This is a genomic window from Novosphingobium hassiacum (assembly GCF_014196055.1).
GTDB classification, from domain to species: Bacteria; Pseudomonadota; Alphaproteobacteria; order Sphingomonadales; family Sphingomonadaceae; genus Novosphingobium; species Novosphingobium hassiacum.
Genome location: NZ_JACICY010000007.1, coordinates 170,646 through 227,620, shown reverse-complemented (window position 1 = coordinate 227,620; position 56,975 = coordinate 170,646). Strand labels below are relative to the sequence as shown.

Below are 56,975 nucleotides of genomic sequence, written 5' to 3'. Positions count from 1 at the left end.
CAAGGTCGATGGGTCAATGGTCCCCCGGCTCAGTCGCTCGCAAGGGCGGCGAAACAGGCTCAACAGCGCGAAAGGAGGTGATCCGATGTCTCATGGTTCAGCACAGAGGTCGGTACAGTCCCGCGCGAGGCATTATCGCTGAGTTTCGATTAAGCGATAGAGGCTTCGTGGGCGGCACTTCCGGCCGCTGACCATGCGAAGGGCCGCCCCGGACTGACCGGTGCGGCCCTTCACATTTATTACATAACACTTGCCTTCTGCGCAACAATAGTACACGGCGCGCTATCCGCCGACTCCAGCGCAAGGACGCATTCCATGGCGACTACCGCCGAAACCAGCCTTTCCTTCACCCGCCACCCGCATCCGGCGCCTGTCGCCGCCGATGTGCGCAATGCGGTACTGGCTGATCCCGGTTTTGGCCGCGCGTTCACCGATCATATGGTGGAGATCGACTACACCGAGGGAACCGGCTGGCATGACGCGCGCGTCATCCCTTATGGCCCGATCCCGCTCGATCCCGCTGCTGCCGTTCTCCACTATGCGCAGGAAATCTTCGAGGGACTGAAAGCCTACCGCCTCGCCGATGGCGGCATCGCGCTGTTTCGGCCCGAAGCCAACGCCGCGCGCTTCAACGCCTCGGCCCGTCGCCTCGCCATGCCCGAGCTGCCCGAAGACCTGTTCGTCGAAGCGGTGCGCCAGCAGGTCCTCGCTGACAAGGACTGGTTCCCCAGCATTGAGGGCGGGTCGATGTACCTGCGCCCGTTCATGTTCGCGACCGAAGCGTTCCTCGGCGTGCGCCCGGCCAAGGAATACAAGTTCCTCGTCATCGCCAGCCCCGCTGGCAATTACTTCAAGTCGGGCGCGCCTGCGGTTTCGATCTGGGTCAGTGACTACACCCGCGCGGCCCCCGGCGGCACCGGCGCTGCCAAGTGCGGCGGCAACTACGCCGCCAGCCTGGTTCCCACCGCCGAAGCCTTTGCGCGCGGGCACGACCAGGTGTTGTTCCTCGATGCCGCCGAACACAAGTGGGTCGAGGAACTGGGCGGGATGAACCTGTTCTTCGTGTTCGACGATGGCTCGATCCTGACGCCCGAACTGACTGGCACGATCCTGCCCGGCATCACCCGGTCGAGCCTGCTGACGCTGGCCGCCGAAGAAGGCCTGACCGTGCGCGAGGGCCGCTACAGTCTGGATCAGTGGAAGGCCGATGCCGCATCGGGCAAGCTGATCGAAACTTTCGCCTGCGGCACGGCAGCGGTCGTGACGCCGGTCGGCAAGGTCGCGGGACAAGCGGGCGAATTCACGATCGGTTCGGGCGGCCCCGGCCAGTTGACGCAAAGCTTGCGTCGCAAGCTGGTCGGCATCCAACGCGGAGAGATCGCCGATACGCACGGCTGGGTTAAGCGGATCGCCTGATGCACTACAATTAGGCTTGCTCCCCCGCGAAGGCGGGGGAGCGGCAGATTTGAACGCGCCTCAGAAATCGAACTGCGCGCGCATCCCGACAACGTCGGCGTTGTAGGACCGGTCCGTCCCCGCCAGCACCGCAGCGTCGTTCACCCACAGGTGCCCATAGTCCAGCAGGAAGCGCACGTAGTCCGTCGGCACCCATAGCAACGACGCGCCCACCAGTTGCTGACGTCCGCCGACGACGCCGGCATCGTTGAGATCGAGCCAGTCGTAGCGCAGGTTCGCCTGCACTGCGCCGAGGCCGCCCTTTTCCACCGGGTTCTTCGGCTTGATCCGCCCCGGCGCGCCTTCGTTCATGCGATAGGGCAGCGTATCGCCCTTGGTCAGGAACAGGCCCGCCTCGGCATAACCGCCATTGAATGTCGGATCAGCGATGCCACCGGGCCGATTGACCTCCATCCACTGCGATTCCGCCGTGAAATGGAGCGGGCCACCGGTCCATGCCAGTTCCAGCCCGTAGTTCGTTTCTGAAAGCGCGCTGATCGCCTTGGTATCGACGAAGCGCACGTCGGTGGTGTGGGTGAACGGCCGCGCGCGGTAGCGCACGGTGGCATAACCCTCGTTGAGATCGTGGTAATGTGCCGAACCGCCGATGTGCATCTGCCCACCCAGCAGCCTGGGCTGCAGCGCAAAGCGTCCATCGATCGAATAGCTGTTATCGCTGTCGGTATTGAGGTCGGTGACGTTGTCGGTGAACACCCCGACTTGTGCGAGGATCATGCCCTTCTGATATTGCGCAGACAGGCCCAACCTCCGTTCAAATCCGAACGCAGTGTTGAACGATCCGCGCTCCATGAAGCTGGTGAACAGATCAGACTCAGTGTCCTCCATCGATTCGAACGGCTTGTGCTGGCCCAGCGTAATCACGACGTTCTTGATGCCGGTGTAATTCATGTAGACGTCGGTGGGATCGATCGTGCTGTTGGCAATATCGGCCTCGATGCGATAGCCGAAATTGCCCGGGATCGTCCCTTCGACGCCCAGATAGGCTCGGCGGAATTCCGACGCGAGTCCCAGGCTCTTGCTGCCGATCGACGAAGGCGCGGAAACCGAGGCCGTATCGATTTGCAGACGCCCGCGCGGCTTGAAGCTCCACTTGCCAGCCTTGGGATTTTTCGGATCGACCGGAGCTTCGATGCGCGGTCCGCCGTCCCAGGCAATGCTGACAGGCGGCTTGCCCGTGACCGATGGCGGCGGCAGCGCGGCAACCGCCGTGGCAGTGGCATCGGTCTTGGCCCGCGCTTCGGACAACTGGCCCTGAAGCGTGGCGATCTGGGCCTGCATCGCCTGCATCGCATCCATCTGGCTCTGCATCTGCGCCTGCATCTGCTGAAGCTGCGTCTGCAGCGCGGCAAGATCCGGGCTAGCGGTTGCAGCCTGCGCCGGGATTGCCCAGCCAGCCGCACAGGCAAGCGCAGTGATGGAGGCGCGCGTCGCGAACTTCATGATGATTCCTCGGTCATGCCCTCGCGGGCTCTGGCGGTTCTGCGTTCAATTATGTCCGTTGTGTTACATTTTGTTGACGGTGGTCTTGCTGAATTGTCGCCAATGCCTGCAAATCCGGGTGAGGTTGCCTTACCCGACACCACGTGGCATCGCTTTGCACCAGTTAACCGCGCAGTTACGCGGACAGAGGAGACCCGTTGCGATGACCATTTCCTTCGAAGGCCGCGTGGCGATCGTAACCGGTGCCGGTGGCGGGCTTGGCCGCGCTTATGCGTTGGAATTGGCCAAGCGCGGGGCCAAGGTCGTGGTCAACGATCTGGGCGGCGCGCGCGATGGCAGCGGCCATTCTGACGCCGCGCTCAAGGTGGTCGAGGAAATCGAGGCCATGGGCGGCGAGGCGATGTCGAATGGCGGCTCGGTCAGCGAATACGAACAGATGGTCGAGATGGTCGCCCGCGCCAAGGAGCGCTGGGGCGGCGTGCACGTGCTGATCAACAACGCGGGCATCCTGCGCGACAAGAGCTTCACCAAGATGGAGCCCGCCGATTTCGAGATGGTCGTACGCGTCCACCTGATCGGCTCGGCCTTCGCCACCAAGGCATGCTGGGACCTGATGCGCGAGCAGAACTACGGCCGCATCCTGATGACTGCGTCGTCTACCGGCCTGTTCGGCAACTTCGGCCAGGCCAACTACGGCGCGGCCAAGCTTGGTTTGGCTGGCCTCACCAAGACGCTCTACCTCGAAGGCGCCAAGAACAACATCAAGGTCAACACGCTGGCCCCCGTCGCCGCCACGCGCATGACCGAGGACATCTTCCCCGAAGAAGCCTTCAAGCTGTTCGGCCCGGAAAACGTAGTGCCAGCCGCGCTCTATCTGGTGTCCGAGGACAGCCCCACCAACGCCATCGTCGGCGCAGGCGCGGGCGGCTACCACTCGGCATGGGTGACGATGAACAAGGGCGTGCTGCTGCCGCCCGCGGAACGCACGGTCGAAGGATTTGCCGCGAACTGGGACAAGATATCGGACCGTGCGGGGGATTTCGTGCCGCAATCAGGCGCGGAGCAGAGCGCGGTAATCATCGCTCAGTTGCAAGCAGCGATGAAAGGGTAAGCGCCCCAGCCGAATTAGGCCAAGTGCAGCACCACTACGATCCCGCTCGTGGGCACATGCGATCCCAACAGCATACGCAGCGCATCGGCCCGCGCACGCGCCAGTATCTCTGGCGCAACGCCCGTGTCGTGAACAACAACATCCGCCTGCCCGAGCAACCGCGCGGCGCGGAGCGTGAGGTCCTCTGGATCATTTGAAGTCAGAACGATCTCAAACCGCCCAGACTGACCCTCCGCGCCTGACGCCAGCCAGTCGCGGACCTTCGCCTCGCTCCCGGCGCGGAACAGGTCGAGTTCTCCGCCTTCGTCCAGCGCGGCATCCAGCGCGCGCCTTCGATCCGCCACTGACGCCCACCGGGCGCGCATCCCATCGCGCGCATCTTCCAACGCACGCGCCAATGCGCCCAGTCTCTGCGGCAACATCCGTTCCAAGCGCAGCCGCAGGATCTTGGCGAGACCCGCCGACGCCCCGCCCGTTCCAACCGCGATCAGCACCGGGTCGCGATCCAAAATAGAAGGCGTCGTGAAATCACACAGTTCGGGCCGGTCGACGACGTTGACCAGCAGCCCGGCGCAGCGCAGGCGGATCGCGTCGCCCTCGGCCATCGCCGGATTTTCGTGCGCGATGAAGGCCAGGCGCGCGCCGCTGTCGATCCCCTCGGCGATGTCGCGGACGATCACCCCGCCTGCACGTTCGATCAGGCGCTGTTTGGCGTCTGCCGCGTCCCCCTCGCCCAGCAGGATTACCGGCTGGCCCGCGATGCGGTGGAAGAGGGGGAGCGACTTCATGGCTTAGTTGAGGAAGTCCGCGACGCGTTCCGCCGCGAGAATGGTGGCCGGGTCGATGCGGTCCGCAACCACAGCCCACTTGTCGCCATCGACCATCACTTCGGGCACCAGGGGCCGCGAGTTGTAAGTGTTGGCCATCGTAGCGCCATAAGCCCCGGCGGTGCGGAAAACCGCGAGATCGCCGCGTCCGACCTTGTCGATGGTGCGCGCCATCGCGAAAGTGTCCGAGCTTTCGCAAATCGGGCCGACAATGTTCGCGGTGAAGGTCTCGCCGTTGGGCTGAACTGCTGCGAAATCATGCCAGGCATCGTAGAGCGCCGGTCGCGCCAGATCGTTCATCGCGGCATCGACCACGACCCATGGATTGCTCGCGCCTTCCTTGACCCGGATGACCTCGGTCACCAGCACGCCGGTGTTTCCGGTGATCACGCGACCCGGCTCGAACATCAGCGTCACGCCCCAGTTGCCGGTGACGCGCGCGACCATCGCGGCATATTCCTCGGGCTGCGGGAAGACTTCGCCCGCCTTGTAGGGCACGCCGATCCCGCCGCCCAAGTCCATGTGCGTGACGGTGTGGCCCGCCGCGCGGATCTGCTCCATAAGCCCGCCAACCTTCGTGAAGGCGGCTTCGAGCGGGTCGAGCGATGACAACTGACTGCCGATGTGCAGCGTGAGGCCCCGCATATCCAGCCCCGGCGTCCCCGACAGCCGCGCGTAGATCGCTGCTGCCCGGTCGAACGGGACGCCGAACTTGTTCTCCGCCTTGCCCGTCGAAATCTTGCCATGCGTTCCGGCATCGACATCGGGGTTCACCCGCAAGGCGGCAGAGGCGACGTTGCCCATCGATGCGGCGATCTCGGCGAGTTCCAGCCCTTCTTCCTCGCTCTCGAGGTTGAACTGGCCAATCCCGGCCTCGATCCCCCGGCGCATTTCAGCCGCGGTCTTGCCCACGCCTGAAAACACGATGCCATCGGGCACCATGCCTGCAGCCAGCGCGCGCTCCATCTCTCCGCCCGAAACAACGTCAGCGCCATAGCCTTCCGCCGCCAGCACCTTGAGCACGGACAGGTTGGGGTTCGACTTGACTGCGAACGCGATCTTCGCATTGCGCAAGATGCCCAGCGCATCGCGGAACACACGCGCGTGGCGCGTCAGCGTTGCGCGCGAATAGACATAGACGGGCGTGCCCACTTCAGCCGCAATCGCTGGCAAGGGCACGTCTTCGGCATGCAGCACGCCGTTGTTCAGTTCAAAATGATCCATCGGAAAATCTCAGTTTTCGGGAGGCAGGTCGAAGGGATCGTCTTCGCGATCCTGCGAGCGGCGACGCGGCTCGACATTGCGCGCAGGGGCAGCCTGCGCGGGCGGTTTAAGCAGGTCGTCCGAGTTCGGCTGGACTTCGCGGCCATAGGGGATCGGCGGCGTGCGCTGATCGGGCGCAAGCTTGAGTGGGGCACGGTTACCGCAGCCTGCAAGCGCAAGCGCGGCAAGGCCCGTCAGCAGAAGTGTGCGCAATACGCTCAAGCCTTGTCCTCCAGCCCCAGCGCTACACGCGCTTCGGCAACGCGCTTGCTTACCTCGTTCGGCGCGGTTCCGCCATGGCTGGCGCGCGAGGCGACGCTCGCGTCGACCGAGAGCGCAGCATAGACGCGGTCATCGATCCGCGCGTCGATCGCCTTGAGATCATCAAGCGGCAGCTGGTCGAGCGCGATACCGCGCGATTCGGCAAGCTTTACAGCCGAACCGGTGATGTGGTGCGCCTCACGGAACGGGATGTCGGCCTGCCGCACCAGCCAGTCGGCAAGGTCGGTGGCGGTAGCGTATCCCAGTTCCGCCGCGCTGCGCATCCGTTCGGTGCGGAACGTGGCCTCGGCGACCATCCCGGTCATCGCCGCGATCGACAGCGCGAGCAGCGATGCCGCCTCGAACACCGGTGGCTTGTCGTCCTGCATATCCTTCGAATAAGCGAGCGGCAGGCCCTTCATCGTGATCATCAGCGCGGTCAGGCACCCGACGATCCGGCCCGAATGCCCGCGCACCAGTTCGGCAGCATCGGGGTTCTTCTTCTGCGGCATGATCGAGCTGCCGGTCGAAAGGCTATCGGGCAGCGTGACGAAGCCGAACGGCTGGCTCGCCCAGATGATGAACTCCTCGGCCAGCCGCGACAGGTGCAGCGAGCATTGCGCGGCGGCCATCAGGTAATCCAGCGCGAAATCGCGGTCTGACACCGAGTCGAGGCTGTTGTCGGTCGGGCCATCGAAGCCAAGCGCCTCGGCCGTGCGAAAGCGGTCGATAGGAAAGCCGGTCCCGGCCAGCGCCGCTGCGCCCAAGGGGCTGCGGTTCATGCGGACGCGCGCGTCGGCAAAGCGCGAACGGTCACGCCCGGCCATTTCGTAATAGGCCATCAAGTGATGACCCAGCGTCACCGGCTGCGCGGTCTGCAGGTGGGTGAACCCGGGCATGATCGAGGCGGCGTGTTCGCCCGCTCGTGTGACGAGCGCGACCTGCAACTGCTTGAGCCCCAATTCGGCCTGATCCATCGCATCGCGCACCCACAGGCGGAAGTCGGTTGCAACCTGATCGTTGCGGCTGCGTGCGGTGTGCAGGCGTCCTGCCACCGGGCCGATCAGTTCGGCCAAGCGGCTCTCGGTGGTCATGTGGATGTCTTCGAGGTCCCAGTTTTCGGGGACTCCGCTGGCTTCGTATTCGGCGGCCACGGCATCGAGACCGCCTGCGATCAGGCCTGCATCCTCCACAGTGACGATGCCCTGTGCGGCGAGCATGTCCACATGGGCCTTTGACGCGGCGATGTCTTGCCGCCACAGCGCCTTGTCGAAGGGAATCGAGGCGTTAATCTCGCGCATGATGGCCGAAGGGCCGCCTGCGAAACGTCCTCCCCACATCTGGTTGGAGCCTGAATTGCCGCTCATCTCGTTCCGTTCGCCCCGATTGCTGCTGCTCGCGGCAGCGCTTGCCGCTGCGGGGTGCGATAGGCAAGCCGCTTCCGACGCGCAACCGCAGACGTCGGCGACTGCGGCGGAAACTGCGGCAAAGGGCGAATTCAACGGGACGCTCGATATTGCAAACCGTGGAACGGGAATGCCGGACTTCACGGTGACGGATCCTTCGGGAAAGTCGCTGAAGCTGCGTGATCTCAAGGGCACGCCGGTCTTGGTGAACCTGTGGGCGACATGGTGCGGGCCGTGCGTGCTGGAAATGCCGATGCTCGACAAGCTGGCTGCGGACAACGCTGGTAAGCTGCGCGTGCTGACCGTGTCGCAGGACATGGCCGGGAACGACAAGGTGGCGCAGTTCTTTGCCGAGAAGAAATTCGCCAAGCTCGAACCCTGGCTCGACCCCGACAACAACCTGGGCTTCCATTACCAGACTGGCCTTCTGCCAACGACCGTGCTTTACGATGCGCAAGGCAAGGAAGTTTGGCGCATGATCGGCGCGCACGACTGGTCGGGACCGCGCACGACGGCGATGCTGGCGGAGACTTTGGGGAAGTAGAGGAAGAACCCGACCCAAAGCACATACCTATCCAGATTGACAAACCCCGCCGCCTCTTTAGAGGGGCCAGCGGGCCACGCGGTCCCAACGCCGCGCGTGCTCTCTGCAAGGAGAGACTACATGACTGTTGGTTACCCGGCACGCAAACCTGCGCGCCCCTTCTTCTCGTCCGGACCCTGCGCCAAGCCGCCGGGTTACTCCCCCGAAAAACTCGCCACCGAATCGCTGGGCCGGTCACACCGCGCCAAGATCGGCAAGACGCGTCTGCAGTACAGCATCGACCTGATGCGCGAAGTGCTGCAGCTGCCCGATACGCACCGTATCGGCATCGTGCCCGGATCGGATACCGGCGCTTTCGAAATGGCGATGTGGACGATGCTGGGCGCCCGCCCCGTCACCACGCTCGCATGGGAATCGTTCGGTGAAGGCTGGGTGACCGACGCTGCCAAGCAGTTGAAGATCGAGCCCACGATCCTGCGCGCCGATTACGGCCAGATCCCCGACCTTTCTGCAATCGACTGGTCGAACGACGTGTTGTTCACCTGGAACGGCACCACCTCGGGCGTCCGCGTGCCGAACGCCGATTTCATCCCGGCCGACCGCCAAGGCCTGTCCTTCGCAGACGCCACCTCGGCGGTGTTCGCCTATGACATCGACTGGTCGAAGATCGACGTCGCCACGTTCTCGTGGCAGAAAGTCCTCGGCGGCGAAGGCGGCCACGGCGTGCTGATCCTCGGCCCCCGCGCGGTCGAACGGCTTGAGAGCTACACGCCTGCCTGGCCGCTCCCCAAGGTGTTCCGCCTCGTGTCCAAGGGCAAGCTGGCCGAAGGCGTGTTCAAGGGCGAGACGATCAATACCCCGTCGATGCTGGCAGTCGAAGACGCGATCTTCGCGCTCGAATGGGCCAAGGGTCTGGGCGGTCTCGAAGGGCTGAAGGCACGCAGCGACGCGAATGCCGCCGCGCTCGACAAGATCGTCGAGGAACGTTCGTGGCTCTCGCACTTGTGCGCCGATCCGGCAGCGCGGTCCAAGACCTCGGTCTGCCTCTCGGTCGAAGGCGCGGATGCAGACTTCATCAAGAAGTTCGCTGCCCTGCTCGAAAAGGCTGACGCCGCCTATGACATCGCCGGATACCGCGATGCCCCGGCAGGCCTGCGCATCTGGTGCGGCGCGACCGTCAACGCCGAGGACATCGCTGACCTCGGCCCGTGGCTCGACTGGGCCTACGAGTCGGTGAAAGCCGAGCTGGCTGCGGCTTAAACGTTAAGCCCTCTCTCCTTCAGGGGAGAGGGTTGGGAGAGGGGACTTCCCCTTACTCCCCTAACTTTTCAACCATTTCAGGGCCGGGTAGCGGCATTCCCCCTCTCCCCGGCCCTCTCCCCTGAAGGGGAGAGGGAGACATTTATGACCAAGCCCAAAGTTCTCATCTCCGACAAGATGGACCCCAATGCCGCCCGCATCTTCACCCAAATGGGCTGCGACGTTGACGTGATTACCGGTGAAACACCCGAACAGCTGATCGCCCGCATCGGTGAATATGATGGCCTCGCCATCCGTTCGTCCACCAAGGTGACCAAGGAAATCCTTGCCGCTGCCACCAACCTCAAGGTCATCGGCCGCGCCGGGATTGGCGTCGATAACGTCGATATCCCGGCAGCCTCGGCGCAGGGCGTGGTCGTGATGAACACCCCGTTCGGCAATTCGATCACCACTGCCGAACACGCCATCGCACTGATCTTCGCGCTCGCCCGCCAGATCCCCGAAGCCAACGCGCAGACCCAGGCTGGCACCTGGCCGAAGAACGGCTTCATGGGCGTTGAAGTCACCGGCAAGACACTGGGCCTGATCGGCGCGGGCAACATCGGCTCGATCGTCGCCAGCCGCGCGCTCGGCCTGCGGATGAAGGTCGTCGCGTTCGATCCGTTCCTGACGCCTGAGCGCGCCATCGAAATGGGCGTCGAAAAGGCCGATCTCGATACGCTGCTGGCAAAGGCCGACTTCATCACGCTGCACACGCCGCTGACCGACCAGACGCGCAACATCCTCAGCCGCGAAAACCTTGCCAAGACCAAGAAGGGCGTGCGCATCGTCAACTGCGCGCGTGGCGGTCTGATCGATGAAGCCGCGCTGAAGGATGCACTCGATTCGGGTCAGGTCGCGGGCGCCGCGCTCGACGTGTTCGAGGTCGAGCCTGCCAAGGCCAGCCCGCTGTTCGGCACGCCCAACTTCATCTGCACCCCGCATCTGGGCGCCAGCACCAACGAAGCGCAGGTCAACGTCGCGCTGCAGGTGGCCGAACAGATGGCCGATTTCCTCGTGACCGGCGGCGTCACCAACGCGCTCAACATGCCTTCGCTCTCTGCCGAGGAAGCGCCCAAGCTCAAGCCCTACATGGCACTGGCCGAAAGCCTCGGTTCGCTGGTGGGCCAATTGGCGCATGACAACCTGACCAAGATCTCGATCGAGGTCGAAGGTGCTGCTGCACAGCTCAACCAGAAGCCGATCACCGCAGCGGTTCTGGCTGGCCTGATGAAGCAGTATTCGCAGACGGTGAACATGGTCAACGCGCCGTTCCTGGCCAAGGAGCGCGGGCTGGATGTGCGCGAAGTGCGCCATGATCGCGAGGGCGTGTATCATACGCTGGTGCGCGTCACGGTCAGCACGGCGCAGGGCGATCGCTCGGTAGCAGGCACGCTGTTCGGCAATGGCCAGCCGCGTCTGGTCGAGATCTTCGGCATCGGCATCGAGGCTGATCTCGACGGCGACATGCTCTACATCGTCAACTCCGACGCGCCGGGCTTCATCGGTTCGATCGGCACATTGCTGGGTCAGGCCGGGATCAACATCGGCACCTTCCACCTCGGCCGCCGCGATGCCGGTGGCGAAGCCGTGCTGCTGCTCTCGGTCGACAGCCCGGTCAGTGCCGACGTGCTGAAGAAGGCCTGCGAATTGCCGGGCGTCCGCGTGGTCAAGGCGCTGAAGTTCGGCTGAGTTTGCTAGGTCAGAAGCCCACCCCCAACCCCTCCCGCTTGCGGGAGGGGGACAAGGAAGGGCCGCACTTCTTCTCCCCTCCCGCCTGCGGGAGGGGTCGGGGGTGGGCATCCGCCCTCTCGACCAAACACAACCCACCCGCATCGACACACCGCAAACTTCCCGCTAAGCGCCCCGCCATGAGCGACGCCAATTCCGATCTGCTGCCCGAGGGCCTCGAAGACCGCCTGCCGCGCGATGCGGCCACGGCAACGCGCGTGATGCGCGCGATCCAGACCGCGATGCACGGCCACGGCTATGACCGGGTCATGCCACCCTCGATCGAATTCGAACGCAGCCTTGCCTCGCGCATGGCGGGCATCCAGAGCCGCCGCATGTTCCGCTTCGTCGATCCGCTGTCCTTGCGGATGATGGCGCTGCGCAGCGACTACACCCCACAGATCGGCCGTATCGCCGAAACCCGCCTCGCCGAAGCGCCGCGCCCGTTGCGCCTGTGCTATGCAGGCCAAGTCGTCACGATCAAGCCAGATGGCCTGAACCCCGCGCGCGAAAAGCTGCAGTGCGGTGCCGAACTCATCGGCGCGGATAATGTCGCCGCCGCTGCCGAGATCGTCGCCATCGCCATCGAGGCGCTGCAGGCCGCAGGCGCAAGCGGCGTCAGTGTCGATTTCACCCTGCCCGACCTGGTCGATACGTTGGCCGAAAAAGCCCTGCCGCTGGAGCCGTCGCAAATCGAAGCCGTCCGCCGCGAACTCGACACCAAGGACGCAGGGGGCCTGCGCGATGTCGGCGGCGAGGCCTACGTCCCGCTGCTCTACGCCACCGGCGAATTCGATGCGGCAATCGAGAAACTGTCCGCCATCGACGCAGGCGGCGCCCTCGCCAGCCGCATCAAGGCCTTGCGCGAAATCGCCGCAAGCCTGAACGGCACCGCGCGCCTGACGCTCGACCCGAGCGAACGCCACGGCTTCGAATACCAGACCTGGTTCGGCTTCACCCTCTACGCCCAAGGCGTACGCGGCCCCGTAGGCCGCGGCGGCACCTACCGCATCGCAGGGTCGGGCGCAGGCGAAGCCGCCACCGGCTTCTCGCTCTACCCCGACGCGCTGATCGACGTGATTGCGGCAAACGAACCCGCAGAAGACCGCGTGTTCCTGCCGCTGGGGCATGATCGCGATGAGGCAGCGCGGTTGCGCTCAATCGGATGGCGGACGGTTGCGGCTTTGTCGGATGCGGATAGCGCCGAGGCGCTTGGGTGCACGCATGTGTTGGGCGCGGGTGGGCCGGAGAACGTTTGACCCAAATCCGTTCGTGGGAAGCTCTGGTAGACGCGAGTACGTCAGGGGCATCACACAGCCCATCTCACCGACCGAGCGGTCGCCGTGCCATTTTCGTCGCCCCGGACTTGATCCGGGGTGAGGCTCTTTGTCTCGGCCTTAGGAGGTTCGTTTGCGCAAAGGTGCAAAGAGAAGGAAGGCGCGAAGAGTTTCTAAGAGAGACGCTTGCGCCGGATGACCGCTGCCGGTGCCGGAGTCACAGCTTCGCGCGATGGCAAAACAGTCCTTTGCGCCCTCCTTCTCTTCGCGCCTTAGTGCGGATCTCACCTCTGCGATCTCTGCGCGAAACAACGGAGCGCAGCCTCACCCCGCACCAAGTCCGGGGCGACGCGCCGCAACGTTTGTGCAACGCCACCTCCGTCACACACTTGACTTGCACGCGCATTCGCCCCTAACGCGCGCTCCGAAATCAGGGTGCCTGCCGCCCGTCAAAATCATCCGTTTCGCCGAGTCCTGTCGAAGGGCGCTACCGGATCCACCTTGGCAGGGTGGAGGAGTATATTCATGGCTAACGTAACCGTGATCGGCGCCCAGTGGGGCGATGAGGGCAAGGGCAAGATCGTCGACTGGCTCGCCAGCCGCGCCGATGCCGTCGTCCGCTTCCAGGGCGGCCACAACGCGGGCCACACGCTCGTCGTGGGCGAGCAGGTCTACAAGCTTTCGCTGCTGCCATCGGGCATCGTCACCGGCACGCTGTCGATCATCGGCAACGGCGTCGTGCTCGATCCCTGGGCGCTGAAGGCCGAGATCGAGAAGCTGACGGCGCAGGGCGTGGCGATCAACGCGGATAATTTCGCGATTGCCGACAATTGCCCGCTGATCCTGCCGCTGCACCGTGACCTCGATGGCCTGCGCGAAACTGCTGCAGGCTCGGGCAAGATCGGCACCACCGGGCGCGGCATCGGCCCGGCGTATGAAGACAAGGTCGGCCGCCGCGCGATCCGCGTTTGCGATCTGGCGCACCTCGATGCGCTCGATTCGCAGCTCGACCGGCTGTGTGCGCACCACGACGCACTGCGCGCAGGCTTCGGTCAGCCGCCGGTCGATCGCGATGCACTGGTCGCCGAACTGCGCGACATCGCGCCTTACGTGCTGCAGTTTGCCCAGCCGGTGTGGAAGCGCCTCAATCAGGTGCGCAAGGCCGGCGCGCGCATCCTGTTCGAAGGCGCGCAGGGCGTGCTGCTCGATGTCGATCACGGCACCTACCCCTTCGTCACCTCATCGAACACCGTCTCGGGCACGGCAGCGTCCGGTTCAGGCCTCGGCCCCAACGCCACCGGCTTCGTGCTCGGCATCGTCAAGGCCTATACCACACGCGTCGGTTCCGGCCCGTTCCCGACCGAACTGGAAGATGCCACCGGCCAGCGTCTGGGCGAGCGCGGCCACGAATTCGGCACGGTCACCGGGCGCAAGCGCCGCTGCGGCTGGTTCGATGCCGTGCTGGTGCGCCAGTCCTGCGCGATCTCGGGCGTCACCGGCATCGCGCTGACCAAGGTCGACGTGCTCGACGGCATGGAAAAGGTCAAGATCTGCACCGGATACCGCCTGCGCGGCAAGGTGCTCGACTACTTCCCCAGCCACGCCGCCGATCAGGCCGAAGTCGAGCCGATTTACGAGGAAATGGACGGCTGGGCCGGCACCACGGCGGGCGCACGTTCGTGGGCCGACCTGCCCGCACAGGCGATCAAGTACATCCAGCGCGTGCAGGAACTGATCGAAACGCCTGTCGCGCTGGTCTCGACCAGCCCGGAACGCGAAGACACGATCCTCGTGCGTGATCCCTTCGTGGACTGACCCTCGAAGCCCTCTCTCCTTCAGGGGAGAGGGTCGGGAGAGGGCTTTCTTCTTCGATTCGCCGCAGGCCGATGCCGGAACGGTGACCGAGCCCCTCGCGCTCGGACGACTGCTTGCGTTTAGGCTTGGGGATGCCTGGCGCTGCCTCATGGCAATATCGTCTGCCTTCAAATACTTGCGTCAGAGCGCATACCCGCCAACGCTGCTTCTTGCTCCAAAACCGAGATAAATGATCTTGACCTGATCCCAGTTTGTTCCACACCTGTTCGCATAGGTGGAACTACTAAGGGGCAGATCACATGGGCCAGGCACTCGCACAGTTCGATTACGCGACTGATGACGTCGCGTTCATCAGTCCGCTGTCGCCGCTTGCCGTCGCAGTGTTTGCCGATCGCGGTTACGTGCGGGCCGAAATGGCCGAAGATGCCGCCGCAGCAGGCTTACGCGTCACACGTACCGCAGAACTGGGTGCGCTGATGGCAGAGGGCGAACAACCCTTGGGCGATCTCGTACTCGTCGATTGCCCGGTGCTTGAAGGCGCCGACATGGCGGCGCTCGCGCGGCTCGACATGCGCGTTGCGCGGTCGGGCGCTAAACTGGTCGTCTCCACCAGTATCGGCTCGCTCGACGATGTATTTGCTTGCCTCGATCAGTCCGATGCCCAGATCCTCGTCAGTCCCAGCCGCGCCGACCGGGTCATTGCACTGGGGCGTCTGCTACTGGCCGATGATTCACGCGTGCGCGAATTGTCCGATCACGATCGCATGTCCCTGCTGCGGCTGACCGAACAGGTTTCGCAGATCGCGCAGAAGCTCGAAACGCTGTCGGATGCGGGCAACCGTGAGGTTGTGGGAGCATCCGCGTTCAGCTTCGACGCCACCGGTGCGCGCGATCCGTCATCGCGGCTGGTGCGCAATACGCGGCCCGCGCTTCCCGATCCGCTGCTGGTGCGCAAGATCATCCGCCAGCGCCAGTTGCGCGCGCGCTTCTTCGATGGCGATCTGTTCGCCGACCCGGCTTGGGACATGCTGCTTGATCTCGCCGCCTCGCGCGCCGAACACAAGCGCGTTTCGGTCACATCGCTCTGCATCGCGTCGGGCGTCCCGCCGACGACGGCGCTGCGTTGGATCACGCAGATGACCGAAGCAGGCCTGTTCTGCCGCGCCGAAGACGAAAGCGACCGCCGCCGCGCGTTCATCACCCTGTCGGAAAAGGCGATCGACGCGGTGGCCCACTATTTCGCAGAGATCGGCACGATCGCCGCGCCAGTATAGGCCGGAGCCAGTTAGATAACGCCCGATGCCGTCGCTTGCGGCTGGGCGATGACCCGGCGCAGGCGATCGAGGATCGCTTGCTGGCTATCGCCTGGAAGAACCGCGTCGACGAAATCGCCATCGCGATCATAGACGAACGCTGATGTCGTGTGCTCAATCGTGTCCTCGCCGTTGGGCAGTTTGACATGCTTGACGAACACTGCCGCCTTGTCTGCTGCCCGGTCGATCGCCTCGGGCGTTCCCGTCAGCGCAATGACGGGCGCGTCGAAAGTGCTCACAAAAGTCTTGAGCCGTGCCGGCGTGTCATACTCCGGATCGATCGTGACGAAGATGATCGGGACATCCGCGGCGTCCCCCCCAAGGGTCCTGCGCGCGGCGATCAGCCTAGAGATCATCATGGGGCACATATCAGGACAGCGGGTAAATCCGAAATACATCACCGAAGGGCTGCCAATCAGCTCCTTGCGATCGAACGGCCTGCCATCGGCTGTCACAAGTCGGTACTGATCGATTGCCGTGTGGTTCAATCCGGGGCCGCCAGCGCGGGCAACCAACCAGACGGCCACGACTGCGCACATCAGAGCGATCGCGAGCACGATTGCGCCGCGCGCACGCTTGATCGTGGTTTCGCCTGATGACGTCATTGCTATTCGTTTATCAGACTGAAGGACAAAGTCACTCGACGGGATATCAGTCAGTCGGATTTAACGATTTTGTAAGTCATACTTGCCGTGCCATTCGCCGGTATCGAAACCGCCCAGATGCTGCGTCCATCCTTGCGCTGCAGCGTGCGTGACGACCCCGCCAGATGTGCAGACGCACTCACTGCGATCCGCGCCTCGAAGCGGATGGGGACCGGTCGGGCATTGCGCGCGACCAGCTCGATCGTACGCGACCGCTCATCCCCGCTCAACTCTTCGGTTTCAGCCGTCACCTGTGTCGATGCGGCCAGTTCGATCTCGACATCCTCGCCCTCGGCCTTGTCGGGCAAGCCGCCCTCGCCCGACAGCAGCATCGTGCCACCTTGCTCCTCGAACACCGCCACCGGACCACCCGGCAGGGGCAGCCCCAGACCTTCTTCCTTACGATTGCGGGTACGCAGCAACTGGCGGACATCACCGACGCTGTCGCCATAGACGTCGGCGCGATACAACGCCTCGAACTTCACGCCCTTTTTCTGCGCCAGCACAACCTGCTTCTGCGCCTTGGCCGCAACCGTTACCGGCACCGGCACGCGATACAACTTGAGGTCGCCTAGCCCCTCTTGCTGGACGCTGACGGGCGCGTTCATCTCCATCCGGCGCGCGGTAACCACGATATCTGCGGACTCCATCATCGCGGCGGGAGCCATGACCGGCATAGGTGGCGGCGGCGGCGGTGCGGGAGGCGGCACCAGCGATTGCAGGTAGCATTGCAGAATCAGCTCGCCACCGGTCGGTGCAACACCCGGCTCGGTATCCTCACGATTTACCTTGCCCGCGATTAGCGCCGTCTCCGCGTTGAAAAAACTTGTCGAATCGCTGCTAGCCAAAGTCACCCACGCCGCAACATCGGCTGTGCGCCCGTCCGGGTTCATCGCGATCACATAGTTCGTCTGCCAATCGAAACCCCACGCAAGGTACGACAGCGACACGGTGACATTCTGCGCGCTCGCCGCTTCGGTCTCGATCGACAGCGTCGGCCGCGCCGAAAGATCCGCCGGTACGCCGTCGTAGACCAGCGTGTCCTGACGCCCGGCGCAATTGGCCACCTCGAATCCCGCCGCCGTCTGGAGGATCGCCGCGCCGCCCGCCCCCGAACGGATCACCGCCCGTTCCTCGGTCACCTTCCCACTGCCGGGAAACGTACGCCGCACGATCACCGGGCGTCCGAACGCGCGGGCATAAAGGCTGCGCGGCGAAAGCAGATCGGCGTCGAGATTTTTCTCACGCACACCCGATGGCAAGCCGGTCACAATCGCGCTTTCGGGAAACAGCCCCGCCGCCACGCCCTCGAACCGGATCACGCTGCGCCCGGCGGGGATCGCCACTGTGCGTTTCTCGGTTACCAGCGCGTAGCCCTGCAGCCAGTCGAGATCCATCGCCTCGTCGCTGTCTCGATCGGGCGCACGATAGACGCTTACGGCAACGCTATCGGGCGCGACAGACGTGACCGTTCCTTGTGCAAGGACCGGCGTTGGAAGCGCCGCCAGCAACGCACCGAGAACCGCAACGCGGCGCATCGCCGGGCTCAATATCGCGTGTCGAACTGGACGCTCAGGACCGTCTCGCCATTGGCCGGAACCGGCACTTGCCAGACCCGCTCATCTGCCGAACGCTGTTCGCCCTTGATGCTCTCCGAAGGTACCCGCGCATCGTGCCACCAGTTGTCGAGGCCCGCCTGCACCACTTCGACCGTCACCGGCACAGCCTTGGCGTTGGTAACCTTGTACGTCATGGTCGTGCGCCAGAACTCCTTGGCGACGTCCACCGTCACCTCGCGCGTCGGCTGGCCGCTTGAGGTCACGCGATAGCGGACCGAGCGCTCCCATTCGCCGCTGTCGATCCGGTCGCGTTTTTCCAATACTGGCTGAACTTTCACATCGAAAGCCTCGCCGGTCTTGAGCGCGAGAGCGGACCCCATCGGGGTATGACCGATCGCGTTTTCACCAATGAATTGCGGCTGCCCACGCGCATCGCGCATGTACACGCGCACTGTCCCCGCAGGCAGGGCGTCACCAAGGCCTGCTTCCTTTGACGATGAAAACTTCAGCACGGTATCGGCGCTCTGCGCCTCGGTCTGGCTTTGCAGCCAGCCATTGCGGAAGTGATAGGCCTTCGCTGCAGGCGCACCCGCTACATCGAGAAAGCTGACCTGCTTCTGCTGTGCATTGGCGACCACCGTGCGCCCGTCGATCGGATAGAGGTAGAAATCGCCCAGCGTCTCGCGATTGGCGCTTTGCGTGCCCGGGCGGTTGCCGGGCATCACCGGGCGCGGGCGACGATAATCCTGTTGCGCGCCATCGCCGACTGCGCCCGCCACCAGCAGCACGCGCGCATTGTTGAACGTGGTGCCGCTGCTGTTGGTCAGCGTGATCCAGCCTTGCACATCGATCTTGCCCGCAGCCTCGTCGAACAGTGCGACATAATCCGCCTTCCAGCCGAACCCGCGCGACAAATAGTTAAGCGTCACGGGGCGGGCGCCGGGGCTGGTCGTGTCGAGTGTCACCGACAGCGTCGGGCGCGCGCGCAGACCGGCAGGCAGGCTCGGGAAAATCACACGCGCGCCATAGTTTTCCAGCACCTCGATCCGCTCGCCGATGCGCACCACGGTGCCGCCGTTGTTGGCCAGGATCGTCGCGTTCTCGCGCGTTTCCACACCCGTTGCCGGATTGGTGCGCACGATCGTCACTGTCTGGCCCACCGCCTTGTCGAGCAGCTTGTCGGGCGTCAGCAGATCGTAGTCGAAGTTCTGTTCGACAATCCCGGTGCCGCCTGCATTCAGCGTCACGGTCTCGGGCCGGATCGCCGCCGACACATCGGGGAATTCCTGACGCGTGCGCCCGAGCGGGAGGCTCATCTGCCGCACGTCCTGCACCAGCGCGAGATCGTTGTTGTAGATCGTCAGCGAGACATCGCCTTGCGCGGATCGGGTGTCCGCCTGCGCATGGGCCAACCCTGCGCTCGCCACAAATGTCGCCAGAACCGCCAACCTGCGCATCGCCACTCCCCTGTTTCCCACTGGCTATACGCTGCACGCGGCCAGATCAACGCAGGCTGAACGGTTGCGGCGCTAATGGATCGCTCTACAGAAGGATCATGCCCGAACCTGCCTCCATGCTTCATGACGGATTTCTCCTGCTCGGCTTCGCGCTGGCATTCGTGCTGATATTCCGGCGGCTTGGCCTGGGTGCGACCCTGGGCTACCTCGTCGCAGGCGCAGTCGTCGGACCGCAAGTGCTCGGGCTCGTCGGCGATGCCGAACAGAAGCTGGGCATCGCCGAACTTGGCATCACTCTGCTGCTGTTCCTCGTCGGGCTGGAACTGAACCCATCGCGGCTGTGGCGGATGAAGCGCGACATCCTCGGCCTCGGTCTGCTGCAAGTCGCGATCTGCGGTGTTGCGATCGCCGCAATGATCGGGCTGACGACCCACTTCAGCTGGGAGGCAGCCTTCGCGCTCGGCCTTCCGCTTGCCCTGTCATCGACCGCGCAGGTGCTGCCGATGCTGCAATCGTCGGGGCGCTTGCGCACTCCATTCGGCGAGCGCGCGTTCTCGATCCTGCTGTTTCAGGACCTGTCGATCATCCCGCTTATCACGATCATCTCGGTGATGAGCCGCAACCCCGCCGACGCTGGCGGCCCTCCGGGATGGCTGCTAGGCCTCTACACCGTGGGCGCGATCGCCGGACTGATCGCTGCCGGACGCTTCCTCATCCGCCCGCTGTTCCGCTTGATCGGCAACCTGGGTGAGCGCGAGATGTTCGTCGTCGCTGCACTGTTCACGGTCATGGCGTCGGCAGCGGTGATGGAAGTGCTCGGCCTGTCGACCGCATTGGGCGCGTTCATCGCAGGCGTCATGCTGGCTGACAGCCCCTACCGCCACGAACTCGAAGCCGATGTCGAACCGTTCCGTTCGATCCTGCTCGGCCTGTTCTTCCTCGCCGTCGGCATGATGCTAAACCTTGGCGCCATTGCCGAACGACCACTGTTCGTCATGGCCATGGCGGTGGGGCTTATCGCGATCAAGGGCAGCGTCATCTTCCTGATCGGCCTCGCGTTCCGCATGCCCTGGCGTGGAGCACTGGCGCTCGGCCTGCTGCTCAGCCAAGGCGGCGAATTCGGCTTCGTGCTTTTCGCGCAAGCGCAGCAGGGCCTGCTCATCGCCCCCGACGCGGCCAGCCTGTTCGGCGCGGTCGTCACCGTTTCGATGGCGAGCACCCCGTTCCTGATGATGGTCACCGCCCGCTTCCGGCGCGAGGCCGAAGTGGTCCCGGGGACGCGCGATGGCCCGCAGCCCGATGGCTCGAACGCAATCATTGTCGGTTTCGGGCGCTTCGGACAGGGCGTCAGCCAGATGCTGCTCGCCAGCAACATCCCGGTGACGATGGTCGATACCGATATCGAGATGATCGACGTCGCCGCAGGCTTCGGCGCGAAGGTCTATTTCGGCGATGGCACGCGGCTCGATCTGCTGCGTCAGGCCGGCGCGGATGAGGCCGAGATGATCTTCTTCTGCCTCGACGGCGACCAGATCACGCCCGAATTCGTCGAGGCGGTTCACGGCGCGTTCCCGCGTGCCGCGATCTACATTCGCGCCTACGACCGGCGCGCGCTGATCCGCTTGAAGGTCACGCCTGCCAAGGCGGTTGTGCGCGAAGTGCTCGAATCGGCGGTGCGCATGGCCCGGATCGCGTTGAAAGATGCCGGCCTGTCCGAAGAGGAGATCAACCGCTCCGAAGACATGTTCCGCGCCCGCGATCGCGAACGCTTGAAACTGCAGGTCGAATCCGGGGACGTCCGCACCGCGCGCGACAGGATAATCACCGAGCCTCAGGAACGAGGCGCCTGACCTGTCTCACGACGGGTTCATGCCCGGAGATGACGTTACAGGCAGTCCTTGCGCAATCGCGGCGCTGCGAGTGCCATAAGTATCGCGGAGACGAGATACAGCGCGAGCGAATAGAGCATCGAATATCTCAACGCATCCTGCCCATAGAATGGCGTTAAAGCGTCGGAAAGCGCGCCGAGCGCGAAGATGCCGCCGCCAAGGCCAATCAGGTTGTTGATCAGCAGGAACAGCGCCGATGCAGTCGAGCGGGCCGCGGGGACCACGAGCAACTGCACCGCCGATATCACCGGTCCAAGCCAGATATACGCCATCGCCTGCGGGATGACGAGGAACAGGAACGCCACTCCGGCACTCGAGCTGTAGATGCCAGCGGCAAACAATGGCACGCCGATGACGAACGCGGCGGCGGGGAGATAGGCGAGGAAAGCGCGGTCGCGGCTGCCCAGGCGATCGCCCAGCCAACCGCCGAGCAACATCCCCGACACGCCGCCGATCAGCAGCATCGCCCCGATGAAATGCGAGGTCTGCGTCAGATCGAGGCCGAAACTGCGCTGGAGCAGGCTGGGCAGCCAGAACGCAAGACCATAGCCGAGCATCGAGCTTGTCGCCGCTCCGAACGCGAGCAGCCAGAACGAGGGTTTGCGCGCAAGAGTACGGGCGATATCTGCGAAACGCGGTGCCGGTTCTGCAGATGCCATCACCGGCTTGGGCAGATCGCGCACGAGGAACTTGAACAGCGGGGCTATCGCCAGACCGGCAAGACCGACGACGAAAAATGCCGCCCGCCAGTCGACCATGAAAGCGATATACCCACCCGCCAGCACGCCCACTGCCGAGCCGAGCGGAATGCCCAGCGAATAGATCGACAGGGCGAATGCACGGCGATGGCTGGGGAAGTAGTCGGCAATCAGCGCATAAGAGGGCGCGACGCCGCCTGCTTCGCCTATGCCCACGCCCAGCCGGGCGAAGAAGATGTGCCAGAAGCCCTGCGCCAGTCCGCAAAGCGCGGTAAAGCCACTCCACAGACCGAGCGAGATGGTGATCACCCAGCTACGGCTGGTGCGGTCCGCGACCCAAGCGAGCGGTACGGCCAGCGTCGAATAGAGCATGGCGAAAGCCAGCCCGCCGAGCATCCCCAACTGGCTGTCGGACAAGCCCAGATCGCGCTGGATCGGACCGGCAAGGATGGCGAGGATCTGCCGGTCGACGAAATTGAACACATAGACCAGCAGCAACATCGCCAGAACGACGTTGGGTCGGCCTGGCAGCGGGATAGTTTGGGGCTTGGGTGCCATCTATACCGCCCAGGTTTGGAGAAAGGGTTCGAGTGCCATGAGCGCCGCAGGCTCGTCAAGGATCGGCGCATGGCCCCGGCCGGGCACTTCGCATGCGGTGAACGGGCCACTATGCCGTCTGCCCATCTCCGTGACGGTGGCAGCGGCAAGGAGGTCCGAGTGTCCCCCGCGCAGAACGAGCACCGGCATTTCCGCCAGCGCGTCCCACAGGGGCCACAGATCGGGCGGCAAAGTTGCGGGCTGCTCGCCTTGCGTGCTGGTGGCAATTGCCGGGTCATAGGCAAAGCGGATGCTGCCCTCCGGGGTCTTCTGGCAGGTCCGCCGCGCAAAGCTGAGCCAGTCCTGCGGACCGAGGTCCGGCAGCGCCTCTGCGTTGACGGCCGCACATCTCGCAGCCGCTTCGTCCCAGCTCGCTGCATCTTGCATGGGCCCGACATAACCCTGTATACGCGCCAGACCGGCTGCTTCGATCTGCGGACCGACGTCGTTGAGGACTATGCTGGTAACGCGATCAGGCTGCATAACTGCCATGACCATCGCGATCAGCCCACCCATCGACGTTCCGACCAGCCCCGCGCGCCCTACCCCCAGCCCGTCGAGCAGCGCGAACATATCTGCTGCGTAGATATCGGGCCGATAATTCGCCGGATCGCTGTCATAGTCCGACAGCCCCCGCCCGCGCTGGTCGGGCACGACCAGCCGGTAGTGCGGGGCGAGATGCTCGACCAGCGGTTCGAAGTCCGCGCTGTTCCGGGTCAGCCCGTGCATCAGCAAGAGCGGCGGTTTGTCGCCCCGATTGGCGACATCGTAGATCCGCGCAAAAAGCTCCAACCGGCCGCACGCGCTACGATAGCGGTGCGAGCGGAAAGAGATCGGCACGGCCCCCGGAGTGGCCTGATCGTGCGTCAAAAGCTGACAGTTGCAGTAACGAAGACCTGGCGTGGATTGCCGTAGTAGGCAGTCAGCGTGCCTTCGGTGCCCAGCGAAGCTACGGGCAGCCCGGTCACAGGGTTCGGGATGATCGCGCCCGTTGTCGGATTCACTGCGACGAAGGTGTAGCCCGAGGTCTTGTAACGCTTGTTGGTCAGGTTTTTGCCGTGCACGCCCAGCGTCCAGCGGCCATCGGGGGCGGCATAGACCAGATTGGCATCCCACAGTGTGTACCCGCGCTGGTCGAGGAACGGGTTGGGGATTTCGAACTGGTTGGTGGTGCTGCGGTACGAGAGCGTCGTGCCGAAGTTGACCGAGCCTTCACCGACGGGTGCCGAATATTCGAGCGTGCCGCTGGCGGTCCACCTGGGCGTGTTCTGCACCTTGCGGAACGCGGCGACATCGGTCGGCTTGCCACCGATGTTCGAGATGTACTGCTTGTACTTCGCGTCGATGTAACCCAGCGAACCGGACAGCGTGATTCGGTCACCGACGGCCGCCAGATCCTGCCCGAGGCGGGCACGGGTTTCGAATTCGACACCCTTGAAGGTGGCCTTGCCTGCGTTGGTTGTTACGCCGCAGAAGCTCGGCAGTCCGCCTACAGTACAGGCGACCGAGCCCGGGATCTGCACGTCGGTATAGTCGGCATAGAAGCCAGCCAGCGCGACATTGAGCGCGCCATCGAGCAGGCTGCCCTTGTATCCGGCCTCGTAGCTGTCGACCTTTTCGGGACGGAAGCTGAGGAACGAGGCGATTTCATCATCGCTGCGCACGCCGTTCTTGTCGAGGTCAGGCGCGTTCACGCCAACCCCGCGCGGATCGAAGCCGCCGCCCTTGAAGCCCTGCGAATAGCTGGCGTAAAGCGTGTGGTCAGGCGTCGGCTTGAATGCCACCGAAGCGCGCGGCGTGAATTTCTTGAAGGTCCGCTTGCCGGTGAAGTTCGTGCTCGGCGTCCCGAACGCAACCCCTGCGCCGCCGAAGACCGGCGAGCCGCCGCCAAGGTAGTTCTGGCGCAGGATCTGCGCTTCGCGCGTGTCACGCGTGTAACGCCCACCCACCGACAGGCTGAACTGATCGCTGAAATCGTACGTGAAGTCACCGAAGACCGCGAAAGTTTCGGTATCGACGGCGGCCTTGGTGAAAGCGGTCAGCCCGGCCAGCGTGTTGAAGATGCGCACGTCGAACAGCGTGTCTGCATTGGCCGCCAGATAGTACGCGCCGACCAGTCCTTTGAGCTTGTCATCCTCGTAGAGGATCTGGAATTCCTGGCTGGTCTGCTCGTTGAGATAGAGGCCCGGAACATCGACGTCTGCCGACGGCAGCGCGTCGAAATCGATCGGCGTTGCCGAGTTGTCCTTGCGCCAGGCGCTGATCGAACGCAGCGTGATCGTGTCGGTCAGTTCAGCCGTGACATTCATCGCAAGGCCGTAAGCCTCAATATCCTGGATTGGCGTGTTGAGCCCGCCGCGCGTGTCGAAGACGTTGTCCAGAACCGGCGCGTTGGTCTTCAGCGAGGGGATCAGGCGGTGTCCGCCGCGCGGATTGCTCTTGTCCTTGGTGTAGTCGCCCGAGACGCGGATCAGTACCGGTTCGCCATAGCCACCCAGTTCGACGGTACCGCGCGCGGCCCAAACGTCCTTGTTGTAGTTATCCAGGCCATTGGTCAGGTTCTTGCCAAAGCCGCCGCGCGTCAACCGCGCACCCGAGGCACCGATGCGCAGCAGGTCGCTGATCGGTGCGCTCACGGTGACCACGCCATCGGCCTGGTCATACGATCCGTAGGTGCCCTTGAGCTTCAGCGAGAAGTCCTGAGGCAGCTGGCGTGTAACGTACTTGATCGCGCCGCCAATGGTGTTGCGACCATAAAGCGTACCCTGCGGGCCGCGCAGAACTTCGATGCGTTCGACATCATAGATGTCGAGAACGGCAGCCTGCGGACGGTTGAGGTAGACGTCATCGAGATAGAGCCCGACGCCCTGCTCGAAGCCCGAAACCGGGTCCTGCTGGCCGACGCCGCGAATAAATGCGCTGAGCGTGGAGTTCGACCCGCGCGACACTTCGACGGTAGTGTTCGGCGTGGTCTGACCGATGTCGGTGATGTCGATCGCGCCGCTGCGCTCAAGCTGTGCGCCGCTGAACGCGGTCACCGCAATCGGCACATCGAGCAACTTTTCTTCGCGACGGCGCGCGGTGACCACGATCGCGCCATCATCTTCCGCGACGGCAGAAGCGTCAGCAGTTTCAGCGGTCTGTGTCTGTGCCTGTGCCGTGGCCGCGGTGGTGAAACTAAGTCCGGCTACAGCGATAACGGAAAACGCAGTGCTCTTCAGCAAATTCGGCATGCCCATGGCTTGATCCCCTCCGGCGGATAATTCGCCGTTGGGACCCCCCTAATGAAACATGAACCAACTTTCAATATGGTTCGTTTGCCACCCCCCGCTTAATCGGTTAGCTGTCACCTTATGAGCACATCCCGAGCATCCCCCAGCGGCACCAAGGCCCAGCCGGAGGCGCCTGCAGGCGCGGGGGCAGTTCGAGAAGGAAAGCAGCCGCGTACCGAGAGGGGGCGCAAAACCTTACGCAAGCTGCTCGATGCAGCGGCTCTCGAATTTGGCGAGAAGGGTTTTCACGAGTCGTCGATCACCGGCATCACTGCAAGAGCCGGCACGGCGCTGGGCACCTTTTATACCTATTTCGATAGCAAGAATGAAATCTTCCGCGCGCTCGTCAAGGACCTGAGCGATCATGTGCGGATCCACGCTGCGGCAAGGCAGAATGCCAGCAACACGGCGGTCGAAACCGAGCAGATGGCGCTCATGGCCTTTCTGCGGTTTGCGCGTGAGCACAAGGAAATCTACCGCATCATCGACGAGGCCGAGTTCGTCGATCCGGTCAGCTACCGCAGCCATTACGAATCGACCGCGCAGCGCATTTTCGAACGACTAAAGCGCGCCCGCGACAACGGCGAGTTTCAGGACGACCTGCATGAAGCCCACGCATGGGCGATCATGGGCATGAATGTCTTCCTCGGCCTTCGCTACAGCATCTGGTCCGACACCGAATCGGACGAGGAAGTCGCCGCAGTCGCCCGCTCGCTTCTCGAACGGGGCATCTTGCGACGAGATCCCTGACGCTTAATGGTCGGACCTCCAACCTTTGACCAACCCAGAAAACCTCGCGATAGTCCGGCTCCGGGTTACCCGAGCGCTTAGCTCAGTTGGTAGAGCATCTCATTTACACGGCGATGTGGTGCGGCCCTAGCTCCGCAGTAAAGCTTGGCTTTTCGGCTCTATCCAGATTTGTAGTCGGGACTATGTCGGGACTTTGCTAAACTTCGGCTTGTTTGGCTGAGGGTTAGTTAAGTGCGACCGCCCTGAATGCTGCAACTTGACCATTTTCAACGAGCGGGTATCCTAGCACTCCGACGGTGAACCTAGGATTTTCGTTCCGATTGGGAAGCACTTTATCCGGGTCAATGATCGCCACCATCCTTCGGTCAGGTCCATAGGGATCGATATAACATCGCCAACTTCGGTTCGTTTCGCCTTCAATCTTGGGCGCGTCAGCAGAAACATAGCTTAGCTGATGTTCTGCACCGTATTCATCGATGAAAATTTCACCCAGTCGATATATCCGACTTTCAAAGGCGGTATCGGTGTCTTCGGGCTCAGACTCTTCCGCGCCAGTGCCGCCCGCACTTCCGGCAGCTAGCTGGTCCTCTTCGAAACCGCTTAAGGTCAGACGAGGCCTCCGGGCAACCTCCCTGTTTTCCAGAAACTTAACCAATGGCATCATGTCACGTAGCACGGTCTCAGAAGCTTCGATTGTGATAATCATTGTTCTAGAGACGCCATGTTCCACCACAATTTCGGCAGCGCGTTCTGCCACCTTGCCCTTCGGCTTCTTCAAAGCGAGCAACAGAGCCAAGCCAAAACCCGCCATCCCTGCGATGTTACTTCCATGTTCGCTGACGGCCGCAAAAATGGCCCACATCGTGCCCGTACCTACTGACCGCAGCTCTAATATATCGGCAGACCCTAAGAAGCCTTCGTCATGGGCAAAGTGATCAATTGCCTCAAACAATCGTCCAACCTGCCCAGCTGGCAGTGGTTGGTTCGTTTCAAAGAAAAGAGCGATTTCGTTGGACGCTAGGTTTTTCGGGGGGTGAGACACGGAATCATCCAGCTGCTTACAAACTAACAAGCGAATGGAGATTATTGGTCTATGCCGCAAGTCTGACTATCGGCGAGCTCGACCCTCATTCGACTTGCTTTGCGCGTTACCCGCCGCCAGTTCGCTTGCTTCAAGCGCGTTGCGCACGTCGTCGTCCAGGACGTGGGCGTAAGGCAGAGTGGTTTCGATGCGCTGGTGCTTGAGGGCTTCTTTTGCTGCGGCGCGCGAGCCGGTGGCGCGGACGATGCGGATGCCGCGCGTGTGGCGCAAATCGTGGATTTCTTCGTCGGCAATCATGCAATTTGTGGGTTGGCGGCGCGGGGGTGGGGCACCCCCGTTCGTCGGAAACATCTAATGTTTCGCACCTGCCCTATTTGCTTGGCCGGACAGCCCAGAAATCCGCCATTCTCATGGTGCGAAATGAGAGCTCACCATGACCTAATCTTTCTGCCAAATCCATATCATGTCATTGATTTTAAATTGTTTGTCTAACCGGGAATGTTAGCCTCTCTATATAATGTCATTAGATCAATATTATGATATTGTTAGTTGTTTGCGACCCACACCCTTCATTCTTGTGCGGCATCCTCTCTCCTGGCTGAATTTTCGGCGACATTGCCGATCGCATCAACAGCAGGCTAGCAGCCATCGTGTGTTGCGGATTTATGCGCAGAGATGTCTTGGATTGGCGGTCGGGACTATGTCGGGACTCTAGGTGCCGATCTGTTCCGATTGGCTCCGTTTCGTTCCGCAAACACAGCGGTTGACGGCGCGCTAGAATGCCGTAAATGCGCCATTCCGCGAGAGCGGGCGCTTAGCTCAGTTGGTAGAGCATCTCGTTTACACCGAGAGGGTCGGCGGTTCGAGCCCGTCAGCGCCCACCATCCCTGATCTGCCCCACCACAGCATTCGGCTCATCGCGCCGTTAAGCCCTTGATAACCATGACCTGCAATTCTTGCGGGCATGGCAAATCGTCCGCTTCTTGTTATCGCGATGACCGCATTGCTCTCAGCGTGCACAGGCTCGCCCGATACACCGCAGCGCCGTGCTCCGCGCAACACCGGCGCATCGATCACGCAGACCCCGCAGGGCCGCGCCTGCCTCAGCAGCCTCGGCGCGACACAGGCCAACTTCACCCCGCTGCCCGACCAATATTACGGCGCGGGATGTTCGACGCTTGGCACCGTCAGGCTCGGCTGGCTCAAGGGCGACGAAGGCCGACTCGACGTAACCAACCTCGGTCCGCTGGCCTGCCCCGTTGCTGCATCGTTGCAAGGATGGGCACGCTTCGGCGTGGACCGCGCCGCGAGGCAGATTCTGGGCAGTCCGCTGGTCAGGATCGAGACGATGGGCAGTTATTCGTGCCGCAACGTCGCGGGCACGTCGCGACTGTCGGCCCATGCGACGGCAAATGCCGTGGATGTCGCGGCATTCCGGCTCGCCGATGGACGCCGCATCAGCATTCTCGATGACTGGAATTCACCATCGCCGCAGACCCGCGCGTTCCTGCGCACGGTCCGTGACAGCGCCTGCAAGCGGTTCGGCACAGTCCTGACGCCGGACTACAACGCCGCTCACCACAATCACCTGCATCTCGAACCGGGCGGGCTTCGCCCGCTCTGCCGCTGACGCGCAAGAAAAAGGCGGGAGTTGCCCCCCGCCCGTCTCAACGCCACGCAGATCAGCAAACGATCAGGCCGCAAGCTCCTCCAGCCCGGTCGCCTCGATCCGCAACCGCACCGCTTCGGCGGCATGGCGCGCGCCGAGCTTGCCCATCATCTTCATCCGGTGAATTTCCACGGTGCGCGGGCTGATATCGAGCTCGCGCGCGATCGCCTTGTTGCTGCAACCTTCTGCGAGTCGATCCAGCACTTCGCGCTCACGCGAACTGAGCCGCGCTATCCGCTGGCGCGCTTCTGCCGCACGCGCTCGCTGCGCGCGATAGGTATCAGCCTCACGCCCCGCACCGGCCACCGCTTCGTTCAGCGGCGCAATCTGCGAGGGCATTGCCAGATAATCGAGCGCCCCTGCCTTGATCGCACGGACCACCGCCGACGTTTCAGGCGCCTCGGAGATCGCGATCACCGGGAGCCAGTGCCCGGCATGCATCATCGCCGCGATCAGCCGGGGGATGCCTTCGCCCACGGGTTCGTCATGCGCCAGGACCAGCCCGGTCGAAGGTGCGTGCGTCAGCAGTTCCTCCGCGCTCGCATAGATTTCAGCGTGATGGCCTGCTGCGAACGCGAGGCGTGCGAGCTGTGCCCTGCGGGCGGAGTCACCATCGAGGATGTGGAGTGTTACACGATCTGCCATGGGTGGAGTTAACCACCCGGACGCCGGGTATGGCCACAGACGTTAGTTTCGGAATGAACCGAATAGAACCGCCAATGACCCGAAACTACAGGTTTTTCCTTAGGAGTTTCGCTTCGGGAACGGATCATTCCTTCGAGCGTTTCGGCGATCCATCGCTAAAATTGCACAAATCGCCGGACTTCCGTCGTACTTCGGGGGCACCAGCAAGGCGGCGTTAACCAAGACGCGCGCGCCGGTCGATCCGAATCTCGTTCAATTTCCGCCCGGTTGCTCGCCGTCCTGCTCGAACGAATAATCCGGAAGCGAATGGAACGCCTGGCGCAGCGCTTCGCTCCAGCTTGACGAGATTGCCTTGAAATACGGATCGCTCGCCAGGATCCTGCGCTGGTGCAGCGGCTCGTAATTGTCGCGCTCGAGCACCATCAGGTCGAACGGCAGACCTACCGACAGGTTTGCTGCCAGCGTCGAATCGAACGATACCATCAACAGCTTGACCGCGTCCTCGAAGCTCATCTTCGCGTCATAGCCGCGCAGCAGGATGGGCCGTCCGTACTTGGTCTCACCGATCTGGAAGAACGGCGTGTCGAAGCTCGCCTCGATGAAGTTGCCCTCGGGATAGATCATGAACAGCCGTGGCTCCATGTCCTTGATCTGACCCGCAACGATGATCGAGGCGGTGAACCGCGGCCCCTCGCTCTGCATTCCGCCTTCGCGCCGCCCTTCGATCACCCCTCGCAGGAGATTGCCGACCAGCGTGGCGACTTGAAACATCGTCGGCGCTTCGAGGATGGATGGCCGCCGGTCGCTCGGCGCCTTGTTGCGTTCCTCCAGTTGCGAGATCACCGCCTGCGTCGTGGCAAGGTTGCCGGCGGTCATAATCGCGATCTGCCGCTCGCCTGGGACCGACCAGTTGAACATCTTGCGGAATACAGAAATGTTGTCGACGCCGGAGTTGGTGCGGGTGTCGCTCATCAGGACGAGCCCCTTGTCCAGCACCATACCTACGCAATACGTCATCGCCCCACCCCGATCGTTATCGCCTCGCTTGCTGCGCCGGATGGCGTCGAGTTCACGCGCGCTGGCGTCACCCATGCCGACTGGCGGCGCTACTGTTCCACACGCTGCTGCTCCACGGCAAGCTTGACGTGCATCGATTCATCACGCGCACCGTGCGTTATCCCCGTTATCGGTGCGGCATCGCGGTAATCGCGGCCCGTCGCCACGCGGACATAGCGCGAATCCGGGCTTATGCCGTTGGATATGTCGAACCCGACCCAGCCGAGTCCTTCGACATGGGCTTCGGCCCAGGCATGGCCGGCATCCTGCTCGACCCGGTCGTCCATATACAGGTAGCCGCTGACATAACGCGCGGGAATGCCGAGCGAACGGGCCGCGCCGATGAACACGTGCGCGTGATCCTGACATACGCCGTGCCCCAGCGCGAGCACGCCTTCGGCAGTGGTCGACGAGTCGGTATAGCCCGAGGCATATTCCACACGTTCGCGGATCGATGCCGAAAGCCCATGCAGGGTCGCCAGAGGGTTGGCTTCGGTCGTCAGCGAAGAAACCAGACCGCGCATCTTCGCGCCAGTCCGGGTCAGATCGGTCTGTTCGAGAAACTGCCACATCGGCATGAAGCCCGAATGCCGCCCGATGATGCCCGACTGGTCGTTGGTGTCGATCATCCCGTGGCAGCGGATCGTCACCTCGCGCGTCCCGGTATCGAACGAGATCAGTGATACGTGGTTGTTGTTGGGATCGTCGTATTCGACCTGCAATTGCGCGCCGTCGAACTCCATCTTCCATTCGAGCACGCGCTGTCCCGCCGAACCCTTCGGCGTCAACCGCAACCGCTGCAGCCCGCGTGAAACAGGGCCAGAAAAGACGTAGTGCGTGGTGTGATCGACCGCGATACGCATGAAACAAGGGGCCTATTCGGTAAAGCGATAGTCACGCTGAATCTGCAGCGCGAGCGCGGTGTTGGCGCGGATGAACTTGCCGATGAATTCGTGCAGGCCCTGCTCGAAGATGCCCTCGATCGTGGCCTGATGAAACTGGCAGTCGGCATCGCGCAGGATTTCATGGCAGTGCATCTCGTTGCCATATTCGCGCGCCAGACTGGCCAGGTTCGAGCGCAGCTTGGAATAGCAGAATGCCAGGCTGCGCGGGAAGCGCCCATCGAGGATCAGGAACTCCGCGATACCGCGCGGGTCCATGCGTCCGGCGTTAAGCCAGCGATAGGCGCGTTCGCCCGCGACCGATCGCAGCACGTTTTCCCACTGCACGTTGTCGAGGCTGGTGCCGACATAGGATACCGAAGGCAGCAGCACATAGTACTTCACGTCGAGGATGCGCGCCGTGTTGTCGGCCCGCTCGATGAAGCTGCCCATCCGCGCGAAATTGTAGATCTCGTTGCGCAGCATGGTGCCTTCCATCGCACCACGCACTTGCGTCGACTGGCGACGGACGAGGTCGAGCACATCGCCCAGCCGCGTTTCGGGCACAGGCCGCGCCAGCGCCTCCTTCAGGCGCATCCAGCCATCGTTAACCGATTCCCACACCTCGCGGGTAATACCGCCGCGCACCATGCGCGCGTTGGTGCGCGCTTCCTCGGTCATCGCCAGCACGCTGCCCGGATTGTCGCGGTCGCGCAGGATGAAGTTGAACACGTGGGGGCCGGTATATTCCTTGCCGTGCCGCGCCTCGAACGCGCGGCGCAAGCCCAGCGTCACGATCAGCGAACGCCATTCGTCCGACGCATCGGAGGCATCGCGGGTCAGCGCCATGCGGAAGCCCGCCTCGATCAGGCGCGAAATGTTCTCGGCCCGCTCGAGATAGCGGAACAGCCAGAACATGCCGTTTGCGGATCTGCCTAACATGGGAGTTTCTCGGGCATCAGTCGTCCAGTACCCAGCTGTCCTTGGTGCCGCCGCCCTGCGACGAATTCACCACAAGCGATCCCTTCTTGAGCGCAACCCGTGTCAGCCCGCCCGGCGTGATATCGATCCCGTTGGGGCTGACCAGCACGAACGGCCGCAGATCGACATGGCGCGGCGCGAGGCCTGCCCGCGTCAGGATCGGCACGGTGGAAAGCGACAACGTTGGCTGAGCAATGTAATTTTCGGGTCGCGCGCGCAGCTTGGCCTCGAACGCGGCCAGTTCCTTCTTCGAAGACGTCGGCCCGATCAGCATACCGTAGCCGCCAGAGCCATGGACTTCCTTGACGACAAGGTCCGCCAGATTGTCGAGCACGTATTTGAGCGCCTCGGCCTCCGAACAGCGCCATGTCGGCACGTTCTGGAGAATCGGCTTTTCGCCGGTGTAGAACTCGACGATCTCGGGCATGAACGAATAGATCGCCTTGTCGTCGGCGATGCCGGTCCCCGGCGCGTTCGCAATGGTAATCCCGCCGCCGCGATAGACATCCATGATTCCGGGCACGCCCAACACGCTGCCCGGATTGAATGTCAGCGGGTCGAGGTATTCGTCATCGACCCGGCGATAGAGCACGTCGATCGGCTGGTATCCGCGCGTGGTGCGCATCGCGATGCGGCCGTTTTCAACGCGCAGATCGCTGCCCTCGACCAGTTCCGCACCCATCTGGTCCGCCAGAAAGGCATGCTCGAAATAGGCCGAATTGTAGATGCCCGGCGTCAGCACCGCGACGACCGGGGTGTTGCTCTTGCATGCAGGTGGTGCGCAGGCGGCAAGGCTGCGGGCCAGCCGTCGAGGATAGTCCGACACTTCGCGCACCCGCACGCGGGTGAACAGTTCCGGAAACATCGCCATCATCGTCTCGCGGTTCTCCAGCATGTAGGAGACCCCCGAGGGCGTGCGGGCGTTGTCTTCCAGCACCATGAAATCGTCTTCGCCCGTGCGGACAAGGTCGATCCCGACGATATGCGTGTAGACCCCGCCGGGCGGCGTGAAGCCGACCATTTCGGGCAGGAACGCGACGTTGCCTTTCAGCAGTCGCGCAGGCAGCCGGCCCGACCGCACGATTTCCTGCCGATGATACAGATCATGCAGGAACGCGTTGAGCGCCCGCACGCGCTGATCGATCCCGCGCGACAGCTTGCGCCACTGCTGTGCGGTGACGATGCGCGGCACCATGTCGAACGGGATTAGCCGTTCCTCGGCGTCTTCATTGCCATAGACGTTGAAGGTGATGCCGGTGCGGCGGAAAAACGCTTCGGCCTCACTGCCCTTGCGTCGCAAAAGGTCCGGCGTCTGCTCGTCATGCCATTGGCAATATCCCGCATAAGCAGGCCGCACCGATCCATCGGCATTGAGCATCTCATCGTAAGATGAGGGCAAGGGTTTTGTCATTGGCACATCCCGTTCGCTGCCAAAGCTTGCACAACGGATCGGGTTTGCCAAGCGCGCGAATATTGCACTTGCGAAATAAATCGGGACATCTGTCCGGAAACGCGGGTTTGCGGCTTAGTAAGCCGCAATCAACCGGTTAACCATCCCGGCAACGTCGGGGTGCGCGGCAAAGCCCAGATGCGTGCAACGCATCGGGATCGCAAGATCACGCTCGCCCTTGCGACCGCAGGCCGATCGCGGTGAGACAATCCCGTCGCGTGCGCTCCACAGGGCTACTGTCGGCACCGGCGGCTTGGCCGACATCTCCGTGCCAATGGGCGGCTCGTCGACCGAATGCCCCGCGATCAGTTGATAGGCGCGCCAAGCGTTGTTCGCGCGGCGGTTACCTGAAAACGGCGTGCCCATCGTAACCACCAGCCGCACCGCTTCGGGATGCATCCGCGCCACTTCGCGCGCGAAGATACCGCCAAGGCTCCAGCCGACCAGCACCAGAGGCTCGCCTTCCTTGCGTGCCATCGCCACCACGCGCTCGCACAGCCGCTCGAAACGCTCCTCGCTCGGCCCGAAGTTGAAGCCAAGGCCCCAGTCGCTCACGCGATGCCCGGCCGCTTCAAGCACGCGGCCCAGCGGCTTCATCCTTGCAGGATGCGTGCCGAACCCCGGCAGCAGCATGACCGGACGCGAGGCGACCGCAGGCTCAGCCGCCACGCGCGGACGCCGCGTTGCCTGCCAGTGCTCGACCGGTGTCCGCAACTCACCCAGCAGCCGCTCCCAAGCAGGACCGCGCGGGCCGTCCGGCCGCGGCTGAAACGCCAACGCGTGCCGCCGCGCTATCTCATCGCGCAGCACGACGAGCCGAGCCATGGCCTGGCCCTTTTCGTTCATTGCAGGAGCGTGCCGGAACATCATCGTCATTGCCTGCGCCCTTTCGGCCTAACCGCCGATGAACGCCAGCCTTAGTGAATTGTTTCATATTTGCGTCAAGAACCAACCGAGGCCTTCACTTCATCGCCCCGGCACTCGCCCACCCGCTTCGACGCCAGCGACATCGCCATATCCATCGACTTGCCGTTGGGCGCGGTGCCCTTCATGTCCATCGTCATGTCGTAGTTGTCGCCGCTATATGTCCCGGCCAGGTTCATCTTGGCCGCGCCCATGCCGGCATCACCTTCACCCTTGCAGGTCATCGCGGCATCGATCTTGCCGTCGCCCATCACGAACTTGTCGTAACGACACTGTTCACCTTGCTGCCCGAAGAACGATCCGTCCGGCTTTTCCGCCTGTTCCTTGGTCAGGCAACTGGTGAACGTGCGGCTCTGCCCCAACATCTGCTGCATCTGCCCCTTTGCCTCGGGCGGCATTCCCTCGATGTCGAAGCGAGTGAACTTCATCGTCAGTTCCCACCGCCCGGGGTTGAGCTTCATTCCCGCATCGGCGACCTTCTTGGCCACGGTCGCGGTCGAAGCATTCTTTTCATCGACCGCCTTGTCGTCTCCGCACGCCGAAAGCGCGACGGCCAGCATCACCGCATAAACTCCACGCATCTCACACTCCCGTCATCGTATCGGGAAAAATCTATCAGCACCGCGCCAAAGTACCAATGCGCGATGTCACTGCGGTTGCAGGGCCGCGTTTTGTTCCCCATATCCGGGCCATGGCCGAACTCGTTATCCGCAGGGGGCTCGAAGAGCCCGATACGTCAGGCACGTTCGTGCCACACCGCCCCGCCCGCCCCGACAAGATCGAGGGCCATCGCCCGTTCAAGGTTGTCTCCGAATACCAGCCCGCAGGCGACCAGCCCACCGCTATCGCCGACCTTGTCGCCGCGACGCGCGAAGGCGACCAGACGCAGGTGCTGCTCGGCGTCACCGGCTCGGGCAAGACCTTCACGATGGCCAAGGTGATCGAGGAGTTGCAGCGCCCCGCGTTGATCCTTGCCCCCAACAAGATCCTCGCGGCCCAGCTCTACGGCGAGATGAAGAGCTTCTTCCCCGAAAACGCGGTGGAATACTTCGTCTCCTACTACGACTATTACCAGCCCGAAGCCTACGTGCCCCGGTCCGACACCTACATCGAGAAGGAAAGCTCGACCAACGAGGCGATCGACCGGATGCGCCATTCGGCCACGCGGTCCCTGCTCGAACGCGATGACGTGATCATCGTCGCCTCGGTCTCGTGCATCTACGGCATCGGCTCGGTCGAGACCTACTCGGCGATGATCTTCGACCTCAAGGTCGGGCAATCGGTCGACAGCGGCGAACTGATCCGCAAGCTCGTCGCGCTCCAGTACAAGCGCAACGATACCGGCTTCGGTCGCGGAAACTTTCGTGTGCGCGGCGACAATCTCGAAATCTTCCCCTCGCACTACGACGACACCGCCTGGCGCATCAGCTTCTTCGGCGACGAGGTCGAGTCGATCGCCGAATTCGATCCGCTCACTGGCAAGTCGGCGGCGAAGCTCGACAACGTCCGCGTCTACGCCAATTCGCACTACGTCACCCCCGGCCCGACGATGCAGCAGGCCGCACAGGCCATCCGCTTCGAGCTGACCGAACGGCTCAAGGAACTCGAGATCGAGGGCAAGCTGCTCGAAGCCCAGCGGCTCGAACAACGCACCAACTTCGATCTTGAGATGATCGCAGCCACGGGCAGTTGCGCCGGGATCGAAAACTACAGCCGCTTCCTGACAGGCCGCCTTCCCGGCGAACCACCGCCGACGCTGTTCGAATATCTGCCCGACAATTGCCTGCTGTTCCTCGACGAAAGCCACCAGACCGTGCCGCAGATCGGCGCGATGGCGCGGGGCGATCACCGCCGCAAGTTGACGCTGGCCGAATACGGCTTCCGCCTGCCCAGTTGTATCGACAACCGCCCGTTGCGCTTCAACGAATGGGACGCGATGCGCCCGCAGACCATCGCGGTTTCGGCCACGCCTGCCTCATGGGAGATGGAGCAGGCAGGCGGCGTCTTCGCCGAACAGGTCATCCGCCCGACCGGCCTCATCGACCCACCGGTATTCATCCGCCCGGTCGAGGATCAGGTTCAGGACTGCATCAACGAATGCAAGCTGGTCGCCGCGCAAGGCTACCGCACGCTCGTCACCACGCTGACCAAGCGCATGGCCGAAGACCTCACCGAATTCATGCACGAAGCGGGCCTGCGCGTGCGCTACATGCACTCCGACGTCGAAACGCTCGAACGCATCGAGCTGATCCGCGACTTGCGGTTGGGTGTCTATGACGTGCTGGTGGGCATCAACCTCCTGCGCGAAGGCCTCGACATCCCCGAATGCGGCCTCGTCTGCATTCTCGATGCCGACAAGGAAGGCTTCCTGCGCTCCGAAACCTCACTGATCCAGACCATCGGCCGCGCCGCGCGCAACATCGACGGCCGCGTGATCCTCTACGCCGACCGCATGACCGGCAGCATGGAACGCGCCATCGCCGAAACCGACCGCCGCCGCACGCGGCAGGAAGCGTTCAACGAACTCCACGGCATTACCCCCACCACGATCAAGCGCGACATCCACAACATCGTCGCCGACACCGCCAGCCGCGACGGCGTACTCGTCGACATCGACGATAAGGGCGTCAACAACCTCGTCGGCCACAACCTGCGCGGCTACATCGAAGACCTCGAAAAGCGCATGCGCAATGCAGCGGCGGACTTGGAATTCGAAGAAGCCGGACGGTTGCGCGACGAGATCAGGCGGCTGGAGGCAACGGAACTCGGGCTTCCGGCGAGCGAGCACAAGGCGCCGATCGTGGGGCGTAGCAACGAGGGTAAGCCGGGCACGCGCAAGACGCGGTATGGGAAAAGCCAGAAGACGAAGTGGGGGAAGTGATGGTTTATTTTCAATATCTAAGTGATTGAAATATCACCACACTCCTAAACGGTTTACAAAATTCCCCAAGAATAACAAATTGAGCGCCGGATTCGACGGTCTTGCATTCCTAGTTTTTGACGCATTAATGGGAGGCTGCTCAGGAGAACTGCAGCCATGATCGTCAGCATTGCCAACAAGGAAACCGAGGCCATCTGGCTTGGTCAGCGGAGCCGCAAGCTGCCTGCCGACATCCAAGGCCGCGCCCTTGCCAAGCTGGCTATGCTCGACGCCGCAACCGATCTCGACGACCTCAGAAACCCGCCCAGCAACCGCCTTCACGAACTGAAGCACGACCGCGCGGGCCAACATTCCATTTCCATTAACAAACAATGGCGCATATGCTTCGTCTGGAATGACGGAAATGCCCACGATGTCGAAATCACCGATTACCACTGATGGCGAATGGCTCCACAATCCACACGCAGGCGAACTGCTCGTGTCGGAATTCATGGAGCCATTGGAGCTGGAATCGGCCGCGTTAGCCTCGGCCATAGGTATCGACGACGCGCGCCTGTCAACCGTGATCGCTGGAACGTCGCGGATCGACGGCGAACTTGATCTTCGCTTGGCTCGCTACTTTCGCATGTCGGAGGGCTTCTTCTTGCGCCTGCAGGACCAGTACGAGATCCGTGAAGCCAAGCGCGCGCTAAATGGTGATCTTGACCGGATTGTGCCGCGCGCTGCTTGATCCCGTGAAACTGCTCACCGCCACCATCTTCGCGCTAACCCTCGCCGCGTGTTCCAAAACGCCCGTCCCGCCGACCCGCGAAGGCGCGCCTGACAACGCGGTGCGCCTGTCACTCCCTCAGGTCGAGGCTCTTCCCGGCATCAAGGACGAGCAATCGCAGCCCACATGGGCCGCATCGCCTGACGGCATGTCGGCGCGCTTCGGGCACCCCGGCGAACAGCCGTTGGTCTCGGTCGCGTGCCGCGCGGGCGTGTTCGAGGTGACCCGCCACGCCTATGCCCCGGTCGGCGCGCAGGCGCTTTTCGCGCTGGTGGGGAGTGAAGGCATCATGCGCCTGCCGGTCGACGCCACGGCGATCCCCGGCCAACGCGGCTACTTGTGGCAGGGCACGCTTGCGGCAGACGACCCGCGCGTCAAAGTGCTCGGCGGCGCGTACACCGGCACGCTTCCGGGCGCGGGCAAGATCACCGTTTCAGCAGGTGCCCCGATGCGTGAAGTGATCGCGCAATGCCGCCGCTCGGCGCCGACCGCTGCGCCCGAACCAGTGGCGCCATCATCGGCCGTTGACTAGAAACGCCGTTCGTGTCGAGCGTAGTCGAGACACCGTGCGCAGTGTCTCGACTACGCTCGACACGAACGGGTAAGATTAACGCCCTCAAATCTTGCCGAACTTCGCCTCATAAGCAGCCGCATCGCCGCTCGCCAGCAATCGCGCCTGCTCCACCCAGTTATCGCGCGTCGCCCTGCCGGCAAACGAGCCCAGTTGCGCGTCGATCCGCGCTATGTCCTCGTCGGTCCAGGCCGCAATCTGCGCATAGCTGGTCACGCCGAGCGATCCCAGCAACGCCTTCAGCTTGGGTCCGACACCCTTGATCCGCCCAAGGTCATCGCCGCCGCTTGGAGCAGCAGCCACAGGCGTGGCCTCGCTGACCTCCTCAGCCGCCGCAAACGCCACGACCTCGCCGATCCCGGCCATCGTGCCCACGCCCGGCGGCGGCGTAACCAGCGCGGCTGCGCTTGGCGCATCGATCAGCGCGCTGTTCCGTGCTGCCGGAGCGCTGCCTTCGGACAGGACGTCGGTGTATTCGCGCGTGATCGGCTTGCTGCTCCGGCGGGCAAAGACCCACCACGCCACGAACACGATCAGCAGGACGATCCCCGCCAGCACGATCTGATTGGACTCGATCATTTCAAGCATGACAAACCCCTGGATAAATCACGTGACCTGCTGTTTCCGGAACAGCATGCGGTCGTCGTGGTCGAATGAACGGAACCACAGCATCGTGCCATAGATAGCCAGAATTGCCGGGATTCCCAATGACAGCTCGGCCCATTCGGGCAGCAGCGTCACGGTGACGCCCACAGCTGCGGCCGGTAGGACGGCCCAAGCCAGCCCCCAGCGCCAATTGCTGATGCTGTGCCCCAGTATTTTGGCCAGCACCCGCGACTTGACGAACGACGCCAGACCCAGCGACACGACCAGCGCCAGCGCTGCAGCCGCCGCGATATACATCGGATCCCACCCGGCATTGCGCGCGATCAGGATGAAGCCGATGGTCAGCACCAGCTGCAACCCGATCGTCGCGAGGCTGATCCACAAGTTGCGCATCCGCGCGAGGTAGACCAGCGCCGCTTCGCTTACCACCGCCTTGGACGCGACCACTTCGGCCAGCAGCAGGAACACCAGCGCCGCCGTCCCCGAAACGAACGCGGGCCCGCCCAAGCCCATCAGCCCCTCGCCCGGGATGCCGAGCGCCATGGCAATGCCGATCTGTGCGGCCGTGATCCAGAAGCCCACCTGGCACACCTGCTTGGCGATCGCCGTGTAATCCTTGTCCTTGACGCTGCGCGTGATGACCGGCCCCAGTACCGGCTCGAAACTGGTCTTCAGCTTCTGCGGCAGCGAGGCGAACTGCTGGGCGAAGTAGTAGATTCCCAGCGGCGCCTCGCCCACGAAGAAGCGCAGGATGAACACGTCGAGCTTGCGCGTGCCCCACTCCACCGCGTCAGCGCCCGCCAGCGGGAAGTTGCGCTTGGCGATCTGCCACAGCAGGCCCGGGCGCGGCTCCCATGCCTTGGGCAGGCCATAGGACCGCACCAGCGAAAACAGCGCCACCGCCGTCGCCCCCCAGATCGACAGCAGATAGGCAAGGCTCAGGCCCGATGCCGGCCAGATCATCCAGAACACGCCTGCGCCAATAGAAATCGTCCACGGCTCGACGATCGAGCGCGCCCGCACCGTCGTTGCCACATCGAAGCGATAGGCCAGTGCCGCCAGAGCGAGATCGCCCAGCGCAAGGCCGGGTATCGCCAGCACCAGCAGCCGGTCGGCAAGCGTGAAGTTGCCGCTCGGGTACATCGATTCCGGAAAGGCATAGATCGCTGCGCCCATGCCGAGCGACAGCCCCAGCGCCAGCAGCACCGCATCGCCCACCGTATTGGCGGGATGCTGATGATCCTCGGCCAGTCGCTGCGCCAGTCCCCGCTTCTGACCGAGCGTCGCAAGCATCCCCGCAAATTCGACCATGACCAGCGCCGAGGCAAAGCGGCCCATGGCGGGCGCGCCGTAGAACCGGCTGGCGATGATCAGGAACGGAATGCGCGCCAGCAGGCGCAGCAAAAAACCGAGCAGGTTGGTACGCCCGCCCTTGGCAAGCGCTGCGATATCCTGCTGTCCGGAAGCTGGAGGCGTATCAGCCAAGCGCGTTTTCCGCCTTCAGCGGACGCGCCAGCAAGCTGCCGACAACCTCGCGCGCCGGCGCAGAGCCGTCGAGCAACGCCACCACCGCATCGACGATCGGCATCGAGATCCCGCGCGACCGGGCAAGTTCGGCCAGCACCGGCGCGGTAAACGCGCCCTCGGCCACCGTCGCCGCACCGCCCAGAACGTCTGCCGCACCCGCGCCTTCACCGAGCGCCTTGCCGAGCGAGAAGTTGCGACTGGAAGTGGAGGAACAGGTCAGCACAAGGTCTCCCAAACCCGACAAGCCCGACAAGGTTTCCGCCTTTGCCCCAAGGGCCAGCCCGAAGCGCTGCATTTCGGCAAAGCCCCGACTGATAAGCGCCGCACGCGCATTCTGCCCAAGCTGCAATCCTTCCACGACCCCGCAGGCAATCGCCAGCACGTTCTTGACCGCGCCACCAATCTCGGCCCCGGTAACGTCGTCCGAATAATAGGGCCTGAACGCAGGCCGTGCGATCGCTGCCGACAGCCGCTGCCACTGCGTCTCGCCGCCCGCGCAGGCCAACGTAACCGCAGTCGGCAGCCCCGCCGCAACCTCATGCGCGAATGTCGGCCCGGACAGCACTGCAAGCTCTGCACCCGATGCCGCATCGCGCGCGACATCGGCCATCAGCCGCCCCGTCCCCGCCTCGATGCCCTTGGAGCACAGCACCACATCGCCGCCATCGCGCCCGATCCCGCCCAGCACGCGCGCCAGATGCTGCGCAGGCGTCACCAGTAGAAGCACCGGAACAGCGGCGAGGTCGGCCAGATCACCGGTCGCGCGGATCGAAGCGTTGAGCTGCGTCGACGGAAGAAACAGGCCGTTGCGCCGCTCGCCATTGATCTGCGCCACCAGCTCCGGCTCACGCGCCCACAGCAGGACCTCGCGACCGTCGCTCGACAGCATCTGCGCCAGTGCCGTGCCCCAGGCTCCCGCGCCGACGACGCCAACTTGCAAGGTCATGCCTTCACCCCCGCACCACGCACCGGCGCGGCGTTATCATCAAGCGGCCAGCGCGGCCGCGCCACCACATCGAGCGCATCGACATATCCCAGAGCGAACCGCTCAGCGCCAGCCCAACCGATCATCGCGGCATTGTCTGTGCACAGTTTCGGCGGCGGCGCGACCAGCGGAAGCCCGTGCGAACCTGCCAGCGTCTCAAGGCTACCGCGCAAGGCTGCATTGGCAGCAACTCCGCCCGCGACGACCAGCGCCGTCATGCCAGCAGATGCCGCGCCAAGCGCAATCCGCGTCCGGTCAATCACGCAGTCGATCGCCGCCTGCTGGAACGAGGCCGCAATGTCCGCATCGGCATGAACGCCCGCATCCTTGGCCCGCATCACCGCGCTTTTTAGCCCCGCGAACGAGAAATGCACTTCCCCGCTTCCCACCAGCGGACGCGGCAGGCGTACTGCGCGCGCGTCACCTTCGCGCGCCATGCGCTCGACCGCAGGCCCACCGGGATAGCCCAGCCCGAGGATCTTGGCGGTCTTGTCGAACGCCTCGCCCAGCGCATCGTCGATCGTCGTTGCCAGCCGTCGGTACTGCCCGACGCCCGCAACCTCCAGAATCTGGCAATGCCCGCCCGATACCAGCAGCAGCAGATAGGGATAGTGCAGTGCCGGATCGGCCAGCCGCGGCGAAAGCGCGTGGCCCTCCAGATGGTTGACCGCGATAAGCGGCTTGTCCGCTGCCATCGCCAGCGCCTTGCCCGTGACCAGACCGACCATCACGCCGCCGATCAGCCCCGGCCCCGCCGTCGCGGCAATCGCGTCCATATCGCCAAGCGACATGCCCGCATCGCCCAGCACCGCCTCGATCATCGGAGCCAGTACCTCGACATGCGCGCGCGCCGCGATCTCGGGCACCACGCCGCCATAGGGACGGTGCGCTTCATCCTGCGAGGCGATGCGCTGCGCCACGATCCGCGCAGTCAGCGTCGTGCCATTGCTGTCGATCACCGCCGCTGCGGTTTCATCGCAACTGGATTCTATGCCAAGGATCAGCGCCATCAGGCGCTTTCCTCTAGAGATAATCCCGTTTACGGCAAGCGGCGCATGACAAGTCCCCTGCCCGAACGGCCCCTGAAGCTCGGCACCCGCCGCTCCCCACTCGCCATGGCGCAAGCCTGTGAGGCGCGCGCGCGCCTCTGCAACGCGCATGGCTGGCCCGAAAGCGCGGTCGAACTCGTCCCCGTCACCGCCAGTGGCGACCGCATTCAGGACCGCCCTCTTGCCGACATCGGCGGCAAGGCGCTCTGGACCAAGGAACTCGACGCCTGGCTTATCTCGGGCGAGATCGACTTTGCGGTCCATTCGATGAAGGACGTCGAGACGGTCCGCCCTGAACAATTCATCATTGCCGCCGTTCTTCCGCGCGCCGACGTGCGCGACGTGCTGGTTGGCGCGGCCTCCATCCATGCCATCCCCCCCGGCGCGCGCGTCGGCACCAGCGCCCCGCGCCGAGCCGCGCTCATGCTCCACGCAAGGCCGGATCTGACGATCGTCGGCTTTCGCGGCAACGTCGCCACGCGCCTCGCCAAGCTGCAGACAGGTGAGGCCGACGTCACCCTGCTCGCCGCCGCTGGCCTCGAACGCCTCGGCGAAACCGGCGTCGGCCACCCGCTGTCCGAACACGAGTGGCTCCCCGCCCCCGCCCAAGGTGCGATCGGCATCGAGTGCCTGTCCTCGCGCGACGATCTGCGCCACTGGCTTTCCGCCATCGACGACACCCCCAGCCACGACGCGATCCGCGCCGAACGGGCATTGCTGCTCGCGCTCGGCGGCAATTGCCACAGCCCGATTGCGGTCCTGACCACCACCGACGGCACCACGCTAACCCTGCGCGCCGCGATCTACAGCCCCGATGGTGCCGAGCGTGTCGAGGACAGCGAAAGCTTCGCCCCGCGCAACGCCGACGCCCCCGCGCGCCTTGCCCATCGCCTGCTTGAGGCAGCCCCCGAGGCAATCCGCGTCCACTTCAGCGGCACATGACCGCCCCGCTGCCACTCGTCGTCATCCGCCCCGAACCGGGCAACGCCGCCACGCTCGCCGCCGCGCGCAACAGGGGTCTCAGCGCACACCGCTACCCGATGTTCGACGTCGTCCCCATCGCCTGGAAAGCGCCCTCTGGGTGCTTCGCCGCGATCCTCGCCGGCAGCGCGAACGTGTTTCGCCACGGCGGCCCGCAACTCGACGAACTCAGGCCCATCCCTGTCATCGCAGTCGGCGCAACCACTGCCGAGGCCGCGCGCAACGCCGGGTTTACCGTCAAACAGACCGGCGAGGGCGGACTGCAACCGTTGGTCGCAACACTCGCGCCCGGCGAATACCTTCGCCTGGCCGGCCAAGATCACGTGCATCTCTCCCCGCCCGCAGGCGTCCGAATCTCCACCCAGATCGTCTACGCCGCGCTGGCCCGCCCTGTCGCGCCAGCCCTCGCAACGCTCCTGACCGAACCGGCAGTCGTCCTGCTCCACTCGGGCGAGGCCGCGCGCCATTTCCGCGCTGAATGCGAACGCATTGAAGTTTCAAAAGAAAATATCTATCTCGCGTGCCTCGCCCCGCGTATCGCCGAACACGCTGGAGCGGGCTGGGCAGGCGTCTGCGTTTCGGCATCAAGGACCGATACGGACTTGCTGGAACTGGCCGCAACAATGTGCGACAGAGTGTGACTTAGGGGCGACAGGACAAGCAAAAACGTATGCAGGACTACGGGGAAAGCACGCGCGCGACCACGCAACGCCGCGGCGTACGCGGGCGGACCGTCGCGGCCATCGTCGCGGCTTGCCTGCTGGCTGGCGCTGCCGGCACAGCGTGGCTCGGCTGGCGCAACGGGTTGTTCGCAGTCGATATTTCCGAGGGCGTACCGCAACTGGTCACCGCCCCCACGCCAACCCCCACGCCAACGGCCGTCCCAGTGCTCGATACCGCCGCGCAGGCGCAACTGTCCGAAGCCTCGACCAAGGTCGCCATGCTCGAACAGCGCCTTGCCGAACTCAACCAACAAGCCATCGCCACATCGGGCAACGCCACCCGCGCCGAATCCCTGCTGCTCGCCTTCGCCGCCCGCCGCGCGATCGAGCGCGGCCAACCGCTCGGCTGGATCGAGATGCAATTGCGCGCCCGCTTCGGCGCGACCCAGGGCGCAGCGGTCGACCGCATCGTCGCCGCCAGCGCTGCACCGGTCACGCTCAACCAGCTAAGCGAACAGTTCGAACTGCTCAGCCCCGAACTCACCGGCGGCGCAACCAGCGAAGGCACATGGGACTGGCTCGGCCGTCAGGTATCCAGCCTGTTCGTCGTCCGCCACGACGACATGCCCTCCCCCACCCCCGAAAGCCGCCTCACCCGCACCCGCGCCTACATCTCCGGCGGCAAGATCGAAGCCGCTACCGCCGAAGTAGAACGCCTCCCCGGCAACGCCGTCGCCGCCGACTGGCTGGCCAAAGCGAGGGATTACACTTCAGTCCAGCGGGCGCTTGACCAACTGGAAGCTGCGGCGTTGATGGGCGCGCAGCCGGTCGCCGAGCCGAGTGTTGCGCCGACGGTTGAGGCTGGACCGGCTGCTGAGGCGTCTGAAGGGGCGGTTTGATGGCGGTATTGTCCCCTATTTGGCCTTGGCGATTAGAAACGGACTATCCGCACACGACGCCATTGCGGACGTGGCTGCTTCCCCACCTTATGACGCGTTACTGTAGCTGAGCGCCGCAACAAAGGCTATGTGCTGCAAATGGAAGCGAGTTCCTTACCTACAGATCGCGCCAGCGCAGATGACGGGGACTTCTATGTTGAGGCGGACTGCTGCCTCCTGTGCGGCGTGCCCGAAGATGTCGCGCCAGAGATTTTTCACACGGGCGAGCATCAGTGCGCGATAGTTCGGCAACCCTGTTCGCTAGATGAGATCGATCAGACTATACGCGCGATGTGGTCGAGCGAAGTGGACTGTGTCCGCTATCGAGGTCGAGATGTGATCATGCTCGAAAGGCTGGCACGAGCGGGAATGGCCAACCAAGCAGATTATGGCCAGTCAGCGACCGCGCCTATACGTCTGCGAGATAGGGTGAGCTTCGAGATGGCGGAAGGCACGAGCCTTGTGGCGTCCGTTCGGATCGCTAGCGAACTCCGCGCTGACATGCGTGCCAAGGGCAATAAGGTCCTGCCCGCCATGCTAGGAAAGCAGTCCGTTTGGGTCTCTTGGTTTCAGAACCACTTTCACCGCGTGCGCTTTGCCGATGCGGGTCAAGGACAGTTCGTTGCGCGTCTAGGACCTACGAGGGCGATACAAGGCTTCGCGTGGCTAATGCACGACTGGCTTACTGCAAAGGGCGCAGTGAACATTCGCTGGGAAGTAACGGGTGACCCCATTTCAACCAGCCGGACCCCGATGTAAAAGCATGCCTGCCAATCTCGAGTGTCAGTTCCCCACCCAGATTACGAAATTCAACACTGACCGCTCGAGCCCACTTGCGGATCCTCAGTCTTCCTCGCCGAACACGGGTGGCTCTAAGCTCATCGTCGCACCAGCCATGCGATCCTTGGCGCAATGCGAGTGAACGTAGATGTTCTGGAAGGGATCGTCGGTCGCACGGCGTCCCTCCGCCCATCGCCACAAACCCTCGACGCTCACGAGAAGCGCGCCATCGTCGTCGCGGTTGATACCTGCACCACAGAACCAGCATTGAAACTCGAGCATAACTCGATGGTGCAGCAAGTTCTCACATATCGCAATGTCAGGTTTCCACCCATTTCCTGCCGATCAGCGCCCTTGGCCTGAATACCAATAGCTGCCCCTTACATCGTCGCCCCGGACTTGATCCGGGGTGAGGCTGCTCTTCCCGGGAAGCGATGACGTTTTGGTTCGCGCAGAGGCCGCAGAGATTTTTGTGTGTGGTGGCTGCGGTAGAGCCGAGTACGGGCCCGTTGATCGCCGCGACGGCTCGTCGAAAAGCGCCTTCTCCGCGCCTCCGCGCGATCAAACCTTCTCTGCGCTCTTTGCGGTCTCTGCGCGAAACAAAAGCCTTACCCCGGATCAAGTCCGGGGCGACGAAGTGGGCAGTGGTGCAACACCTGCTCTCTCCCCTTCAGGGGAGAGATACGAAGGCTTGGCAGCTTGTCTGCCTAGCCGAAGTTGCGTGGGGCTTGGTGTGCGAGAAAGGCCCCTCTCCCAACCCTCTCCCCTGAAGTGGCGAGGGCTACGTAAGCTCAAGCCGCCCGCAGCAGCTTCGGCAGATCGCCGCTCATCCCGCGCGCCTCGTCCATGAACCAGCGCTTCAGCGGCCCCGCGCGCTGCACGCCCGCCATGCCCAGCCGCCGGATCGCCGAGGGCAAGCGCCCGGGCACGCCGAACAGCCGCGTCAGCACATCGGTGGCGGTCGCGACCATGAACGTATCCGCCGCGCGCCAGCGTTCGTAGCGCGCCAGCAATTGCGCATCGCCCACATCCAGCCCCAGCCGCAACCCGTCCGACAGCACCTCGACCAGCGCCGCGACATCGCGCAGGCCCACGTTCAACCCCTGCCCCGCAATCGGGTGCATCCCGTGCGCGGCATCGCCAACCAGCGCCAGCCGCTCGTCCACGATCCTGGCGGTGTGATGGAAGTTCAGGGGGTACGACGTGCGCGGCGCGGCCAGCGTCAGCGCGCCGAACATGCCCTGCATCCGCGCCGAGACCTCGTTCAGGAACATCGCCTCGGGCATCGCCAGCACGGCGGCGGCGTCCTTTTCCGCCACGGTCCAGACCAGCGCCGAACGGTGCCTGCCGTCGGCATCATCGAGCAACGGCAACAGCGCGAACGGACCCGCCGGATAGAACACTTCCCACGCCACGTTCTCGTGCGATTTTTCGTGAGCCAGCCCCGCGATGATCGCGCGGTGGCCGTAATCCCAACGGGCAGGCGTGAAACCCGCCTCGTCGCGCGTCGGCGACTTGCGCCCCTCGGCCCCGACCAGCAGCCGCCCCTTGAGCACGCGCCCATCGGCCAGCGTCACCGTGACGCCATGCTCGCCGCGCTCGCGCTTCAGCACATGCGCATTGGGGTGAAACGTGATCGCGTCTTCCTTCGACGCCACATCGTACATCGCGATGCGCAGATCGCGGTTGGCGTACATCCGCCCCAGCGAGCCTTCATCCTCGTCCGGCTTGAAGTCGATCCGCCCCGGCTGCATCCCGTCGGTCACCGCGATCGCCTCGATCGGGCAACCCAGCGGCGTCAGCGCCTCGGCCATGCCTAGATGCGCGTAGAGATTCCAGCTCGCCGTCGAAATCGCCGAAGCACGCCCGTCGAACCCGTCCGCCGTCTGCGCCGCAGGGTCGGAATTGTCGACCACATGGCTCGTGATCCCCGCCTTGGCGAGGCCGATCGCCAGCGTCATGCCGACAAGGCCACCGCCAAGGATCACGACGTCGGCGCTTAGTTCATTCATCGCGGAACTCCACAGGTGCTTCCCGGACCACCATCGAGATCGAGGCAGCGTCCGTCAAACGAACCTTCGGGTACGTTCAGGCCGATCAATGCCGCAAGGCTGGGCGCTATGTCTACTGTCTCAACGGGACTTGGCTGTTCGAAGCCCGTCATGCCCTTGCGCCAGAACAGCATCGGCACGCGGCGATCATAGTCCCACGGGCTGCCATGCGTGGCGACATAGCCTGCGCCGGCATGAGCGATCGGCACGACACCACGCTTGAGCATGACCAGAAAGTCGCCCGAATGTAGCGGATTGTACGATGCGCGCGCCCGTTCGGTGAGTGTCCACGTCTCTGGCGAGGCCGTCGGCATCGGCGTTGCCGCGATTTCGGCAGCAGAAAGCACCGCCTCGACTTGCGGGCTGGTCATCAACATCGCCTTGGCATCGTCGATGATCTTGCCGCGCAATCCCGGCGCGATATCATTGCGCAGCCAATAGTCGCCCGCCGGACCGTCGGACAGGATCAGGCCCTTGGCCTCGATGCCGTAACGCTTGCCGAGCGCAGTCGAAAGCGCTGCTGCCGATACGTCGTCGCCCACCCGGGACGACTGCACGAGCGCCTGTTCCTGCAACCGCTCCGGCATATCGAACCCGCCGTGGTCCGCCGTCAGCACGACCGCGTAGTCGATCCCGCGCTTGTCGAGCCCTGCGAAGAAATCGCCCAGCGCGGCATCGAGCTGGGTCAGCTGGATGCACATTTCCGCGCCCTCGGTCCCGGTCGAATGGCCGACGTAGTCAGTGGCCGAGAGGCTGACCGAAAGCACATCGGGCACGGTGCCCTTGCCCAGCTTCTGCTCGTCCACCAACCGCGTCGCCAGATCCAGCGTCGCACGGTCGAGCCGGGGCGAGGCGCGGAACGCGTCGCTATCGCCTGCCTTCAACGCGAAGTGACCGGTCCCGACCGAGGCCTTGCCCGCCTGCACCACACGGTTCTGCCGCGCACACCATGCAGGGACGGGAAACGCCGGTGCGCCCTTTGCCAGCGTCGCGGTGATCGCGGCGTTCTGCGCGAGCGCAGTCGGCCCGAGTTCGCGGCCAGCCAGCGTGGCAAAGCCCTTGCCCTTCCACCAATAGACCTGATCGATGTCGTGCCCGCCCATCATCAGCGCGCCGCGATCCTTGCCCGATACCGCAATATTGCGCGCCGCAGGGTTGGCCCGCTTCATCCATTCGCCCAGCGTCGGCACCAGCAGGTTGCCGACCGATGCGACATAGTCCTTCGATCCCGCCGTGCGCTTGGACACGTCCTCGGCGCAGTAGACCACCTTCGAACCGACCGTGACCGACTGGTCGATCCACGAATTGGCAATGACCCCGGTATGCGCCGGGCGGTTGCCGGTCATGATCGTCGAATGGCCGGGGCAAGTCTCGGTCGCCGCGTGACTCTGGTAGCCCGAAGGAAACACCGCCCCTTCGGTCAGGCGGGCAATGCCGCCGGTAAACCGCTGGCGATACTGCGCGAACAAGTCGGCCGAGAACTGGTCAACCGAGATCGCGACGATCAGGCGCGGCGCGCGTGGTGATACGGTCTGGCTGACCGCAGGCACCGTTTCCTGCGCCATCAGCGGGCTGAATGGCAGCGTTACGGCGGCAATCGCGAGTGCAAATTTGCGGGAAATGGAGATCACGCGAAACATACTCCTAGGGGCACGTACTGGACACGGGAGAAGGCCAATCGTAGGACGCCCGCAGATGCTTACGCATGGCCCCGGCGGTGTCTGTCTTCAAGGGACTTTCGGGTTCAAGCGGCCATTTTGGACAACCATGCCCGCCAAGCCAACGCTGCGCACTATAGCGATGTTTGTGACGGCCCTGTGGCTGTCGCTGCTTGCTGCGCTATCCCCGGCACAAGCCGCGTCCAACCACATGCGCGCCACGCTGCTGGCCGAGGGACCGGTTCAGCCCGGCGACACGGTCATGCTCGCGCTGTTGATGCAGCCCGAGGCAGGGTGGCACGGCTACTGGTCCAACCCCGGCGATGCAGGTTACGGCCTCGCGCTCGACTGGAGCCTGCCCTCCGGCGCGACGACGGGCGCGATGCAATTTCCGGTCCCGCAGACCCTGCTCGTCCAGGGCCTGATGAACCACGTTTACGAACATGCCTATGCCGTGCTCGTCCCGATCAAGCTGCCGCAGGATGTCGGCGGCGCCTCGCAGCTTCCGATCTCGGTCAAGGCGCAGTGGCTGGTCTGCACCGAATCGATTTGCGTGCCCGAGCGTGCCGAATTGCAGGGCACAATAACGATCGGATCGGGCGCGAAAGACGCGCGCTTCGAACAGTGGCGCGCGAGCCTTCCGGCACCGCTCGATCGCAGCGGTTCGTTTGCCTTGGCAAACAATGCCCTGCGGGTCGCGCTGCCCTTCCCGGCCAGCGCTTCGCTGGAAACGCCCCACCTGTTCCTCTCGACTGAACGCCTTGCCGATTACGCCGCCCCGCAGCGATTCTTCCGCAATGGCGACACGCTGGTCGTCGAAGTTCCGCTGAGCACGTCGCCCGCCACACCCGCCAAAGTCGAAGGCGTGCTGGCGATGGGCAAGGATGCTGGCGGCATAGCTTTCACGGCGCTCCCCGGCACGGTACCCGAAGGCGGGACGCAGATCGGCGGCGCGGCATTCTCGCTGACGGTGCTCGGCCTTGCGCTGCTCGGTGCGTTCGTAGGCGGTTTGGTGCTCAACGTCATGCCCTGCGTGTTCCCGGTCCTCAGCCTCAAGGCGCTGGCACTGGCGCGCGGCAATTCGCACAACGCGAGGGGCGAAGCGCTGGCCTACACCGCAGGCGTAGTCCTCGCCTGCCTCGCGCTCGGCGGTGTCATGCTCGCCCTGCGCGCGAGTGGCGAGCAAGTGGGTTGGGCATTCCAATTGCAGGAACCCGGCGTAGTTGCAGTGCTGCTGCTGCTCGCCGTTGCCATGACCGCCAACTTCGCCGGGCTGTTCGAACTGCCGGGGCTTTCGGTAGAGCGCGGCGCAGGCCCGTCCGGCGCGTTCGGCACGGGCCTCCTCGCCGCCTTCATCGCCACGCCCTGCACCGGCCCGTTCATGGCCGCCGCAATGGGCGCGGCGCTGGTCCTGCCGTGGTGGGCCGCGCTCGGCGTCTTCGCAGCGCTCGGCCTTGGCCTTGCCTTGCCGTTCCTGGCCCTCGGCTTCGTGCCAGCGCTGCGCCTTCTCCTGCCCAAGCCCGGTGCGTGGATGGAGCGGTTCCGCCGCTGGATGGCATTGCCGATGGGGCTGACCGCGCTGGCGCTGGCATGGCTGGCATGGCGCGTGGGCGGCCAGACCTTCACCGTCGTCCTGATAGCCATCGCTGTGGTCCTGCTCGGTGCTCTGGCAGCGGTGGGCGTCACGCAGCGCAAAGGCCAATCGACGGTCAAGTTGATCGCCATCGCCGCGCTGATCGCCATCGGCGGCGTGATCGGCCTGCCGCCTGCAACCCCTGCCCAGATCGCCGAAGGTGGCCTGCTGAACGCCCGCCCGTTCAGCGAGGCCGCATTGGCCGAAGCGCGCAAGGCCGGAAAGCCCGTCTTCGCCTATTTCACCGCCGACTGGTGCCTGTCGTGCAAAGTCAACGAAAGCACCTCGATCGAGCGCGAAACAACCCGCGCGGCGTTCGAAAAGGCAGGCGTCGTCGTGCTGGTAGGCGACTGGACGCGCCGCGACCCAGCGATCACCAAATTCCTCACCGCGCAAGGCGCAGCAGGCGTCCCGCTCTACTTGTGGTATCCGGCTGGCAAAGGCGATCCGCGCCAATTGCCCCAAGTGCTTACGCCGGATTTGCTGGCAGGCCTGCCCGTCGAATAACACGTTCCCCCGCGAAGGCGGGGGCCTCAGGCCTGATCGCACAATCTCCTGAGGTCCCCGGCTTCGCGGGGACGCCGAGTGCAAGGATCAAAACTTGTTATCCCGCGGAAACCCGTTCGGCGGCAACCTGCCGGCAGCACCGCGTGCGACCTTCCACGGCAGCAGGTCCTTCTCGGTCCGCGTCCGACCGCTTTCGCCGCCCATCGTCCACGACAGCCCGTCTTCCAGCTTGATCGTGACCACATCGGCCATGCCGCCGTCCTTGTAGCGTTGCAGCGTCACCCCCTGCCCTTTGGCCAGCAGCGGCACTTCGGACAGCGCGAAGACCACCAGTTTGCGGTTATCGCCGATCACCGCAACGTGATCGTGTTCGGCGGCGATCTCGCGGACCACGGCCAGCTTCACGCCCGGCTTGGTCGATACCACGCCGCGCCCTTTGCGCGTTTCGGCCAGCAGCTCGTCCATCTCGGCGGCAAACCCGCGCCCCGAATTGGCTGCCAGCAGCAACTGCCCCTTGGCCTTGTGGATCACCAGGCTGACGATATGCGCATCGGAATCGATATCGACCATCGTGCGGATCGGCTCACCAAAGCCGCGCGCGCCGGGCAGCTTGTCGGCGCCCAGCGTGTAAAAGCGCCCGTTGTCGATCGCCACCAGTAGCTTGTCGGTCGTCTGGCAATGCAGCGCGAAGGCAGGGCCATCGCCTTCCTTGAACTTGAAATCGCCATCCAGCGGCAGATGCCCCTTGGCCGCCCTGATCCAGCCCTTGGCCGAGAGGATCACCGTCACCGGCTCCTTCTCGATCATCGCGTCCATGCTGAACTCGCGCGTCGGCGCGGCTTCGGCAATCGTCGTGCGGCGGCGGCCGAGCGGGGTGTCCTCGGAATACTCCTTGCGCAGCGCGTTCAGGTCGCGCTTCAGGCGGGTGCGCTGCTTGGCGGGGTTATCCAGCAGCTTCTGCAGCTCTTCCTGCTCGGCTTTCAGCTCCTCAAGCTCCTTGCGCAGCTCCATTTCCTCAAGCTTGCGCAAACTGCGCAGCCGCATGTTGAGGATCGCTTCGGCCTGCCGGTCGGTCAGCTCGAACTCGGCCATCATCACCGGCTTGGGCTCGTCCTCGCTGCGGATGATCTCGATAATCCGGTCGAGATTGAGGTAGGCGATGATGTAGCCGCCGACCAGTTCGAGCCGGGCGGCGATCTTTTCCAGCCGATGGCGCGAACGGCGCAGCAAGATGTCGATCTGGGCGATCACCCATTCCTGCAGCATCAGCTTCAGGCCAAGCACACCCGGCGTGCGCCGCGCGTCGAGCACGTTGAGATTGAGCCCGAAACGGTTTTCCAGATCGGTCAGCCGGAACAGCGATTCCTTGAGCAGATCGGGATCGATGTTGCGGCTCTTGGGGACCAGCACCAGCCGGATTTGCTCGTCCGATTCATCGCGCACATCTTCAAGGATCGGCAGCTTCTTGTCGGCGATAAGCTGCGCGATCTGCTCGATCAGCTTGCCCTTCTGCACCTGATAGGGGATTTCCGAGATAACCAGCTGCCACTGGCCGCTGCCCAGCTTCTCGATCCCGGTCTCTTCCCAATTGCCGTCAGCGTCGCGCCCGGTCGAAAACCGCCCGCGCACCCGGATCGCGCCGCGTCCGCTGGCGTAGGCCGCCGAAATCGCCGCCGGACTATCGACCACGATGCCGCCCGTCGGCAGGTCGGGACCGTGGAACACCTGCATCAGCTGTTCGTGCTCGACCGCCGGATTGTCGATCAGCAGCAGCGTGGCATCGACGATCTCGGCCACATTGTGGCTCGGGATGTTGGTCGCCATGCCCACCGCGATCCCGCTGGAGCCGTTGGCCAATAGATTGGGGAACAGGCCCGGGAATATCTCGGGCTCTTCCTCTTCGCCGTTGTACGTCGGGTGGAAATCGACCGTGCCGTCTTCCAGCCCCGCCATCAGGCGCATCGCCGTGCGGGTCAGGCGCGCCTCGGTATAGCGGTAGGCGGCGGCATTATCGCCGTCGATATTGCCGAAGTTGCCTTGCCCCTCGACCAGCGGATAGCGCAGCGCGAAATCCTGCGCGAGGCGGACCATCGCATCGTAGACGCTCGAATCGCCATGCGGGTGATACTTGCCGATCACGTCGCCGACCACGCGCGCCGATTTCTTGAACGCGCCCGTGGCGTCGAGCTTCAGCTGCCGCATCGCCCACAACAGGCGGCGGTGTACCGGCTTCAGCCCGTCGCGCAGATCGGGAAGCGAGCGCGCGGTGATCGTCGACATCGCATAGACGAGATAGCGTTCGGAAAGCGCCGAATCGAACGGGGCATCGACGATTGCGTCGAACGGATCGGGGTCGTTGTCTTTGGTGATCGCCATGGCGGAACGTCCTAGCAACGCGACCCGACGAACGGAAGGCCACGCGCGGAAAGCTGGGGAACAACCCTACCCACCGTCAATTGTAGGGGCAGGCCCGCCGCTGACGGCAGGCACCCCCTTCCCCGGAGAACACCCATGACCAAGCGCATCCTCATCCTTGCGACCGATGGCTTCGAACAGTCCGAACTGATGGACCCGAAGAAGGCACTGGAAGACGCCGGCTTCGAAACCGTCGTCGCCAGCATCGCGTCCGGCTCGATCAAGGGCTGGAAGGACAAGAACTGGGGCGACAGCGTGTCTGTGGATCTCACGATCGATCAGGTCGTGGTCGACGAATTCGACGCCCTGCTGCTCCCAGGCGGCCAGATGAACCCCGACATCCTGCGCATGAACGACGACGCGATCGACCTGATCAACGACTTCGACGATGCCGGAAAGACCATCGCGGCAATTTGCCACGCACCGTGGCTAATGGCCGAAGCGGACATCCTCGATGGGCGCACCGTCACCAGCTGGCCCTCGATCCGCACCGACCTCGCCAATGCCGGCGCCGACGTGGTGGACGAGGAAGTCGCCATCGACGGCAACTTCATCACCAGCCGCAACCCCGATGACATTCCGGCATTCTCGCAGGCGCTGATCGACGCGCTGTCGGATTGATGTGAAAAAGCCCTCTCCCCATCAGGGGAGAGGGTTGGGAGAGGGGAACGCGCTACCCAAAAACCTCCGCGTAAAGCCCCTCGATCTCGCCCGCATCGGCAATCCGCGGGTTGTTCGCAGGTGACCCCGAAGCAATCGCCTGCCGCGCCATTTCGGGCGCTAATTGGGTCCACTGCGCTTGAGATATGCCATGCGAGCGCGGCGTCGGCACCGACAGATCGGCGTTCAGCGCCGCAAGCTCCTCCAGCAATCGCGCTACCGCCGCCTGATCGCCCTCATCCTCACTCGCCACACCCATCGCGCGGGCACATTCTGCATAGCGCCCCAGCGCCGACGGTGCCGAGAACGCCGTCACCGCAGGCAGCAGCATCGCGTTGGACAGCCCGTGCGGCACGTGGAAGAACGCGCCGATCGGACGGCTCATCCCGTGCACCAACGCCACGCTGGCGTTGGAGAACGCGATCCCCGCATGATGCGCGCCCACCATCATCGCCTCACGCGCGGCGCGATTGCCAGGCTCGGCACAGGCGGTGCGGATGTTGGGCGCGATCAGCTTCATGGCAGAGAGCGCCATCGCATCCGAGAACGCATTGGCCCGGCGCGACACATAGGCCTCGATCGCATGGGTCAGCGAATCGATCCCGGTATCCGCCGTCAGCCGCACAGGTTTACCCATGGTCAGTTCGAAATCGACGATCGCGATAGTCGGCAGGAAGGCTAGCCCTGCACAGAGCATTTTCTCGTTGCTCGCCTCATCGGTGACGATGGTAAACCGGGTGGCTTCCGACCCGGTCCCCGCCGTCGTCGGCACCGCGATGATCGGCAGGCCCGGGACATCCGTCACAGCCGGAGCTTTCATCGTCGGAATCGGTCGCGGATCAAGCGCCAGCGCGGCAATCACCTTGGCCGTGTCGATCGGACTGCCCCCACCGAATCCGATCACGCAATCGCACCCGCTCCAGCGCAACGCCTCAAGCGCCGCCTCGACCACTGCCACGGTCGGATCGGGCACCGTCTCGGCAAAGACTTGCGCCGAAAGGCCTGCGCTTTCCAGCACGTCGATC

49 protein-coding genes and 1 tRNA gene (1 of these 50 only partly in view) are annotated in these 56,975 nt (G+C 63.9%); 21 read left to right on the top strand and 29 right to left on the bottom strand.

Translation table 11 applies throughout. The annotated features are described in order from the left end of the window. Nucleotides 1-315 precede the first annotated feature (315 nt). Nucleotides 316-1,416, top strand: a complete 1,101-nt coding sequence (locus tag GGQ88_RS15080) for a branched-chain amino acid aminotransferase (protein WP_183614265.1) — start codon at nt 316-318, stop codon at nt 1,414-1,416. Between the two features lie 60 nt (nt 1,417-1,476). Here GGQ88_RS15080 and GGQ88_RS15075 read toward each other — a convergent pair whose 3' ends face one another. Then, entirely contained in the window at nt 1,477-2,916 is a 1,440-nt protein-coding gene (locus GGQ88_RS15075) for an OprO/OprP family phosphate-selective porin (RefSeq protein ID WP_183614264.1), read from the bottom strand. Nucleotides 2,917-3,118: 202 nt separating this feature from the next. Between GGQ88_RS15075 and GGQ88_RS15070 the strand changes: the two genes are divergently transcribed. Continuing rightward, nucleotides 3,119-4,027: an SDR family NAD(P)-dependent oxidoreductase gene (locus GGQ88_RS15070; protein ID WP_183614263.1), complete on the top strand. Its 909-nt coding sequence runs from the start codon at nt 3,119-3,121 to the stop codon at nt 4,025-4,027. 14 nt (nt 4,028-4,041) lie between these two features. On the opposite strand, the gene GGQ88_RS15065 is transcribed toward GGQ88_RS15070, so the two are convergent. Genes GGQ88_RS15065 through argH form a run of 4 tightly spaced genes read right to left on the bottom strand, consistent with a single transcriptional unit; the run spans nt 4,042 to nt 7,745 of the window. Further along, complete coding sequence (locus tag GGQ88_RS15065) at nt 4,042-4,815, bottom strand: precorrin-2 dehydrogenase/sirohydrochlorin ferrochelatase family protein (protein ID WP_183614262.1); 774 nt, start codon at nt 4,813-4,815, stop codon at nt 4,042-4,044. A 3-nt stretch (nt 4,816-4,818) separates the two neighbouring features. Beyond that, nucleotides 4,819-6,078, bottom strand: coding sequence for a diaminopimelate decarboxylase (lysA, locus tag GGQ88_RS15060; protein WP_183614261.1), 1,260 nt, complete (start codon nt 6,076-6,078; stop codon nt 4,819-4,821). A 9-nt stretch (nt 6,079-6,087) separates the two neighbouring features. Next, entirely contained in the window at nt 6,088-6,339 is a 252-nt protein-coding gene (locus GGQ88_RS15055; RefSeq protein ID WP_183614260.1) for a hypothetical protein, read from the bottom strand. Beyond that, the gene (gene argH / locus GGQ88_RS15050; protein ID WP_221214691.1) at nt 6,336-7,745 is read right to left on the bottom strand and encodes an argininosuccinate lyase; all 1,410 of its coding nucleotides are present in this window, start codon (nt 7,743-7,745) and stop codon (nt 6,336-6,338) included. Before argH ends, GGQ88_RS15055 begins: the two co-directional genes overlap by 4 nt. Between argH and GGQ88_RS15045 the strand changes: the two genes are divergently transcribed. The 6 genes from GGQ88_RS15045 to GGQ88_RS15020 all read left to right on the top strand — a co-directional run bounded on the left by GGQ88_RS15045 (nt 7,735) and on the right by GGQ88_RS15020 (nt 15,724). Beyond that, nucleotides 7,735-8,328 carry a TlpA family protein disulfide reductase gene (locus GGQ88_RS15045; RefSeq protein ID WP_246386055.1) on the top strand — a complete coding sequence of 198 codons (594 nt, stop codon included), beginning with the start codon at nt 7,735-7,737 and terminating at the stop codon, nt 8,326-8,328. The genes argH and GGQ88_RS15045 overlap by 11 nt on opposite strands. 120 nt (nt 8,329-8,448) lie before the next feature. Continuing rightward, complete coding sequence (locus tag GGQ88_RS15040; protein ID WP_183614257.1) at nt 8,449-9,588, top strand: phosphoserine transaminase; 1,140 nt, start codon at nt 8,449-8,451, stop codon at nt 9,586-9,588. A 144-nt stretch (nt 9,589-9,732) separates the two neighbouring features. After that, the gene (gene serA, locus GGQ88_RS15035) at nt 9,733-11,319 is read left to right on the top strand and encodes a phosphoglycerate dehydrogenase (RefSeq protein WP_183614256.1); all 1,587 of its coding nucleotides are present in this window, start codon (nt 9,733-9,735) and stop codon (nt 11,317-11,319) included. 179 nt (nt 11,320-11,498) lie between these two features. Then, nucleotides 11,499-12,617 (top strand): ATP phosphoribosyltransferase regulatory subunit, encoded by a 1,119-nt coding sequence (locus GGQ88_RS15030; protein WP_183614255.1) that lies wholly within the window; start codon nt 11,499-11,501, stop codon nt 12,615-12,617. 543 nt (nt 12,618-13,160) lie between these two features. Then, entirely contained in the window at nt 13,161-14,450 is a 1,290-nt protein-coding gene (locus GGQ88_RS15025; RefSeq protein ID WP_183614254.1) for an adenylosuccinate synthase, read from the top strand. A 299-nt stretch (nt 14,451-14,749) separates the two neighbouring features. Beyond that, nucleotides 14,750-15,724 carry a helix-turn-helix domain-containing protein gene (locus GGQ88_RS15020; protein WP_183614253.1) on the top strand — a complete coding sequence of 325 codons (975 nt, stop codon included), beginning with the start codon at nt 14,750-14,752 and terminating at the stop codon, nt 15,722-15,724. 11 nt (nt 15,725-15,735) lie between these two features. Here GGQ88_RS15020 and GGQ88_RS15015 read toward each other — a convergent pair whose 3' ends face one another. Genes GGQ88_RS15015 through GGQ88_RS15005 form a run of 3 tightly spaced genes read right to left on the bottom strand, consistent with a single transcriptional unit; the run spans nt 15,736 to nt 19,423 of the window. Continuing rightward, nucleotides 15,736-16,368 carry an SCO family protein gene (locus GGQ88_RS15015; protein ID WP_183614252.1) on the bottom strand — a complete coding sequence of 211 codons (633 nt, stop codon included), beginning with the start codon at nt 16,366-16,368 and terminating at the stop codon, nt 15,736-15,738. Between the two features lie 50 nt (nt 16,369-16,418). Next, on the bottom strand, nt 16,419-17,945 hold the full coding sequence (locus GGQ88_RS15010; protein WP_246386053.1) for a DUF4139 domain-containing protein: 1,527 nt from the start codon (nt 17,943-17,945) through the stop codon (nt 16,419-16,421). 8 nt (nt 17,946-17,953) lie between these two features. Next, complete coding sequence (locus GGQ88_RS15005; RefSeq protein WP_183614251.1) at nt 17,954-19,423, bottom strand: DUF4139 domain-containing protein; 1,470 nt, start codon at nt 19,421-19,423, stop codon at nt 17,954-17,956. Nucleotides 19,424-19,521: 98 nt separating this feature from the next. Here GGQ88_RS15005 and GGQ88_RS15000 point away from each other — a divergent pair, with 98 nt between their 5' ends. Beyond that, a complete protein-coding gene (locus GGQ88_RS15000) occupies nt 19,522-21,273 on the top strand; it encodes a cation:proton antiporter domain-containing protein (protein WP_183614250.1) in 1,752 nt (583 codons plus the stop codon). Nucleotides 21,274-21,308: 35 nt separating this feature from the next. Here GGQ88_RS15000 and GGQ88_RS14995 read toward each other — a convergent pair whose 3' ends face one another. From GGQ88_RS14995 to GGQ88_RS14985, 3 genes are read right to left on the bottom strand one after another with little or no spacing between them, the layout of a single operon-like run. Further along, nucleotides 21,309-22,568, bottom strand: coding sequence for a spinster family MFS transporter (locus GGQ88_RS14995; protein ID WP_183614249.1), 1,260 nt, complete (start codon nt 22,566-22,568; stop codon nt 21,309-21,311). Then, the gene (locus GGQ88_RS14990; protein WP_221214690.1) at nt 22,569-23,477 is read right to left on the bottom strand and encodes an alpha/beta fold hydrolase; all 909 of its coding nucleotides are present in this window, start codon (nt 23,475-23,477) and stop codon (nt 22,569-22,571) included. Then, nucleotides 23,474-25,846 (bottom strand): TonB-dependent receptor, encoded by a 2,373-nt coding sequence (locus GGQ88_RS14985; RefSeq protein WP_246386051.1) that lies wholly within the window; start codon nt 25,844-25,846, stop codon nt 23,474-23,476. Before GGQ88_RS14985 ends, GGQ88_RS14990 begins: the two co-directional genes overlap by 4 nt. Before the next feature lie 114 nt (nt 25,847-25,960). On the opposite strand from GGQ88_RS14985, the gene GGQ88_RS14980 reads away from it, so the two are divergent. Then, complete coding sequence (locus tag GGQ88_RS14980) at nt 25,961-26,629, top strand: TetR/AcrR family transcriptional regulator (protein WP_183614248.1); 669 nt, start codon at nt 25,961-25,963, stop codon at nt 26,627-26,629. A 223-nt stretch (nt 26,630-26,852) separates the two neighbouring features. On the opposite strand, the gene GGQ88_RS14975 is transcribed toward GGQ88_RS14980, so the two are convergent. Next, the gene (locus GGQ88_RS14975) at nt 26,853-27,671 is read right to left on the bottom strand and encodes a hypothetical protein (RefSeq protein ID WP_183614247.1); all 819 of its coding nucleotides are present in this window, start codon (nt 27,669-27,671) and stop codon (nt 26,853-26,855) included. A gap of 66 nt (nt 27,672-27,737) precedes the next feature. Then, complete coding sequence (locus GGQ88_RS14970; protein ID WP_246386049.1) at nt 27,738-27,968, bottom strand: hypothetical protein; 231 nt, start codon at nt 27,966-27,968, stop codon at nt 27,738-27,740. Between the two features lie 511 nt (nt 27,969-28,479). Here GGQ88_RS14970 and GGQ88_RS14965 point away from each other — a divergent pair. Further along, nucleotides 28,480-28,555, top strand: a tRNA-Val gene (locus tag GGQ88_RS14965). Nucleotides 28,556-28,665: 110 nt separating this feature from the next. Then, a complete protein-coding gene (locus tag GGQ88_RS14960; RefSeq protein WP_343057230.1) occupies nt 28,666-29,301 on the top strand; it encodes an extensin family protein in 636 nt (211 codons plus the stop codon). Nucleotides 29,302-29,364: 63 nt separating this feature from the next. Here GGQ88_RS14960 and GGQ88_RS14955 read toward each other — a convergent pair whose 3' ends face one another. From GGQ88_RS14955 to GGQ88_RS14925, 7 genes are all read right to left on the bottom strand, one after another. Next, nucleotides 29,365-29,985 carry a response regulator transcription factor gene (locus GGQ88_RS14955; protein ID WP_183614245.1) on the bottom strand — a complete coding sequence of 207 codons (621 nt, stop codon included), beginning with the start codon at nt 29,983-29,985 and terminating at the stop codon, nt 29,365-29,367. 252 nt (nt 29,986-30,237) lie between these two features. Continuing rightward, nucleotides 30,238-31,002 carry a proteasome-type protease gene (locus GGQ88_RS14950; RefSeq protein WP_183614315.1) on the bottom strand — a complete coding sequence of 255 codons (765 nt, stop codon included), beginning with the start codon at nt 31,000-31,002 and terminating at the stop codon, nt 30,238-30,240. 89 nt (nt 31,003-31,091) lie between these two features. Next, nucleotides 31,092-31,904, bottom strand: a complete 813-nt coding sequence (locus GGQ88_RS14945; RefSeq protein WP_183614244.1) for a transglutaminase family protein — start codon at nt 31,902-31,904, stop codon at nt 31,092-31,094. 12 nt (nt 31,905-31,916) lie between these two features. Further along, nucleotides 31,917-32,864 carry an alpha-E domain-containing protein gene (locus GGQ88_RS14940; RefSeq protein ID WP_183614243.1) on the bottom strand — a complete coding sequence of 316 codons (948 nt, stop codon included), beginning with the start codon at nt 32,862-32,864 and terminating at the stop codon, nt 31,917-31,919. A 16-nt stretch (nt 32,865-32,880) separates the two neighbouring features. Next, on the bottom strand, nt 32,881-34,314 hold the full coding sequence (locus GGQ88_RS14935; RefSeq protein ID WP_183614242.1) for a circularly permuted type 2 ATP-grasp protein: 1,434 nt from the start codon (nt 34,312-34,314) through the stop codon (nt 32,881-32,883). 114 nt (nt 34,315-34,428) lie between these two features. Further along, a complete protein-coding gene (locus GGQ88_RS14930) occupies nt 34,429-35,220 on the bottom strand; it encodes an esterase/lipase family protein (protein ID WP_425490452.1) in 792 nt (263 codons plus the stop codon). A gap of 74 nt (nt 35,221-35,294) precedes the next feature. Next, nucleotides 35,295-35,858, bottom strand: coding sequence for a DUF3617 domain-containing protein (locus tag GGQ88_RS14925; RefSeq protein ID WP_183614241.1), 564 nt, complete (start codon nt 35,856-35,858; stop codon nt 35,295-35,297). A 110-nt stretch (nt 35,859-35,968) separates the two neighbouring features. Here GGQ88_RS14925 and uvrB point away from each other — a divergent pair, with 110 nt between their 5' ends. The 4 genes from uvrB (at nt 35,969) to GGQ88_RS14905 (ending at nt 39,459) form a co-directional block, all read left to right on the top strand. Next, on the top strand, nt 35,969-38,158 hold the full coding sequence (uvrB, locus tag GGQ88_RS14920; RefSeq protein WP_183614240.1) for an excinuclease ABC subunit UvrB: 2,190 nt from the start codon (nt 35,969-35,971) through the stop codon (nt 38,156-38,158). A 156-nt stretch (nt 38,159-38,314) separates the two neighbouring features. Further along, complete coding sequence (locus GGQ88_RS14915) at nt 38,315-38,596, top strand: type II toxin-antitoxin system RelE/ParE family toxin (RefSeq protein ID WP_183614239.1); 282 nt, start codon at nt 38,315-38,317, stop codon at nt 38,594-38,596. Further along, nucleotides 38,571-38,888: a HigA family addiction module antitoxin gene (locus GGQ88_RS14910; RefSeq protein WP_183614238.1), complete on the top strand. Its 318-nt coding sequence runs from the start codon at nt 38,571-38,573 to the stop codon at nt 38,886-38,888. The genes GGQ88_RS14915 and GGQ88_RS14910 overlap by 26 nt, the downstream gene beginning before the upstream one ends. Next, on the top strand, nt 38,851-39,459 hold the full coding sequence (locus GGQ88_RS14905) for a hypothetical protein (protein WP_183614237.1): 609 nt from the start codon (nt 38,851-38,853) through the stop codon (nt 39,457-39,459). The genes GGQ88_RS14910 and GGQ88_RS14905 overlap by 38 nt, the downstream gene beginning before the upstream one ends. A gap of 84 nt (nt 39,460-39,543) precedes the next feature. On the opposite strand, the gene GGQ88_RS14900 is transcribed toward GGQ88_RS14905, so the two are convergent. The 4 genes from GGQ88_RS14900 to tsaD are packed head-to-tail and all read right to left on the bottom strand — an operon-like array spanning nt 39,544 to nt 43,626. Continuing rightward, nucleotides 39,544-40,086 carry a hypothetical protein gene (locus GGQ88_RS14900; RefSeq protein ID WP_183614236.1) on the bottom strand — a complete coding sequence of 181 codons (543 nt, stop codon included), beginning with the start codon at nt 40,084-40,086 and terminating at the stop codon, nt 39,544-39,546. Between the two features lie 18 nt (nt 40,087-40,104). Beyond that, nucleotides 40,105-41,589: a lipopolysaccharide biosynthesis protein gene (locus GGQ88_RS14895; protein ID WP_183614235.1), complete on the bottom strand. Its 1,485-nt coding sequence runs from the start codon at nt 41,587-41,589 to the stop codon at nt 40,105-40,107. Continuing rightward, nucleotides 41,582-42,577 (bottom strand): NAD(P)H-dependent glycerol-3-phosphate dehydrogenase, encoded by a 996-nt coding sequence (locus GGQ88_RS14890; protein ID WP_183614234.1) that lies wholly within the window; start codon nt 42,575-42,577, stop codon nt 41,582-41,584. The genes GGQ88_RS14895 and GGQ88_RS14890 overlap by 8 nt, the downstream gene beginning before the upstream one ends. Further along, on the bottom strand, nt 42,574-43,626 hold the full coding sequence (gene tsaD, locus GGQ88_RS14885) for a tRNA (adenosine(37)-N6)-threonylcarbamoyltransferase complex transferase subunit TsaD (RefSeq protein WP_183614233.1): 1,053 nt from the start codon (nt 43,624-43,626) through the stop codon (nt 42,574-42,576). The genes GGQ88_RS14890 and tsaD overlap by 4 nt, the downstream gene beginning before the upstream one ends. Nucleotides 43,627-43,671: 45 nt before the next feature. Between tsaD and hemC the strand changes: the two genes are divergently transcribed. From hemC to GGQ88_RS14870, 3 genes are read left to right on the top strand one after another with little or no spacing between them, the layout of a single operon-like run. Then, entirely contained in the window at nt 43,672-44,607 is a 936-nt protein-coding gene (gene hemC, locus GGQ88_RS14880) for a hydroxymethylbilane synthase (RefSeq protein ID WP_183614232.1), read from the top strand. Continuing rightward, nucleotides 44,604-45,287 carry a uroporphyrinogen-III synthase gene (locus GGQ88_RS14875; RefSeq protein WP_183614231.1) on the top strand — a complete coding sequence of 228 codons (684 nt, stop codon included), beginning with the start codon at nt 44,604-44,606 and terminating at the stop codon, nt 45,285-45,287. Before hemC ends, GGQ88_RS14875 begins: the two co-directional genes overlap by 4 nt. Nucleotides 45,288-45,316: 29 nt before the next feature. Next, nucleotides 45,317-46,207: a mitofilin family membrane protein gene (locus GGQ88_RS14870; protein ID WP_183614230.1), complete on the top strand. Its 891-nt coding sequence runs from the start codon at nt 45,317-45,319 to the stop codon at nt 46,205-46,207. A gap of 882 nt (nt 46,208-47,089) precedes the next feature. Here GGQ88_RS14870 and GGQ88_RS14865 read toward each other — a convergent pair. The 3 genes from GGQ88_RS14865 to GGQ88_RS14855 all read right to left on the bottom strand — a co-directional run bounded on the left by GGQ88_RS14865 (nt 47,090) and on the right by GGQ88_RS14855 (nt 50,717). Next, on the bottom strand, nt 47,090-47,308 hold the full coding sequence (locus GGQ88_RS14865; protein WP_183614229.1) for a hypothetical protein: 219 nt from the start codon (nt 47,306-47,308) through the stop codon (nt 47,090-47,092). Between the two features lie 509 nt (nt 47,309-47,817). Beyond that, complete coding sequence (locus tag GGQ88_RS14860) at nt 47,818-49,038, bottom strand: UbiH/UbiF/VisC/COQ6 family ubiquinone biosynthesis hydroxylase (protein WP_183614228.1); 1,221 nt, start codon at nt 49,036-49,038, stop codon at nt 47,818-47,820. Then, a complete protein-coding gene (locus GGQ88_RS14855; protein ID WP_183614227.1) occupies nt 49,035-50,717 on the bottom strand; it encodes an alkaline phosphatase family protein in 1,683 nt (560 codons plus the stop codon). Before GGQ88_RS14855 ends, GGQ88_RS14860 begins: the two co-directional genes overlap by 4 nt. A 127-nt stretch (nt 50,718-50,844) precedes the next feature. Here GGQ88_RS14855 and GGQ88_RS14850 point away from each other — a divergent pair, with 127 nt between their 5' ends. After that, nucleotides 50,845-52,875, top strand: a complete 2,031-nt coding sequence (locus GGQ88_RS14850) for a protein-disulfide reductase DsbD family protein (RefSeq protein ID WP_183614226.1) — start codon at nt 50,845-50,847, stop codon at nt 52,873-52,875. Between the two features lie 87 nt (nt 52,876-52,962). Here GGQ88_RS14850 and parC read toward each other — a convergent pair whose 3' ends face one another. After that, complete coding sequence (gene parC, locus GGQ88_RS14845) at nt 52,963-55,251, bottom strand: DNA topoisomerase IV subunit A (protein ID WP_183614225.1); 2,289 nt, start codon at nt 55,249-55,251, stop codon at nt 52,963-52,965. 135 nt (nt 55,252-55,386) lie between these two features. Between parC and GGQ88_RS14840 the strand changes: the two genes are divergently transcribed. After that, nucleotides 55,387-55,911 carry a type 1 glutamine amidotransferase domain-containing protein gene (locus GGQ88_RS14840; RefSeq protein ID WP_183614224.1) on the top strand — a complete coding sequence of 175 codons (525 nt, stop codon included), beginning with the start codon at nt 55,387-55,389 and terminating at the stop codon, nt 55,909-55,911. Between the two features lie 52 nt (nt 55,912-55,963). Here the strand turns inward: GGQ88_RS14840 and GGQ88_RS14835 are convergent, their stop codons facing one another. Continuing rightward, nucleotides 55,964-56,975: the 3' portion of an iron-containing alcohol dehydrogenase gene (locus tag GGQ88_RS14835; protein WP_183614223.1), read on the bottom strand. Its footprint extends 146 nt past the window's final position; only the last 1,012 of its 1,158 coding nucleotides appear in the window; the start codon falls outside the window, past its right edge; it ends in the stop codon at nt 55,964-55,966.

Bases quoted from the DNA above. Each gene is read 5' to 3' on its own strand.
- GGQ88_RS15080 (WP_183614265.1), top strand. From the start codon at position 316: ATGGCGACTACCGCCGAAACCAGCCTTTCCTTCACCCGCCACCCGCAT.
- GGQ88_RS15075 (WP_183614264.1), bottom strand. From the start codon at position 2,916: ATGAAGTTCGCGACGCGCGCCTCCATCACTGCGCTTGCCTGTGCGGCT.
- GGQ88_RS15070 (WP_183614263.1), top strand. From the start codon at position 3,119: ATGACCATTTCCTTCGAAGGCCGCGTGGCGATCGTAACCGGTGCCGGT.
- GGQ88_RS15065 (WP_183614262.1), bottom strand. From the start codon at position 4,815: ATGAAGTCGCTCCCCCTCTTCCACCGCATCGCGGGCCAGCCGGTAATC.
- lysA (WP_183614261.1), bottom strand. From the start codon at position 6,078: ATGGATCATTTTGAACTGAACAACGGCGTGCTGCATGCCGAAGACGTG.
- argH (WP_221214691.1), bottom strand. From the start codon at position 7,745: ATGAGCGGCAATTCAGGCTCCAACCAGATGTGGGGAGGACGTTTCGCA.
- GGQ88_RS15040 (WP_183614257.1), top strand. From the start codon at position 8,449: ATGACTGTTGGTTACCCGGCACGCAAACCTGCGCGCCCCTTCTTCTCG.
- serA (WP_183614256.1), top strand. From the start codon at position 9,733: ATGACCAAGCCCAAAGTTCTCATCTCCGACAAGATGGACCCCAATGCC.
- GGQ88_RS15030 (WP_183614255.1), top strand. From the start codon at position 11,499: ATGAGCGACGCCAATTCCGATCTGCTGCCCGAGGGCCTCGAAGACCGC.
- GGQ88_RS15025 (WP_183614254.1), top strand. From the start codon at position 13,161: ATGGCTAACGTAACCGTGATCGGCGCCCAGTGGGGCGATGAGGGCAAG.
- GGQ88_RS15020 (WP_183614253.1), top strand. From the start codon at position 14,750: ATGGGCCAGGCACTCGCACAGTTCGATTACGCGACTGATGACGTCGCG.
- GGQ88_RS15015 (WP_183614252.1), bottom strand. From the start codon at position 16,368: ATGACGTCATCAGGCGAAACCACGATCAAGCGTGCGCGCGGCGCAATC.
- GGQ88_RS15010 (WP_246386053.1), bottom strand. From the start codon at position 17,945: ATGCGCCGCGTTGCGGTTCTCGGTGCGTTGCTGGCGGCGCTTCCAACG.
- GGQ88_RS15005 (WP_183614251.1), bottom strand. From the start codon at position 19,423: ATGCGCAGGTTGGCGGTTCTGGCGACATTTGTGGCGAGCGCAGGGTTG.
- GGQ88_RS15000 (WP_183614250.1), top strand. From the start codon at position 19,522: ATGCCCGAACCTGCCTCCATGCTTCATGACGGATTTCTCCTGCTCGGC.
- GGQ88_RS14995 (WP_183614249.1), bottom strand. From the start codon at position 22,568: ATGGCACCCAAGCCCCAAACTATCCCGCTGCCAGGCCGACCCAACGTC.
- GGQ88_RS14985 (WP_246386051.1), bottom strand. From the start codon at position 25,846: ATGGGCATGCCGAATTTGCTGAAGAGCACTGCGTTTTCCGTTATCGCT.
- GGQ88_RS14980 (WP_183614248.1), top strand. From the start codon at position 25,961: ATGAGCACATCCCGAGCATCCCCCAGCGGCACCAAGGCCCAGCCGGAG.
- GGQ88_RS14970 (WP_246386049.1), bottom strand. From the start codon at position 27,968: ATGATTGCCGACGAAGAAATCCACGATTTGCGCCACACGCGCGGCATC.
- GGQ88_RS14960 (WP_343057230.1), top strand. From the start codon at position 28,666: ATGACCGCATTGCTCTCAGCGTGCACAGGCTCGCCCGATACACCGCAG.
- GGQ88_RS14955 (WP_183614245.1), bottom strand. From the start codon at position 29,985: ATGGCAGATCGTGTAACACTCCACATCCTCGATGGTGACTCCGCCCGC.
- GGQ88_RS14950 (WP_183614315.1), bottom strand. From the start codon at position 31,002: ATGACGTATTGCGTAGGTATGGTGCTGGACAAGGGGCTCGTCCTGATG.
- GGQ88_RS14945 (WP_183614244.1), bottom strand. From the start codon at position 31,904: ATGCGTATCGCGGTCGATCACACCACGCACTACGTCTTTTCTGGCCCT.
- GGQ88_RS14940 (WP_183614243.1), bottom strand. From the start codon at position 32,864: ATGTTAGGCAGATCCGCAAACGGCATGTTCTGGCTGTTCCGCTATCTC.
- GGQ88_RS14935 (WP_183614242.1), bottom strand. From the start codon at position 34,314: ATGACAAAACCCTTGCCCTCATCTTACGATGAGATGCTCAATGCCGAT.
- GGQ88_RS14930 (WP_425490452.1), bottom strand. From the start codon at position 35,220: ATGTTCCGGCACGCTCCTGCAATGAACGAAAAGGGCCAGGCCATGGCT.
- GGQ88_RS14925 (WP_183614241.1), bottom strand. From the start codon at position 35,858: ATGCGTGGAGTTTATGCGGTGATGCTGGCCGTCGCGCTTTCGGCGTGC.
- uvrB (WP_183614240.1), top strand. From the start codon at position 35,969: ATGGCCGAACTCGTTATCCGCAGGGGGCTCGAAGAGCCCGATACGTCA.
- GGQ88_RS14915 (WP_183614239.1), top strand. From the start codon at position 38,315: ATGATCGTCAGCATTGCCAACAAGGAAACCGAGGCCATCTGGCTTGGT.
- GGQ88_RS14910 (WP_183614238.1), top strand. From the start codon at position 38,571: ATGTCGAAATCACCGATTACCACTGATGGCGAATGGCTCCACAATCCA.
- GGQ88_RS14905 (WP_183614237.1), top strand. From the start codon at position 38,851: ATGGTGATCTTGACCGGATTGTGCCGCGCGCTGCTTGATCCCGTGAAA.
- GGQ88_RS14900 (WP_183614236.1), bottom strand. From the start codon at position 40,086: ATGCTTGAAATGATCGAGTCCAATCAGATCGTGCTGGCGGGGATCGTC.
- GGQ88_RS14890 (WP_183614234.1), bottom strand. From the start codon at position 42,577: ATGACCTTGCAAGTTGGCGTCGTCGGCGCGGGAGCCTGGGGCACGGCA.
- tsaD (WP_183614233.1), bottom strand. From the start codon at position 43,626: ATGGCGCTGATCCTTGGCATAGAATCCAGTTGCGATGAAACCGCAGCG.
- hemC (WP_183614232.1), top strand. From the start codon at position 43,672: ATGACAAGTCCCCTGCCCGAACGGCCCCTGAAGCTCGGCACCCGCCGC.
- GGQ88_RS14875 (WP_183614231.1), top strand. From the start codon at position 44,604: ATGACCGCCCCGCTGCCACTCGTCGTCATCCGCCCCGAACCGGGCAAC.
- GGQ88_RS14870 (WP_183614230.1), top strand. From the start codon at position 45,317: ATGCAGGACTACGGGGAAAGCACGCGCGCGACCACGCAACGCCGCGGC.
- GGQ88_RS14865 (WP_183614229.1), bottom strand. From the start codon at position 47,308: ATGCTCGAGTTTCAATGCTGGTTCTGTGGTGCAGGTATCAACCGCGAC.
- GGQ88_RS14860 (WP_183614228.1), bottom strand. From the start codon at position 49,038: ATGAATGAACTAAGCGCCGACGTCGTGATCCTTGGCGGTGGCCTTGTC.
- GGQ88_RS14855 (WP_183614227.1), bottom strand. From the start codon at position 50,717: ATGTTTCGCGTGATCTCCATTTCCCGCAAATTTGCACTCGCGATTGCC.
- GGQ88_RS14850 (WP_183614226.1), top strand. From the start codon at position 50,845: ATGCCCGCCAAGCCAACGCTGCGCACTATAGCGATGTTTGTGACGGCC.
- parC (WP_183614225.1), bottom strand. From the start codon at position 55,251: ATGGCGATCACCAAAGACAACGACCCCGATCCGTTCGACGCAATCGTC.
- GGQ88_RS14840 (WP_183614224.1), top strand. From the start codon at position 55,387: ATGACCAAGCGCATCCTCATCCTTGCGACCGATGGCTTCGAACAGTCC.